Genomic DNA, 57,260 nt, shown 5'->3' with positions numbered 1-57,260 from the left:
TGCTGCTTTTCTAGTCGCGCCCGTGCTCCGCCCGAACCGATCAGGCATGATGCACGCATGTCGGAGAACCTCAGGATCCTCGGTGCGTACAGCGCGGCCATGGAGCGCGGCGATCGCGACGCCGTCTTCGAGTACTGGTCGCCGGACTTCGTGAGTCACGTGACCGAGCGGGTCGCCCCCGATGTGGTCGGGAACGACGTGCGCGGGCAGGAGCTCGAGTGGTGGACGCAGGCCCGCAACGCGTTCCCGGACATGAAGTTCACCGTCGACCTGCTCATCGAGTCCGACGACCTGATCGTGTCGAACTGGACCGTGCGCGGCACGCACACGGGCGCCGCGTTCTACGACGTCGAGCCGTCGGGCGATGCCGTCGTCATCAACGGCACCGCGATCCTGCGCATGCGCGACGGCAAGGTCGTCGAGCACTGGGGCGGTCCGCACTGCCAGGCCGGCCTCGGGCTCATTCGCTGATCCGCCTTTCGCGATGAGCGATCCGAACTGGGCCGAGATCGTTACCGCGGTCGCGACCGCGGTCGGTTCGGTCGGTCTCGTCTCGACGCTCGGACTCGTGCTCGTGAGCGGTCGGCAGTTGCGGGAGGCACAACACGCGCGTCATGCGCAGCTCGCAGCCGACTTCATCCGCCGTTGGGACGAGGACAGCCTCGTCGAGACGCGTCGCCTCGTCGCCCAGTTCGAGAGCCGCGACGCGCTCGCGGCCGCGTTCCGCGGCTACATCGAGACGAACTCCGTGTCGGCCTACGTGCTCTACCGCGAGCTCGACTTCTTCGAGCAGCTCGGCGCGCTCGAGAGCATCGGCGCGTTCGACTTCGACCTCATCAACGTGCTCGCGGGCCGGCTGATCGTCGACCGCTACGAGCTCTGGAAACCGTCGATCGCCGCGATGGGCGACGACGTGTACCCGATGTTCGGCGCGCTCGCGGCGAAGCTCCGCCGAACGCTCGCCGTGTGAGGTGACCACGAGCTCCGGCATCGACGCGGCGCTCGTCGCGCGCGTGATGGCCGGCGACGACCGTCGCGCCACGGTCGAGCTCCGCGTCGTCGGCACCGCGTCGTCGGCGCTCCGCGGTATCGCGACCGCCGCGAACGATGTCGATGTCGTCTTCCGCGAACGCGCGGGCGTGGACGAATGGTTCGGCGCGCTCGCTGCCGACGGCGAGGTACTGCACGAGCCGCGCTGGCTCGCGCCGTCGTGCCAGTACTTCGCACGGGTCCGGGTCGTCGGCGCGGTCGTCGAGCTCAGCACGGTCGAGATCGACGACGACGGCGACACGAACGAGTGCTTCGGCCGCGGCCCGTGGACGCACTTCGACGTGGTGGTGCACGGCACGACGGCGATTCCTGTCGTCGCCACCGAGCTCCGGCTGATCACGGAGATCGTCCGGGGTCGGCGCGATCGAATCGGACCGCTCGTCGAGCGGCTGCGACGCGGACCGTGTGATCGAGCGCTCGTGCGTCGGGGCCTCACGCGGGCCGCGATCGCGCCCGATGATGCCGCGCGACTGCTGACCGCACTCGGCGAAACGGAGCGTTGAACCGGCGTCGCGCTGGGTAGGCCGCAGCCGAGCACGGGCGGCGCATCCCCGACGATTGGCTGGCGCATGGCCCGAGAAGCGCGGCTGCTGCACGCATTCCTCGACTTCGCCGAGTCGCTGGCGGCCACCACCGCACCGTCGGACATCGCGATCGACCTGACGCAGCGGGTCGCCGGGCTCTTCGCGGTCGACACGGCCGTCGTGCTCGGCGAGGCCGGCGGATCGCTGCGCGCCGTGGCGTGGTCGAGCGAGCCCGGGCAGCGTCTCGCGGAGCTCGAGACCGAGCACGCCGAGGGACCGGGCCACGACGCGATCCGCGCCGTCGGCTGCATCATCGCCACCGACCGCGACGACGCCCTGCTCGCGCGCTGGCCCCGCTTCGCGCCCGAAGCCGCGCGCATCGGTCTGCGATCGTTCGCCGCGGTTCCGCTGCGCCGGAGCGGCGCCGCGCTCGGCGCGCTCGCGCTCGGCGCCACGAGTCCCGAGGCGCTCGCTCCCGACGACGTCGCCGTGGTGCAGGGGCTCGCCGACGTCACCGCGCTCGCGATCGACGAGGCGCGTGCGGCGCGCCACGCGCGTGTGGTCGCGGAGCAGTTGCGGACCGCGCTCGACGCGCGGGTGGTGATCGAACAGGCGAAGGGCGTCGTCGCCCATCGCGCGCGGGTGAGCGTCGACGAAGCCTTCGTGGGTCTCCGGCGCTACGCGCGCGGGCGCCATCAGCTCCTCACCGATGTTGCGCGCCGCGTCGTCGAGGGCGAGCTCGATCCCGAAGCCGTCGCGCACGCGCGGGCGCGCTGAGGCTCCGGACGGTGGTATCCGGCGATCAGGGATCGAAGCGGTAGCCGGCGCGGTGCACGGTGATGATGCGACGCGGCGCGTTCGGATCCGGCTCGATCTTGCGACGGAGCCGGCGCACGTGCTCGGTCACGGTCGCCTCGGTCTGCCAGTCGGCGCGCGATCCCCAGACGTGGCGCAGCAGGTCGGCGCGCGAGAACACGTGGCGCGGTGTGCGCGCGAGAAAGACGAGCAGGTCGAACTCGATCGGACTGAGCTGCACGTCGCGGTCGGCGACGGACGCGCGGCGCGCGTCGAGCTCGATCTCCAGGTCACCGAACGTCAGTATCTCCACCCGTGTGCGCGCCGCCGACCGGCGGGCCACCACGCGCACGCGCTCGGCGAGCTCGGCGGTGGAGAACGGCTGGATCACGTAGTCGTCGGCACCCAGTTGCAGCGCGCCGACGCGATCGTCTTCCTCCGCGTGCGGGCTCACGACGATGATCGGTGCGCCGGTCGCGGCGCGCAGGACGCGCAGCTCGGCGAACAGCTCGACGGAGCTCAGGTCGTCGTCGAGCACCACGACGTCGGGACGCTCCGACTCGAGCAGCACCAGCGCGCCGCGCGCGTTCTCCGCGGTCAGCGTCTCCGCGCCCACCGCATCGAGCGTCCCGACCACCGAGTCGGCGCGCACGTCGAGCGGACCGACGACGAGCACCCGACCGATCGGCTCCGGCGGCGGTACCGGAACCTCCGTGTCTGCGGAGTCGATGATCGTCAGGACGTGGAACCGGCCCCGACGCGTGGTCACCGGCTTGGCGCCGAGCCGCACCCGCCGCACGGTGGCGTCGGCGCGACGGGCGTCGACGCGACGGTTGCCGCCGGCATCCGCGGTCACCGTCAACGGATCGGCCGCCGGATTCGCAGGATCCGACAGCAGATCGCCGACGCGCATGCCCTCGAGTCGCGCGGCCGGATAGCCGAACCACGCTTCGGCGCGATCGTCGGCAAGCACGACGAAGCCTTCGTCGTCGGCGACCATCACGCCTTCACCACCGAGCTCGGCCACCAACCACGTGAGCACGTCGGCGAGCGCGACGTCGTCGACGTCCTCGGGATGATCGACGCGAGTCGAGCCCCCGCTCGGCGGGCGCTCGAGCGGTTCGTCGGCTTCGGAACCGTCCCCCAAGGTGCGGCCTGCCCGAGTCGGGCGTGCCGCCGGGGTCCGGGGCGGCGACGCGCGTACGAAGTACGACACGATGCTAACTCGCGCAACTGCGGGTGCGCGGCGATCACGAATCCCAACGTTGCGACAACCTCACACTTGTGGCGAGCGCTCGGGCTTATGGTTGCCAACGTGCCGCAATCGGAGGTGGGAACGATCGAGCGTGCGCTCGCAGTCGGAGACGCGATCGTCTTCGTCTACGACCCGGACGCCCGCACGTTCGAGCTCCGCGGCAGCGACATCGAGATCCTTGCGCTCGGCGTCGATGTCGGTGCCGACGTCGCGACCAAGCGGGTCACGCTGGACGCGTTGCTCCGGCGCGCGCGCCGCGACGATGCGAGCGCGCTCGTGCAGGGCATCGACGCGGCGCTCGACCGCGGCGATCCCTTCGAGACGGTCGTCGCGTTCGGCGAGCACGCGGCAACAACGTGGCTCGCGGTACGCGGGCGCCGCGACGACGGCGGGCGCGAGCGCGCCGCGATCGTCGGCACGATGCGCGACGTCAGCAGGTTCAAGCGCCTGGAGGTCGAGCATCTCGAGCTCGTCCGCACGACGGAGGCGATCCTGCAGACGAGCTCCGACGTGATCTCCATCGTCGACCGGGACGGCGTGATCCGCGAGATCGGCAGCGCCGCGGGTCGCGTCCTGGGCGCGGAGCCCGACACGCTCGTCGGCGGCACGGTGTTCGACTCCCCCGTCGTGCATCCCGACGACCGCGAGCGGATCCGCGAGGTCTACCGGCAGCTGCTCTCGGGCGAGATGGAGCACGAGGAGTCGCGCTACCGGGTGCGGACACCGGACGACGACCTGCGCGTCGTCGAAGGTCATCGCCGCGTGCTGCACGGGCCCAACGGCGACATCGACGGCGTCGTCGTCGTCGTGACCGACGTCACCGATCACGTCCACCTCGAGAACGAGCTGCGCGAAGCGCGCGCGGCCGCCGAAGCCGTCGGAAAGACGAAGGCCGAGCTCCTCTCCCGTATCGGCCACGACATGCGCACGCCGCTCAACGCCGTCATCGGCTTCGGCAAGCTCCTTGCCGGCGACGAGCTCGGCCCCGAGCAGCGCGACAACGCCGCGCAGATCGTGCAGGCCGGCGAGACCCTGCTCGAGCTCGTGAACGAGATGCTCGGCGCGCCCCGCGCGTCGACCAACGGCGCGTCCGGCAACGGTGCGTCCGGCAACGGTGCGTCGACCAACGGCGCGTCGACCAACGGCGACAGCGGCGAATCCGCGAGCGTGCGAGCGGAGAGACCCGCCGCGCCACCGAGCGAGCCCGACCAGACGGAGACGGCGACCGACACCTGCACCGTTCTCTATGTCGAGGACAACGCGTCGAACCTGCGGCTCGTCGAGCGGATCCTCGCCGGGCACGCGGAGTACTCGCTCGTCTCGGCGACGACCGGTCGCGCGGGGCTGCGGCTGGCGCGCGAGCGCCGTCCCGACCTCGTGCTGCTCGACCTCCACCTGCCCGACATCAACGGCGATGTCGTGCTCGAGCGGCTCCGGTCCTCACCCGAGGCGCGCGAGACGCCCGTGCTCATGCTCTCGGCCGACGCGACGCCGGCGCAGGTCGACCGGCTGCGCGAGCTCGGCGCGACCGACTACATGACGAAGCCGCTCGACATCGAGCAGTTCCTCGAGACGGTCGCGCGTCTCTGCGGGCGCCTCGACGGGTGACGTCGGTGATGTTCGGGGCGACGCGCTTCAGACGCGCTCGTTGACGATCGCGCGCAGCGCGCCGACGTCGAACGGCTTCTCGAGCAGCGGCCGGTCCAGCTGCTCGACGAACTCGAGCGCGGCCGCGGTGAACGCGCCGCCCGTGATGAACACGACGGCTTCCCGCTGCTCCGGCACCGACTGCCGCAAGCGCTCGTAGAACTCCATCCCCGTGACCTGCGGCATCATGAGATCGCACAGGATCACGTCGAAGCGCTGACCGGATTCGATCCAGCTCAGCGCCTCGTTCGCGTCGATCGTGCAGCGGACGTCGTGCTCACGCGTCAGCACTCGCTCGACGAGCACGCCGACCGACGGTTCGTCGTCGATGACGAGCACAGTCCCTCGCCGCGACGCGCCCGGTGTCTCGTCGACGCTCCCGATCACCGCCGCGGCGTCGACGTCGCTCGCGGCGACGAGGTGGACGCCGAACACGGTGCCCACGCCGAGCTCGCTCTCGACGCTGATCGTGCCGCCGAACGAGTGGATGATGCGATTGCAGATCGAGAGCCCGAGGCCCGTCCCGACTCCTGCGGGCTTGGTCGTGAAGAAGGGCGTGAAGAGCTTGTCGCGCACCTCGGGCGGAATGCCCGCGCCGGTGTCGGCGACCTCGACGAGCACCCGACCGCTGTCGTCGATGTTCGTCCGGACCGAGATCTCGTTGGCGTCGGCACGACCCTCGGGGATCGCCTGGGCCGCATTCACGATCAAGTTGAGGAACACCTGGCCGAGCCGGGACGCGTTCGCGCGCACGAGCGGCACGGGTTTGAACGACGTGCTCACGCGCGCGCGGTGTCGGATCTCGTTGCGGGCCATGCGGATCGAAGACTCCACGACCTGCTGCACGTCGATGGCAGCCTCTTCGTCGGTGTCGGATCGAGCGAACAGCTTCAGGTCGGCAGCGACGTCGCGGATGCGCTGCGCAGCTTCGAGCGCGTCGCGCATCTCCTCGACGATCTCCTGCAGCCGCGCCGACGACGACGAGTCGACCTCGAGCCCGACGATCGCCTGCTGCGCGAGCACGAGGTTGCCGAGCACGGCGCCGAGCGGGTTGTTGATCTCGTGCGCGACACCGGCCGCGAGCACACCCACGGACGCCATGCGGTCGGAGATCATCAGCTGTTCCTGCATGCGCGCGTGCTCTCGACCGGCCTCGGCCTCGTCGAGCTCGCGCGCGAGGAGCTGCTCGCGGATGTGGCGGTGCTCGTCCTCGAACTGCTTGCGGCGCAGCTGGGCCCGCACGCGCGCGGTGAGGACCTCGAACTCGGTCGACTTCTGGATGTAGTCGTCGGCGCCGGCGGCGAGCGCGTCGACCAACGACTCCGGGTCCTCCATCGCGGTGAGCATGATGAGCGGCACGTCGCGCAGCGTCGGGACCGCCTTGACGCGGCGACACGTCTCGCTGCCGCCGATGCCCGGCATCATGAGATCGAGCAGGATGCAGTCGACGGGTTGTGCACCGAGCAGCTCGAGCGCCTCCTCACCCGAGCGTGCGACCACGACGTCGTAGCCGTCGCCGCGCAGCTGACGGGCGAGCTCGTGCAGGTACGTGGCGCTGTCGTCGACCGCGAGGAGGCGTTGCGGCGCGAACGTGCTGCGCTCGCGGGCGCCGGGCACGGGCGGGAGCGCGTGGCGCAGCAGCGCGCCCAGCCGCGCGAGGACGACGGAGACGTCGTCCTCCTTGCGCATGAACGTGTCGGCGCCGGCGTCGAGCGCGCGCAGCTCGGCGCTGCCGTCCTCGGAGCCGGTCAACAGCACGCAGGGCACGCTGCGGAGCGCGCCGTCGAGGCGGATGCGCCGGATGACCGTGGCGCCGTCGGTGTCGGGCAGTTGTCCGTCGACGACGATCGCGGCCGGGCGGTGCACGGCCGCGATGCGCAGTCCGTCCTCGCCGGTGCCGGCGGTGAGCACGCGGTACCCGCCCTCTTCGCACGCGCGCCGGAGCTCTTCGCGGAACGTGATGCTGTCGTCGATGATCAGGATCGTCGTCGCGTCCGCGGGCGCTTCGACGCGCGCGCGGTGGAGCTCGTGCGCCTTGGCGACGACGTAGCGACTGTCGTACGGCTTGCCGACGTACTCGTCGGCGCCCGTGCGCAAGGCGCGCAGGCGGTCGCCGACCTCGGCTTCGGTCGACAGCATCAGGACGACCGCGTCGCGACCCGCGGGCGTGCGCCGCAGCTCGGCGAGCAGCTCGACGCCGTCGCCGTCGGGCAGCAGCACGTCGAGCACGATGACATCGACGCTCCGCTCGGCGAGGAGCGCGCGCGCCTCGCCCGCGGTCGCGCAGATCGAGGTCGTGCAGCCGGCCGCTTCGAACGCGGCCGCGAGGTCCATGCGCACCGTGAGGCTGTCGTCGAGGATCAACACACGGGGTGTCATCGGGCGTGCTCCCGGTTGCGCGCGTCGACGAGCGACGCGAGCGCGGGGCCGATCGCGCCGAGCGGCAGCACGTGCTCGACCGCGTCGAGCCGCACCGCCTCGCGCGGCATGCCGTAGACGACCGACGTCGCCTCGTCCTGCGCGATCGTGATGCCGCCGGAGTCGCGCATGAGCCGGAGGCCCGCGGCACCGTCGCGGCCCATGCCGGTGAGCAGGCAGCCCACCGCGCGCGGCCCGTACTCCTGCGCGACCGTCTCGAACAACACGTCGATCGAGGGCCGGCACGAGTGTCGCTCCGGCGCGTCGGACAGGTAGAGGCACCCGTCGCGAACACCGAGATGCCGCTCCGGCCGCGCCATGGCGACCGAACCCGCGAGGGCGCTCACCTCCATCCCGGCGCGCGCTTCGACGACCGGGCGGTCGAGCTGACCGTCCAACCACTCGACGAAGGCGGTGCCGAACGGCGCGCCAATGTGCAGCACGAACAGCGTTGGCAGGTCGAACGACGCGGGCAGGCCGCGCAGGACCTCGACGATCGCGCCCGGTCCGCCGGTCGACGCGCCGATCGTGACCACGGCCGGGCGCGTCGATCGCGCGATGCCCGGCGGTGGCGGCGCGACCGGCATGGAGTGACCGAGGAGCCGCGCGCGCGGATGCGTGATCACGCGAATGCGCGCCACACGCTTCACCGAGGACACGAGTCGGCGCGACCACTCGACCGGATCGGTATCGCGGTCGGGCTTCTCGAGCACGTCGACCGCGCCCGCCGCCAACGCGTCGTAGGTGTGGAACAGCTCACCGCGGTCGATCGACGACGACACGATCAGGATCGGGGTCGGACGGTGGGCCATCAGGTACTCGGTCGCCGCGAGCCCACTCACCTCGGGCATCATCATGTCCATCGTGATGACGTCGGGTCGCAGCTCGAGGCAGCGCGCGATCGCGCCCTGACCGTCGGCGGCCTCGCCGACGACCGTCAATCCGGGGTCGGCGTCGAGCACCGACCGGACGTGGGCCCGCACCGTCGCCGAGTCCTCGGCGACGAGCACGCGCAGGATCTTCTCGTTCTCGTGGATCATCTGCTTACCGGCTTGCATCTAGCGGACTGTCAGCTCTCGGACGCGCTCGAGCAGCACTCCCTGGTCGAACTCGCCCTTCGTGATGTATGCGCTCGCGCCCGCACCGAACCCGCGCTCGAGGTCTTCGGGCGCGTTGCGCGAGCTGACGAGGATCGCGGGCGTGGCGCGCAGCGCGGCGTCGGCGCGCGTCTGCGCGACGAACGTGAAGCCGTCCATGCCCGGCATCTCGACGTCGACGAGGAACAACGAGTGCGGGACCCGGCGGGCGACGTCGAGGCCCTCCTCGGCCGACGTTGCGACCTCGACGAGATAGCCGGCCGACTCGAGGATGCTCTGTTCCAACATCCGTGTCGTCAGCGAATCGTCGACGACGAGGATCGGATCGATGGCGCGCGGCTCGGCCGCACGCGCCCGGCGCGTGCCGCTGACCGCCTCGGCGACCAATGCGTCCGGCGCGAGCACGAGGCGCGGGTTGCCCTCGGCGTCGAACGCGGTACCCGACACCAGCGGCGTGTTGCGTACGAGCTCGGGCAGCGGTCGGGCGACGACGCCGGACGTGCCGAGCAGACGGTCGACACCGACCGCGACGACGCGTTCCCCCGCCGCGACCATCACGAGCGTGCACGGCACTCCCGCGGTGAGGTCGATCGTCGATCCGTCGAGCACCGCGGCGAGCGGGACGAACGGCACGACCGCGCCGTCGATCGTCACGACGTCGCCGTCGGCACCGACGTGGATCTCGCGCGGGTCGACCCGGCGGGTGCTCGCGACCGCGTCGAGGGGCAGCAGCATGCGCCGCTGACCGGCGTCGACCTCCAGGGCCTCGAACGCCGCGACGGCATGGGGAACGTCGAGCTCGATGGTCGTGCCCCGGCCCGCTTCCGTATCGACGCGGACATCGCCGCCGAGCCGCGTCGCGGCCTCGCTCACGACGTCGAGCCCGATGCCGCGGCCGGAGACCTCCGTCACCGCTGCCGACGTGCTGATCCCACCGGCGAGCAGCAGGCGTACGAGGTCGTCGCGTCCGAGCCGGTCGGCTTCGGCCTCCGAGAGCCCCTTCGCTCGCGCCTTCGCGCGCACGGCTTCGAGATCCACGCCGCGCCCGTCGTCGCGACACGCGAACACGATCCGCGCGTCACGCAGCTCGATCGAGACCGTGACGGTTCCTGCAGCCGGCTTGCCGGCGCGCGTCCGATCGGACTCGGTCTCGATGCCGTGCGCGACCGCGTTGCGGACCGACTGGTGGAGGGCACGCTGCGCGGTCTCGAGGATGTGGGCGTCGAGCCGGACGTCGCCGCCCTCCCCGACGAACTCGACCCGCTTGCCGAGCGCGCGCGCGACGTCGCGCGCGGCGCGCTCGAGATCGGTGAACAGCACGCGCGCGGGAACGAGCCGGATGCGCTCGACCGCGTCGCGCATCTCGCGCAGCTCACGGTCGACGCGCGCGACGCCGCTGTCGGCGTTGCGCGCGAGGTCTCCGATCAGGCGTCTCAGGTCAACCGCGGTCCGGCGTGCGCGTTCCGCGGTCCGCGCCGACAGGCCCTCGACCGCGTCGGGTCCGAGCACCGTCGCGAGCTGCGCCACGATGTCGTCGGCCAGGTCGCTCACCCGTCCGACCGCGCCGAGGTCACGCTCGAGCGCGCCGAGTCGCGAGTGCGTCTCGCCGAGCCCCTCGATCACGACGTCGAGCTCGGAGATGTCGGTGCGAACGCTGCGGGGCGCGGCCCCGGCCGCGGCGGCCGGCGGCGCCTCCGTGTCGTTCTCTGCGGCCGGCGGAGCGGCGCCGTCGGGGCCGGGCAGCACGTCGAGCGCGGCTCGGATCGCGTCGACGTACCCGAGCACGGATTCGACCGCGCGCACCGGAACCGCGTCCGTGCCCTCCCGGAACGGCTGCAACACCTCTTCCACCGCGTGCGCGGCGTCGGCGATCGCGGTCTGCTTCACCACCCGCGCCGCGCCCTTCAGCGTGTGCGCGTGCCGAAGCAGCATCGCGAGCGCGGCGCGATCGCCCTTCTCGAGGTCGAGCGCGCACTGCACGAGTTGCTCGACGAGCTCGCGCGCCTCGACGCGGAAGAACTGGTACGGATCGTTGGGCATGGTTGTCAGGCCGCCGACTGCGTTTCGACGAGGCGGGCGAGGTCCTTCGACAACACGTTGAGCTGCGACGCGGTCTGGAGGGTCTGCGTCGAGCTCGCCTCCGATTCCTTCGTACTCTGCGCGACGTTCGAGATCGCGAGGTTCACCTGCTCGACCGCGGTCGCCTGCTGCTTCGTCGACAGCTCGATCTCGCGCGCGGCCTCGGTCGTCGTCGTGACGAGATCGGCGATCTCGGCGAACGCTTCGGACACGTCGGCGAACTGCTCGTTGCCCGAGTCGACGGCCTTCGACCCGATCTCGATCGCCATGACGGTCGTGTTCACCGCGCCGCGCACGACCTCGATGAGCGAGCGGATCTCCTTCGTCGAGTCGGCGACCCGGTCCGCGAGCTTGCGGATCTCGTCGGCAACCACGGAGAACCGCTTGCCCGCTTCACCCGCGCCCGCGGCTTCGATCGTCGAGTTGATGGCGAGGATGTTCGTCTGCTCCGCGAGCTCGGTCACGATGTCGAGCACCGCGCCGATCTGTTGCGACTTCTCGCCGAGGGCGAGCATGTGGTCGACGATCACGTCGACCTGCTTGCGGATGTCGACGATCGACACCTGCGCCTTCCCGATCGTGTCGACACCGGAGCGCCCCGCGTCGGCCGTCTGGTCGGCGATCTGCGAGACGCGCTGCGCGCTCTCGGCGATCTGACGCGACGTCGCGAGCAGCTCACTGATCGTCGTGCTGATCTCGTTCATCGCGGTCGCCTGCTCACGGGCGCCCGAGGCCTGCTGGTTCGCGGTGGCCTGGAGCTCGCTCGACGAGCTGTTGACCTCGGAGACCGCGGTGCCGATCTGGCGGCGCAGGCTGCGCGTGAGCAGGAAGGCACACGCGGCCGCGAGCAGCGCGCCGATCAACGCGAGCAGTTCGACGAGGGTCGACGCGTGCGACGCGGTGTTGCTCGAGGCCTGCCGCGCCGCGACCAGGGAGGACTGCTCGTTCGACGCGAACGTGTCGATGTCGTTGTGCAGCTTCGTTCGCACCGGGTCGACGTCCCTCGACCACTGTTGCACGACCTGCGTCAGCGGCGTGCCGGACTTGCGCGCCGAGACGATTCGATCGATCGCGGCGTCGTGTGCCTGCTCGTCCGACACGATCGTCGCGAGGAGGGTGGCTTCGGTCCTCGTCGCCGACTGGCGCAGCGATGCCAGCGTCGAGTCGATGGCTTTGCGGTCCTGCGCGAGGCTGTCGAGGTACGTCGAGTCGGCCGTGAGCAGGTAGCCGCGCGTATCCGCGGCCTTGTTCGCGAGCGCGGTCTGCACCGTGTCGGCTGCATCGACCCGCTTCGCGTTCACGTTGATGACGCGGTCCTTGCTCGACACCACGTGCTTCAGCGTCACGACCGCGACGACGTCGACCACGAGCGTGATCACCACCACGGCGGCGAACCCCGCCGCGATCTTGCGCCCGAAGGTCAGGTTGCGGGTCATCGTCGACTTCCTTCTCTTGACGGCCACGCGGGCCGTTCGATTCGATCGAGCACGGTTGAGATCGAGACGATCGGACGGATCGTCTCGCCGGCGTCCAACACCTCGCGCCACGGCGTGTCGGCACCCGCGTCGCGGGCGACCGCGATCTGATCCGGGCGCGCCTGCACGTGGCCGTCGAAGCGGCCGAACGCGAGGGCCACGGCCGGGTTTGCCGCGGTCGCGACGATCCAGCGGCACGCGACCGCCATCGGCGCGCCGAGCAGTGCGGCGACGTCGTAGACCACGACGACCGCGCCGCGGAAGCCGGCGAGCCCGCGCACCCCCGCGGGTGCGGCGGGCAACGGCGTGACCGGCTTGTCGACGTATAGGCCTGCGAGCTCGGAGAGCCGCAGCGCGTACGGGTCGTCGCCGACCGCGATCGCGAGCAGATCGACCCCCTGCTCGAGCTCGACGAGCGGCGGGAGCGCGAACACCGAGTCGAACTCGGTGCGCAACGCATCGACGTGTGTCCCTGTCGGTACGACGGCGGTCACGACGTCACACCCGCAGCCAGATCGTTGCGGCACAGCGCGATCAGCGCACCGCGACCGAAGCCACCACCGAACAGGAGCAGTCGCGACGCGTCCTCGCGCTCGAGCAATACCGCGGCGGCGTCGAGCTCGTGGCGCGCCGCGCCGTCGTCGCCCGTGCGCCGGGCGAGGAGCCCGAGGTGCAGGCGCGCCATCGCGAAACCCGGATCGAGGTGGACCGCCATGCGATCGTGCTCGACCGCGCCCGCGAGGTCGCCCGCGCTTTCGCGGCACAGCGCGAGCACGTAGTGCGCGCCCGCACTGAGGTCGTCGACACCGAGGAGGGTCCGGCACGTCGCTTCCGCGCCTTCGACCATTCCCGCGTGCACGAGCAGGACCGAGCGCAGCAAGAGCACGTCGGCATCGTGGCCGGCCTCCGTCGGCAGACCGTCGACGACGCGCAACGCGTCGACGAACCGCTCCTCGCGCAGCAGCGCATGCGCGTCAGCGAGATCCCAGGAAGCGGGCCGGTCGAGCGCGCGTTCGCGCGCGGGAAGCGCCGCGGCCAGACGCGCGACGCGCTCGGACGCGCGTTGGATCGCGTCGGCCCATTCTCCGGTGGCGACCGGCGCGCCGGTCACGGGACGGGTCACGAACTTCGGTGGGGCGACCTCGCGTCCACGCACCGGCTCGGCCCGCCGCCGGTAGTAGAAGGTGCCGTGGGTGTGACACAGGTCGAAGTCCTGCGACAGCCCGCGCAGCGTCTCCGCGTGGCCGAGGAAGCAGTAGCCACCGGGAGCGAGCGCACGGGCGATGCGCGCGACGACCGCTCGCGCCCGCTCGGGCGTGAAGTACATGAGCACGTTGCGACAGAACACGACGTCGTAGACGGCGTCGCCCCAGAGTGGCGCGTCGGTCGCGGCGAGGTTGTGGCGTTCGAACGAGACCGCGCCGCGGATCGCGTCGTCGAGCGCGACGCCGCGCGACGTCGAGGTGAACCAGCGCGCCTGCATCTCGACCGGCGTCTCGCGCAGCGACCAGCGCGAGTAACGCCCGCGGCGCGCGCGTTCGAGGACGGCCGGGTTCAGGTCGGCGGCGCGGATCCCGACGTCCCAACCGGGCTCGATCAGGTCGCGCAGCACCATTGCGATCGTGTACGGCTCCTCCCCCGTCGCGCATCCGGCTGAGAGCACGCGCAGCGTGCGGGTCGCCGCGCGCTCCTTGACGCGTTCGGGCACGACGGTCTCGGCGAGCGCGTGGAACTGCTCGATGTTGCGGAAGAAGTAGGTCTCGGCAACGGTCAGCGCGGCGGCGAGCACACCGAGCTCGTCGTCGCCCACTTCGCTCGCGGCGACGGCGTAAACGTACGACAGGGGCGTGCAACCGGTCGCGGCCGCGCGCCGACGCAAGAGGTCGGCGAGCAGCTCGTCCTTGGTGTCGTCGAAGCAGAGTCCGAAGCGGCTCGCGACCGCATCCCTGAATGCTTCGACCTCGGTTGTTCCGATCATGCAGGCCCCCGCCCGTCCCCTTTTGGTCGCACTCGCTTCGCTCGCCGCTCCTGACGCCTCAGTCCCCGGGTCGACCTTTCAATCCGAGCCGGTTGCGTGCACGAGGCTCCACACCGATTCGGGCACGAGTCGCGACTCGCGCAGCACCACGAGCAGCTCGGAGTCGAGGACGCCGAGCGACTCGATCACGGCGCCCGTCGCGACCTCGAGCAACGGCGGCAGCTCGTGCACCGACCCGTCGTCCATCGGCGCGACGCCGGTCACCTCGTCGACCGCGAGCGCGACGACCCGGTTCTCGATCATCAGTGTGACGAGCCGCCCCGCACTCGACGCCGTCGAGCCGAGCAGCCGCGCGACATCGACGACCGGAACCGCGCGACCGCGGATGATCGACACGCCCACCACGAAATCGGGCGCGGTCGCGAGCGGCTCGTACGGCAGTACGCGCATCGTCTCGACGACGTGCTCGATCGGCAGCGCGCACCGCCGGTTCCCGACCCGGCACACGAGGTAGCGACCGACGGACTCGTCGAGCTCCCGTGTGGCCTCCAGCACGGTGGTCATCGCGCCGCGCCTCCGGCACCCGCGGCGACGAGCGCCGCCGCGTTGCCCGCGACGTCGGCCTCGTCGTAGCCGGAGCGAGGCATGTCCTCCCACTCCTTGCTCGTGCTCGTGATCGCGTTGAACAGGCCGCGTACGCGCCACCATGCGTGCAGCTGCCGGAAGCCGACGTTCTCGAGCAACGCCGCGCCGAGGCCCGCACCGAGGTCCTTCCACGCCGCGTAGCGGTGGAAGGAGAACTCCTCGACCGTGAGCGCCGAGAACGACAACAGGATCCCGTAGCCGATCGCGGTGACGGCGAAGATCGCCGCGAACTGCACGTCGACGACCCCGACGATCAAGCCGAGGATCACGGCGAAGACGCCCGTGAGCTCCACGACCGCGCCGAGCAGCTCGAACACGAGGTAGTACGGCAGCACGACCATGCCGATGAACCCGTACTTCGGGTTGCCCATCATCGAGCGGTGCTTCCACAGCACTTCGGCGAGACCGCGCGACCAGCGTCGGCGCTGCCGGCCGAGCACCTTGAGCGTGTCCGGCACCTCGGTCCAGCAGACCGGCTCGGACACGAACACGAAGCGGTAACCGCGCTTCGCCTTGCGCATCGAGTGGTGCAGCCGCGCGACGAGCTCCGCGTCCTCACCGAGGCAGTGCAGGTCGAGCCCGCCGACCTCGACGAGCGCGTCGCGACGGAACATCGCGAACGCACCCGAGAGAATGAGGAGACCCGACATGCGGCCCCACGCGGTGCGGCCGAGCAGGAACGAGCGCAGGTACTCGACCACCTGGATGCGCGCGACCCAACCCTTCGGCATGCGGGGGTCGAGGATGCGACCGCTCGCGACCTCGGAGCCGTTCGCGGCACGGATGACGCCGCCGGAACCGACCGTGTTCACCGGGTCGTCGACGAACGGCTTCACGACGCGCAGCAGCGCGCTCTCGTCGAGCAGCGAATCGGCGTCGATCATGCAGACGAGCGGGAACGACGCCGCGTTGATGCCGACGTTCATCGGGTCGGAGCGCCGGCCCACGTTGTCCTTGCGGATCACGAGCAGCTGCTGACCGTCACGCGGCGCGTACACCGCGTTCACCGGCGCGATCGTCGGCACGTCCTCGGGGATGACTCGCTCGATCTGTACGAGGTCGAACTCCTCCTGCATGCGCCCGAAGGTGTTGTCGGTGGAGCCGTCGTCGATGACGATGACCTCGAACTCCGGGAACCGCAGCCCGAGCAGCCCGCGGACGGTCTCGACGATCGTCGGTTCCTCGTTGAACGCGGGCACGAGGACCGTCACACCCGGTGTGAGCGGGTTGCCGAAGATCGAGTCGTACCCGGCGAAGTCGACGCGGCGCACGGTCTTGCCGACATCGAAGCCGGCGAGCGCGATCAGGAACAGGTAACCCGAGTTCAGCGCGACGAAGTAGAAGATCACGAACACGTCGAACCAGTGCAGGACGTTCTTCAGAACATTCATGCGGCCCTCCCAGATCGCACGGCGCGAGCGTCGGCGGCGCTGAGCGCGCCGCGCGCGTACTGCGACGCGGTGTCGCCTTGACGCGCAATGTCGTAGAGCGCGGCGCGACCCGGACCGCCGAGACGCGTGAGCGCGTCCGCCGCGTTGCGGGCCACGATGTGTTCCTCGTGGCCGACCGCGGCGACGAGCGCCTCGAGTGCCTTCGGGCTGCCGACCTGTCCGAGCGAGCGTGCCGCGGCCGCGCGCAGCGGCGCCGGCGTCTCGCCCGAGAAGCAGCCGATGAGCGTGTCGATGCCGCCCGGATGTCCGATGCGACCGAGCGCCGCGACGGCCGCGGTGCGGACGTCGGGATTCTCGTCTTCGCGCGCCATCTCGGTCAGCGCACCGACCGCGGCGAACGCGCCCTGTACGCCGAGCAGCTCGGCGGCGATGCGCCGCGCCTGCGGCGACTCGTGCGTGAGCCCGAGCTCGCGCAGCGGTTCCTCGGCCGGGGGCCCGATGTGCAGCAGCGACATCGTCACCACACCGGCCGGAATCGGGTGCTCGGCATCGAGTGAGTCGAGCAGCGGTGCGACCGCCTCCGCGAGACCCATGCGGCCCAGCGCACGCGCCGCGACGCTGCGCAGCTCTTCGTTCCGGTCGCGCAGCGCGGTGGTCAGGTCGTCGTACGCCGCGGGGACTGCGGTGGCGCCGAGCAGCTCCGCGGCCCGGGCCCGCTTGACGACGCCCCGCCCGCGCAGATCGCGTTGCGCAGCCTGCACGAGACCACGGGCCTCGAGCATCTGCACGACGGCGGCACGGTCCTCGCCCCGCAGCTTCGTGAGCAGCGACGCGGTGACCGAGTCGAGCACGCGACCCTCACGACCGCCAACGGTCGCGAGCTCGCCTTCCTGCTCGCCTTCGCTCGCGAGCAGCTTCAGCAACCGGGGACGGACCTCGGCCTCGATGCGCTCACGCCGACGGTCGGCGGCGTCGCGCATGCTCTTACGGATCGCGGTGCCGATTGCGAGGACCGCGAGCACGGCCGACACGGCGAAGAGCGCGTCGACAACGGCTTGATGGATCGTCACGGCACGTCACCCCACCCGCGACAAGACCGCTTCGACGCGACTCGCGAGCTCGCGAGGGCTGAAGGGCTTGACGATGTAGTCATCGGCGCCGGCCGCGAAGCCACGCTCGATGTCGGCTTCCTGCGCGCGAGCGGTGAGCAGGATCACGGGCACGCCCGAGTGGTCTCCGCCCTCGCGCAGCATCTTGCAGACCTCGACGCCCGTGAGCTTCGGCATCATCCAGTCGAGCAGCACGAGGTCGGGCTGCAACTGCATCACCGCGGCGAGACCCGTCTCGCCGTCGGCCTCTGCGTGCACCTCGAAACCCAACTGCTCGAGCTTGAACGCGACGAGCTCGCGGATGTCCTGGTCGTCGTCAACGACGAGAATCGACGTCATGGCGCTGTCCTTCCTGGTGTGAAACGTCGTCGCTCGCGTGAACGACGGGATGTTGCGGCTCGGCCGGGATGGTCATGGTCACCGTCGTGCCGATGTCGGGCGTCGAGTCGAGACGGATCGAACCCCCGTGCCCCTCGACGATGTTCTTCACGATCACGAGCCCGAGGCCCGTGCCCTGCGTCTCCGACTTCACCGACGTCGACGAGCGGAAGAACGGCGTGAAGAGCCGCTCCTGCTCGTCGAGGGGGATGCCCACGCCGGTATCGGCGATGCTGACCATCACCTCGTCGTCGACGCGATCGGTCGTCACGGTGACGCGCCCGCCCGCCGGCGTGAACTTCACGGCATTCGACAGCACGTTCAGCAGCGCGCGGTCGAACTGCGCGGCGTCGGCGAGCACGATGCCCGGGTTGTGCAGGAAGTCGACCTGGAGCGTGATGTCGCGCTCCTGCGCGGTCGGCAACATGGCCCTGATCGCGCCGCGAATGAGCGGCACCGCCTCGACGGGACCGGGCTCGATGTCGAACGCTCCGGCCTCGATGCGCCCGATCGTGAGCAGGTTGTCGATCATCAACAGGAGCCGGCGCGTGTTGCGCTCGACCACGTCGAGCATCGACTGCTGCCTCGGCGTGAGCTCGCCTCCGCCCTGGTCGACGAGCATCTCGACGTAGCCGCTGATGCTCGTGAGCGGCGTGCGCAGCTCGTGCGAGACGGTCGCGACGAACTCGGTCTTGAGGCGGTCGAGCTTCTGCAGGTCCTCGACCATGCGCTGCTCGCGTGAGATCGCGTCGCGCAGGTTCGTGTTGGCGCGCGCGAGGTCGGCCATGACCTGCTCGCGCTCCTCCTCTGCGATCTTGCGGTTCGTGATGTCGCGCGCGACGAGCTCGAGCCCCGTGATCTTGCCCGTCACACGGTGGCGCGTGGCCGCGGAGCTCGCCTCCACCCACACCTGCCCGCCTTCCGCGGTGACGAAGCGGTGGGTCGTCGCGATGTCCGCGCCCGAAGCCAGCGAGCGGCTCCGGGCGCGAATGAACTCCACGCGGTCGTCCGCGTAGACGAGATCGTCGCAGCACCGGCCGTACAGGTCGTCGGGTTCGAACCCGAGGATGTCGCGCGCCGAGGGCGACGTGTAGAGGATGACGCCGTCGGTATCGGTGAGCAGGATGATGTCGGGCGACGACTCGACGAGCGCCTGGAGCTGCGCGCTCTCGCGCAGTGCGTTCTGGATGTCGCGCTTCGCACGGAGGTCCCGCATGAAGGCGCTGAAGATCCGGCGGCCGTGGTCGTCGACGATCCAGATCGTCATCTCGACCGGGATGTCGCGCCCGTCGCGGTGCCGACCGGTGAGCTCGATCCACTCGCCGAGCAGCGGCGCCTCACCCGCGCTCGCGAACCGGCGCATGCGATCCTCGTGCGCCTCACGGTGGCGCGGCGCGAGCACCGTCGAGGTGAACGGCTTGCCGATGATCTCGTCCCGCCGCCAGCCGAACAGGACCTCGGCGTGCGTGGTCCACTCGGTGACGAGCCCTTCGGCGTCCCACGCGACGAACGCGTCGTTCGCAGATTCGACGAAGGTGCGCAACGGGTCGGCCGAGAAGCTCCGGCGCAGCTGCGCGCGCACGCGCACGACGAGCTCGTCGGGTTCCACCGGCTTGGTGAGGTAGTCGTCGGCGCCGAGCTCGAGCCCGCGTACGCGGTCCGAGAGGTCGGCCTCGCCGGTGACGAGGATCACGGGAATGTTCACCGTCTCCGGATTGGCGCGCAGCTTCCGCACGACCTCGAGTCCGGTGATGCCGGGCATGTGGTTGTCGAGGATCACGACGTACGTCGGGTCCTGCTGCAGGATCTCGAGCGCGGCCGCACCGTCTTCCGCGACCGTCGTCTCGATACCGGCACCGTTCAGCACACGCGAGAACAGCGTCCGCAACATCGAATCGTCATCGACGATCAGCGCGCGCGGCGCGCTCGCGCCGAAGGGCACCATGCGACGCGCGTCGCCGCCCGTCGCGTTTCCCTCCCCGCCGATGTCGTCGTGCATGTTCCCGCCTCGTTCGCCTCTCCGAGCAATGGAGAGCGCTGGCGTCTTGTCGGCGACACAACGCGGCAGTTCAACCACGGAATTCACAACGATTCGTCACACGGGCGCGCGGTGCCTCGCCGCGCGTCGACGACGCCCCGAGCACGCTCCGTAGCCGCAATTCGACGGCTACGATCCGACTGCATTCGGGGGAGAGGCAAGCGGGCCAACATGTCGATTCGCGCGACGGACTCGAGATCTCGGCGCTTCGGCCGCCTTCACGAGTAGCAATCGATGCGCGACCCAGCTTCACGGGCGGACACGATCGACCTCACCACACAAGAACGGGCGGCGCTGGTCGACGACCTCGCGCTCAATCTGCCGATCGGCGTGATCCTGGCGACGCGCGAGCCGTACCGCGTCGTGTGGGCGACCCACGCGAGCGCCGAGGTGATGGGCCTCCCCTACGACGAGATCCTCAAGGGACCGGAGGCGTGGATCGATCGCCTCGATCCCGATGGCGCGCAACGCGTGCAGCGCCACCTCGAACGGGTCGCCGACGAGCCGCGGAAGGTCGACCTCGACTACGTGATCCACCCCGTGCACGGCGGGCCCCGCCGCGTCCACGTCACGAGCACGCCGCTCTTCGACGCGAGCGGCACCTACTCGAGCCGGCTGGCGATCATCGACGCCGTCGAGGTGCCCGAGGTGCGAACGCGCGAGCACGCGGCCAAGGTCGCGTTCCTCGCCGAGCTGAGCCACGAGATGCGCACACCGTTGAGCTCGATGCTCGGCTTCGCGGAGCTGCTCACCAGCTCGACGCTCAACGAGAAGCAGCACCGCTGGGCGACGCTCATGCAGGAGAGCGGCGCGCAGCTCGTGAGCCTGCTCGACACCGCGCTGTATCTCGCGCGCCTCGAGGATCCGTCCGGCTCGCTGATGCGCGAGCACGTCGACGTCGACACGGCGGTCGGCAAGGCCCTCGACGTGCTCGAGCCCCTGGCCGGTGAGCGCACCATCACGTTGCACACCGACGCGCGCGCCGGCGGCCCGGTCACCGCGACGGGGAACGCGCAACGCCTGCACCAGGTGCTGCTGAACGTGCTCACCAACGCGTTGAAGTTCGGCCCCGAGGGGAGCACCGTCACCGTCACCACGTCGCTCGACGGTCGCGTCGCCGCGGTCGACGTGCACGACAGCGGGCCCGGCATCGACCGCGCGCAGCGCGAGCGCATCTTCGAGCCGTTCGAACGGCTCGACGCGAGTCGACGCGGTGTCGCCGGCACGGGGCTCGGGCTGTGCGTGAGCCGCGCCTTGATGGAGGCGATGGGCGGATCGCTCGACGTGATCGAGACCGACGAGCCCGGCGCGACCTTCCGGATCGCGCTGCCGCTCACGCCGGACCGGCTACGGCTCGAACCGGTACCCGGCGCCGCGCACGGTCACGATCCAGCACTTCCCTCCGCTTGACGGCTCGAGCTTGCGCCGCAGCCGGCGCACGTGCTCGGTCACGGTCGCGGGCGTCTGCCACCCGGCATCGGAGCCCCACACCGCACGCAACAGGTCCGCGCGCGAGAACACGCGGCGCGGCGAGCTCGCGAGGAACACGAGGAGCGTGAACTCGAGCGGTGTCAGCGCGACGACCTCACCGTCGACGCGCACTTCGCGCGCGCTGAGGTTGATCTCGATGCCGTCGAACACGAGTGATTCCGTGCGGGACGAGGGATTCGACCGCCGCAGCACCGCGCGCACGCGCTCACCGAGCTCGCGTGGCGAGAACGGCTTGACGAGGTAGTCGTCGGCACCGAGCCGCAGTCCCTGCAGGCGGTCGCCCTCTTCGGCGCGGCCGCTCACGATCACGACCGGGATGTCGCTCGCGCGCCGGAGCTCCTGGAGCAGATCGAAGCCGCTCATCGACGGCAGCCCGAGATCGAGCACCACCGCGTTCAGCGGCTCGCCCCGGATCGCCTGCAACGCCGCCGCGCCGTCGGCGCACGTCGTTGTCGAAAAACCGTGCGCCTCGAGAGCTTCGACCGCCAGCTCACGCGCCGACTCGAGGTCTTCCACCACGAGGACGCGAGCCTGGGCACCCACCATGACGTTCACCCCCACTCCTTCGGTCAACCTGCACCGGTTATACGCCCTATGAGCAGAAGCCACTCGTCGTTGAGCCAACGTTGATGTAACGAGCGCGCGCCGCGCGCCGCGCGTCGCGGTTCGGGAGGCCCGTCGCGCTCCCGGTAGCGTTCGCGCCGTGAGCGACTACGTCATCCCCGAGCCGGAACCCAAGGAGATCGACGAGAAGCTCTCCTTGGAGCTCCGCCATCTCGCCGCGAACGCCGTGCTCATCGGGAAGCCGTCGGGTGCCGAGCAGTGCGAGAACTGCTTGTACTACCTCGAGCCGACCGCCGATCTGTCGTACTGCTGGCACCCGAAGCTGCGCATCCTCGTGGGCGCACAGTGGTGGTGCCAGTGGTGGGAGAAGATCCCCGAAGCGGGCTAGACCGAGCCGCCTTCGGGGCGCTCGTCCTGCAGTTCGAGGAGGAGCTGCGACTCCTCGAGCGACGCGTCAGGTCCGTAGCCGATCACGAGCGACCCCAGCGCGCCGCACTCCGGGCACCGGAGCGCGATCACCGCGAGCATGTCGTCGGGATCGGATGCGCCCTCGAGCCGGCGCAGTGACTCGATCGCCGCGCGCGTCCCCGCGAACTCCCGCCGGCACGTGAGGCACTGCAGGCGGGCGAGCTCGAGCACTCGGAACTGGCCGGTGTAGCCGGCGGCCTCCAGGGCCGCGACCGCCTCGGTCAGCGTTTGCGCGTCCTGCGCGACGGGCGTGGGGGTCGGCTCTTGGTCGGGAGTCACGGGTCCTCCAGTACCGCGGCGTGGGTCGTGGTGAAACCGTCACGGCCTGAGGCGCAGGTCAGCATCTGGCCACTACGCTCTGCGGCCATGTCCCGCGGTGCGCCGGTCACGGACGAAGCACCGCACGGCGGTGCGCCGAGCGCGCCATCACACGCCCTCGGCGCGCCCGACCGGCTCGAACGCCCCACTCCGGCTGCGAAGCGGCGCCGGACTTCGATGGTGCACGCGGGATCGGTCGCCGTGCTCGTCGTCGGCCTGCTCATCACGAGCACGCTGTCGCTCGGATCACAACATCTCCACGAGAGCAACGAGCGCCGGCTGCTGCATCAACGGGCGCTCGAGGCGGCCGCGGTCGTCGGCGCCGCGATCCCCGACATCCAGACGCCGCTCGCGACGGCGGCAGTCCTCGCCGCCGCGACCGCAGGATCACCCGGACCGTTCCGTCAGGTCCTCGCGCCGATGGTCGGCTCGGGCCGGTTCACGAGCGCCACGCTCTGGTCGGTGTCGCCCACGTCGTTGCGGCGGGTCGTCACGGTCGGGACCGCGCCCGAGCTCGCGAGCGAGTCGTCCGCCGCGATCGCGCGGGTGCTGCGCCCGCCCAAGAGCCAGGGAACGATCGTCATCAACGACCTGCTGAAGGCGCGCGATCGGCGGCTCGGCTACGGCTACGCCGCGCCCGGCGCGGGCACGCACTACGTCGTCTACGTCGAGGCGTCGCTGCCTGCGGGTCGGCGCGCGCGCGTCGACACGAACTCCGCGTTCTCCGATCTCGACTACGCGCTGTTCCTCGGTCGTCGTGCCGATCCCGACGAGCTGATCGCGACGAGCACGGGCGGCGCGCTGCTCGGCGGCCGGCGCTCGTCGCAGCTCGTGACGTTCGGTTCCGCGCAGATCCTCCTCGTCGTCCAGGCGCGCGGCGAGCTCGGTGGCGAGCTGCTCGCGCGGCTGCCGTGGGCGCTGGCGCTCGCCGGCCTCGTGCTCACCCTCGCGGGTGCGTTCCTCGTCGAGCGGCTCTCGCGCCGCCGCGACCACGCCGAATCTCTCGCGCGCGAGAACGACGAGCTCTATCGCGAGCAACGCAACGTGACGGTCGCACTTCAGCACGGGCTGTTACCCGATGTGCTTCCCGACGTTTCCGGCGTCGAGCTCGCGGCGCGCTACGTCGCGGGCGCGGAGGGCTTCGATGTCGGTGGCGACTGGTACGACGTCGTCGAGCTCGACGACGGTCGCGTCGTGTTCGTCGTCGGCGACGTATCCGGACACGGGCTGCGCGCCGCGACGACGATGGCCGAGCTCCGCTACGCGTTCCGCGCGTACGCGATGCAGGGCGACGCTCCGGAGACGATGCTCGCCAAGGTCGCACGGCTCATCAGCGTGGCGCGCGACGGGCACTTCGCGACGGCCGTCTGCGGCGTCGTCGACGTGGCCGGCCACCGCATGACGTTCGCGAACGCCGGCCATCCCGAGCCGTTGCTCGTCGCCGGCGGCGACGCCCGGTTCCTCCCCTCGCCGATCGGCGCGCCCCTCGGGGTCGAGACCGGAGCGCCCTATAGTGCCGTCTCCGTTGAGATCCCGATGGGTGCGACCGTGCTTGCGTACACCGATGGCCTCGTCGAGCGGCGAGGAGAACACCTCGACATCGGCCGCGAGCGGCTCCGCCAGGGATCGCTCGGCCTCGACGGTTCGCTGTCCGATCGGCTCTCGAGCATCCTCGCCACGTCGATCCCGACCGGATCAGCCGACGACACCGCGCTGCTGGGACTCCGATGGCTGAGCTAGAGGAGAGCGGATCGACGGCGAGCATCGAGTGCACGCAGAACAACTCGGACCCGCGGCTCATCAGCATCCGCGGCGAGGTCGACATGTCGAACGTCGTGACGGTCGAGACCGACCTCAGCGGCGCGCTCGCCGGTCACCCTGCACAGGTGGTGTTCGACCTGTCGGGGCTGAGCTTCATCGACAGCTCCGGCATCGCGGTGCTGCTGCGCGCCGCGGAGAAGACCGATTCGATCCGGCTTCGCAACCCGTCGAGCGTCGTGCAACGCATCCTCGAGGCGACCGGGCTCACCGACGTCCTGCCGATCGAGCCATGAGTGCCGAGCGCACGTTCCCGCACGCCGTCGAGTCGATCGGACGCGCGCGCCGCTACGCGCTGGAGGCGCTCGGCGAGGCGCCAACCGACATCCTCGACTCGATCGCGGTCATGGTCTCGGAGCTCGCGACGAATTCCGTGCGCCACGCGGCGAGCCCGTTCACCGTCGCCGTCGATCGCGATCATCAACGCGTTCGCGTCGCCGTGAGCGACGACGGCTCCCGTCTGCCGAGCCTGCGCACGCCCGAGCCGCGCGAGTACTCGGGTCGTGGTCTGCAGATCGTGCGCGCGCTCGCCGACGAGTGGGGCGTCACCGAGAACGTGGGTCGCCCGGGGAAGACCGTGTGGTTCGTCGTGACGATCGCACCGCGCGTGACGCGCGGCGGCGACGCGACGGCGACAACACGTCCTGCGAGCGCGTCGACGGGCCCCGGGCACGCGTCGAGTGGTGCCGCGCGGCCGCGATCGAACCCGCCACCGCGCGATGCGCCGCGCCGCGGTCCGGCCTGTCGCGCCGCTCGGCTGTTGAACGCACGCCGTTCCGGGTAAGGCGGGTGGCGTGACGCACACACCCGGTCCCGATCGGCGCGCCGCCGAAGGCGAAGAACCGGTCGAGGAGCTCGCCGACGAGGCGAAGACCGAGAATCCCGATCCGACGACGGCGCGCGAGACCTTCGAGCTCGAGCTCATGGAAGAGGGACGATCGGAGGAGGGTGAATCCGTCGAGTTGACGGACGAGCCCGACGATCCGTCGTCGTGATGGACGTCGACGTCGCCTGGATCGAGGTCACAGGCCCGCCCGAAACGCGGCTCGTCCGCATCGGCGGTGATCTCACCGTGCGCAGCCTTCCCGACATCCAGCCGACGCTGATGACATCGATCGAGAGCGCCGACACGGTGACGATCGACCTCACCGAGCTCGAGTTCTGCGATTCCGGCGGAATCGGGATGTTCATCGCAGCTCAGGGCAAGGCGGACGCGTACGAGACCGTGCTCGCGCTCACGAACCTGCAGCCGCCGGTTCGCCGCCTCTTCCGCGTCACCGACCTCGAAGCTCGCTTCGGCCTGTTCGATTAGTTCTGGTCGGGCGCGCACGCTTCGCCCTCCTCGACGCCTCAGCCACCGGTTCGGGCGGGCCGCAACGCGACCCGCCCGTTCGTGCGCGCACCACCTGATGCTCGTCAGGCTCACGCCCCTCGCGCGACGTTGGCGCGACGATCGGTGTCCTCGGAGCGGCCGGTAAAGTTCGCGGGTCGGACGTTGAGCGACCAGCGCAACCGGCAGCAATCGGACGAGGACGCGATGCCGATGCGCGAGCACTGGGCCGGTTCGAGGTCGTCACGATGACCGGCGTGGAGTCGGTGAACGAGTCGTTGCTCGCGGCGACTCCGATCTCCGATCGATCGGTCCTCGACGCGCTGCGGCGCGCCGTCGTCGTGACCCGCACCGATGGAGAGATCGTCACGTGGAACCGCGCGGCCGAGGATCTCTACGGTTGGACCGAAGCCGAGGTGGTCGGGCGTGACGTCTTCGAGCTGATGATCCCGGTGAGCGAGCTCGATCGAGCCGAGGACGTCCGGGCGCGCGCCGTTGCCGGCATGGATTTCGCCGGCGACTTCACGGTGACGCGGCGCGACGGCAACTCGCGTTTCGTGCACACGTTCGTTCGCGGGGTCGTCGCGCCTGACGGAACGGTCGAAGGCATCGTGGCCGTGTCGGAGGACGTCACCGAGCAGCGGCTGCTCGACCGACGGGCGCAGGATCTCACCGAGCGGCTCGCGCTCGCGCTCGACGCCGGCGGCTTCGGCACCTGGCGGTGGGACCTCGAGCGGGAGGTCGTCGAGTGGGACGCCCCCCTCGAACGGCTCTTCGGTCTGCTGCCGGGCACGTTCGACGGTACGTACGACTCGTACCTCGCGCTGCTGCATCCCGACGACCGCGCCGCGACCGCCACGACGGTCGAGGAGGCCGTGCGAACGCGACAGCCCTACGTCGTCGATCACCGCGTGGTGTGGCCCGACGGCAGCGTGCACTGGTTACAGGGGAAGGGCCGCGTCACGGTCGACGCCGCGGGCAACGTCACCGGCACGATCGGATGCACCGCCGACGTGACCGAGCCGATGCGGCGCGCGCTCGCGCACGAGCGCGATCACGACCTCGCGCTCGCGGCGGCGGAGATCGAACGTCTCGGCCGGGAACGGCTGCAGTTCCTCGCCGACATCAACGACGCGTTGAACCGCGCCGACACCGAGCTCGAGGTGCTGACGAACGTCACCCGCGCCGCGGTGCCGTGGCTGGGTGAGTGGTGCGCGATCGTCGTGCTGCCCGACGACGGCGAGGGCCGGCCGATGATCGAGGTCGCGCACGCCGATCCCGCGATGGAACCGTTTGCGCGCGAGATGCAAACAACGTTCCCCTTCGACATCGACGCGTCCACCGGTGTCGGCGCGGTGGTGCGGACCGGACGGACGGAGTTCCTGCCCGAGGTCGACGAGTCGACGCTGCACCACGCGCCGATCACGAACGAACAACGCGAGATCGCACGCCGCCTCGCGTTGCGGAGCGCGATCACCGTGCCGCTGATCAAGCGGGGACGCGTGCTCGGCGCGTTGCAGTTCGTGAACTCGACGTGGGGACGCGTGTACACCGAGGCCGACCGCGCGCTCGCGGAGGTTGCGGCCGGGCGCATCGCGTCGACGCTGATGAACCGACGGCTCGCCGAGCACCAGCGCCTCATCGCGACGACCCTGCAGCAGAGCCTGCTCCCCGAGTCCCTGCCTGAGATCGAAGGGCTCGAGCTCGCAGTCGGCTACTGGGCCGCGGGCACGGGCACCCAGGTCGGCGGCGACTTCTACGACGTCTTCGAGATCGACGACGGCTGGGCCGTCGTCATCGGCGACGTCTGCGGCACCGGGCCGCACGCAGCCTCGCTCACCGGGCTCGTCCGCCACACGATCCGCACGCTCGCGTGGCACGGGCTCGCGCACGAGGAAGTGCTGCAGTACGTCAACCGCGCGATCTTGCGCTCGGGCCGGTCGACCTTCTGCACCGCGCTCTACGCCACGCTGCGCCACGGCACCAAGGGCTTCACGTTCGAGATGGCCGCCGGCGGGCACCCGCTGCCGATCCGCTGCCGTGCCGACGGCCGCACTTCGACGATCGGGATGCCAGGCACGCTGCTCGGCGCCTACGCCGATCCGAAGGCGACCACGGTCACGAGCACGCTCGAGGCCGGCGACACGCTCGTGCTCTACACCGACGGCATCACCGACGTGCGACCGCCGCACGATCTGTCGACCGAGGCGTTGCGCACGATCGTCGCCCGCGTCGCGCGCGACGGCGCGTCGGCGGCGAACGTGGTCACGCGTCTGGGCGAGGCGGTCTCCGACATCCTCCCGATCGGCGAGCGCAACGACGACATCGCGATGCTCGTGCTTCGCGTTCCGTAACGCGCAACGGGACGGCGACCGCACCGCGGCCGCCGTCCCGCACACGTTGTTCTCGCGGTCAGGATTCCTTGCGGTCCTGCGCGACTTCCTGCTCGACCTCGTGGGCCTTGGCCTTGGCCTCGTGGCCCTTGGCCTCGGCACGCGCCTTGGTGGCCTCGGTCTCGGCACGACCCTTGTCGCGCTGGGCTGCACCCTCGCGCTGCAGGTCCGGGTCGTTCATGATGTCGCCGGCCTTCTCCTTGACCGCGCCCTTGGCCTGCTCGATCGGTCCGCTCATCTCGGTGTCCTTTCGTCGGTGCTCACGCGCGCTGCTTGGCGCGCTCCGCGGCCTTCTGCTTCTGCTCCAGCGCGTCGGCTTTGATCTCCTCGCGCTGTGCCTCGACTTCCTTGCGCATCGCGCGCAGCTCCTCGGCCGCACGCGACTGCTGCGCGTCGCCCTCTTCGACGAGGCGGTCGTTGTTCGTGATCGTGCCGACCGTCTCCTTCGCGAGGCCGAACGCCTTGTCGCCCAAGCCGCGGAGCTTGTTGACATCGACCTTTCCGAGTTGCATGCACATCCTTCCGTCGGGGGGATTTGGTTTCCTACCCACGTCGTCTACGCGATAACGGCATGCACAGACGCGTCACGGGAACGAGCGGGTGTCGGCGCCGAAGCGCGTGGGTAGGTCTCCGCGCGCTCTGCTCCAGCCCTGCGGACGAGAGGCAGCCCGCGTGAGCGATCCCGGCGATCACCGCGCCACCGTGCTCACCCAACCCGTGTGCCTGTCCGTCCCGGGGTCGCGCAGTCATGTGCGCGTCGCGCGACTGACGGCGGCGGTCGTGGCCGAGCGACTCGACTTCGACGTCGACGCGATCGACGACGTGCTCGTCGCGGTCGACGAGTTGACGACCGCGGTCATTCAAGCGCAGCCGACCTCGGAGATCCTGTTCCGGTTCTCGCCGCACGACGGTCAGTTCGTCGTCGATGCCGACGCGACCGTCGCCCGGCATCCGGTGCTGACGAGGCTCGCGTCACAGGTGCTCGCCGCGGTCGTCGACGACTACGAGCTCTGCGAGAACGCCGGGCACGCGCACTTCCGAGCGACCAAGCGAGCGCAGCCCGCGCTCTGATCGGCCGACCGGACTGATCGCCCGATCGAGCCTGCCGCCCGATCGGGCTCCTAGGCTCCGGCGCGATGCCGCTCGACGCGTCGCACACTCGCGAGAAGCTGGTCGACGAGGCCGCGCGCGCGTTCGCGAAGCACGGCGTCTACGGCGCGTCGCTCATCGACATCACGCGACGCGCGGGCCAGCGCAACCGAGGCGCGCTGCACTACCACTTCGGGTCGCGCGCGGGCGTGCTCGCAGCGGTGCTCGAACGCCACGCCGGGTTCCTCGCGCAACGCGAGGGCGAGCTGCTGAAGATCGCGCTGACCCGGCCCAAGCGCGACGTGAAGTCGGTCGTCGAGGCGATCGTCCGCCCGGCGGCGGAGCTGGCCGAGAGCGGCTGGCGCGGGCGCTGCTACCTCGTGATCCTCGCCGAGCTGATCGAGGAAGACCCCGAGAACCTCGATCCCGAGGTCTCGGCCGCGCTCGCGCGCACCGGCGGGTACGAGGTCTACGCGCTCCTCGCGTCGCGCATGGCCGACGTGTCACCGGCCGTGCAGGCCGAGCGGTTCGCGGTCGCGACCGCCTTCATCCTGCGCGCCGCGGCCGACCGCGCCCGCGCGCTCGGTCGACGAGGTCGGCGCGGGCGCCCGCAGCTCGACCAGGCGGAGTTCGTCGACAACCTCGTGGCGATGGTCGCAGCGGGCATGTCGGCGCGCATCGATTGACGTAAACAACCCTCCTTAGTACGTTGCTGGGCGCGTGAACGCCTTCGTCGCGAGCGAGTTGATCGACGAAGCGCGCGCGGCAGCCGGTCTCGACGACTTCGGCTCGAACCACTTCCGCGAGGGCCTCGACGTCTACTGCGACTCGGTGGGCCGCGAAGCCGACCTCAACGAGATCGGTATCGCCGCGGTACACGGCAACGTCGCCGGCAACCTCGCAAACCGCCTGCGAGTCGTCGACTACGCGAAGCGTCACCCCGACATCGTGCAGGAGCGCGTGGATGCGCCGCTCGTGGTGATCGGCATGTTCCGCGCCGGCACGACCTTCCTCAGCTACCTCCTCGAACAAGATCCGCAGAACCGCGCGCTGCTGCGCTGGGAGGCCGGCGACAGCGTGCCGCCGCCCACCCCCGCCGACTTCCGCGCCGGTCCGCGCGTCGAGGCGGCGCGCGCGGGCAACGACATGCTCGAGCAGATCAACCCCGCGCTGCGCGCCATCCATCACGAGGAGCCCGACGGCCCGACCGAGTGCATCACGCTCATGAGCCAGGACTTCAAGAGTCTCTCGTGGGAGGCCATCTCGAACGTCCCCACCTACGGTCGTTGGCTGCTCGGAGCCGACCACACGTCGGCCTACGAGTACCACCGGCTCGCGCTCCAGGTGCTCCAGCACGGCGGCGTGCGCGGCCGCTGGACGCTCAAGAGCCCGCACCACGCGATCGCGCTCGACGCGCTCACGGCGGTGTACCCGGACGCGCGCCTCGTGCTCGTCCATCGCGATCCGGTCGTGCTCTGCGCGTCGGTGTGCAGCCTGATCGCCACGCTCTCGGGCACGTTCAGCGACGCGGATCACCGCACCTACATCGCCGACCACTGGGTCGCGATGCTCGACGAGTCGATCGTGCGGATCGATCGCTTTCGCGCCGCGCACCCGGACCACCCGATCGTCGACGTGCAGTACGACGACCTCGTGCGCGCGCCGGTCGAGACGGTCGCGTCGATCTACGCAGCGTTCGACGGGCCCGTGCTCGACGACGCGGCACGTCGCGCGATGGAGGCGTACGTCGCCGCGCATCCGAAGGACGCACTCGGTGTCCATCGCTACGACCTCGCGGCCTACGGCCTCGACGCCGGCGCGATCTCGGAGCGGTTCGCGGGGTACGTCGCGCGCTACGGCGTACCGACCGCCTCGACGCGCTGAGCTACAACCGGGTCCGGCCCGCGGCCTCGTCGAGCGCGGCCTGCTGCTCGTACGACTGCCGCAACAGCCAGAACCGCAGGAAGCGCGCCAGCGAGTAGCGCAGGAACACGAAACCACCGCTGAGGCTGATCGCGAGGCCCGCGATCGCGAGCGGGATGTACGCGTTCGAGTTCAGGACGTCGACGTTCGTGCCCGGCGTCGCGGTGACGTTCGTCGCGGCGCGGTAGGCGCCGAACGCGACCGCGACACCGACGATCATCAGCACGACCCCGAGGATCTGGAGCCGCAGCTCCGCGTCGGATCGTCCCGTCTTCAGTCGCATCGCGGCGACGTCGGCACGGAAGCGGTCGGCCCGGTCGGGCGCGTCGTTCACGGTCTCGGTCATGGTGACTCCCCCAGATACGCGCTCGACAACTCGGCCGCGACGTCGGCGGGTGCGCCGAACGTCGTGATCCGGCCCCGCACCACGACGCCGGCGGCATCGGCGATGCCCAGGATGGCACGGGCGAACTGCTCGACGACGACGATCGCGACACCCTCGCGCGCGACCCCGGCGACGATCTCGTAGAGCTGCTCGACGACGAGCGGCGCGAGGCCCATCGACAGCTCGTCGAGTAGGAGCAACGCGGGATCGACCGCCAACGCGCGCGCCATCGCGAGCATCTGCTGCTCGCCACCCGAGAGCGTCCCCGCGAGCTGCTTGCGACGGGCGCCGAGCGGCGCGAAACGCGAGTACGCGATCTCCTCGATGTGCCGCAGCGTGACCCCCGTGTGCGTCGCCATCCAGAGGTTCTCGCGCACCGAGAGGTTCGGGAAGATGCCGCGCCCCTCGGGCACGAGGCACACACCGCGGCGCGCGAGCTCGTCGGGGTCGGCACCGTTCACGCGACGGCCGGCGACGAACACGTCGCCCTGGGTCGCGGCGAGCTGTCCCGCGATCACGCGCAACGCGGTCGTCTTGCCGCCGCCGTTGGGTCCGAGCAGCGCGACCACCGCGCCGAACGGCACCGCGAGGTCGAAGCCGCGCAGGACGGTGATGCCGCCGTAACCGGCGCGCACCGCGCGCAGTTCCAGCGCGAGGTTCGGATCCCCGACGTCGGCAACGGCAACGGCGGGATCGAGGTGGGCGCGCCTCACGTCATCGTCCCGAGGTACGCGTCGCGGACACGGCCGTCGGCGCGGATCTCCGCGGGGGTACCGACCGCGAGCAGCTCACCGAAGTCGAGGACGTGGATGCGGTCGCACACGTGCATCACGAGCTCCATGTCGTGCTCGACGAGGAGCACCGCGAGGCCGTCGTCGTGCGCGAGCCGGCGCACGAGCCGCTCGAACCGCTTCGTCTCCTCGTCGGTCTGACCCGACGCCGGCTCGTCGAGCAGGAGCAGGCGGGGCCGGATCATCAGCGCGCGACCGAGCTCGACGACGCGCGCGGTACCTGTCGGCAGGGTCGCGACCTCGTCGTCGGCGCGGTCCGCGAGGCCGATGAGGTCGAGCACGCGCTCGGCCTCGCGCCCGGCGTCGATCCGGCGCGTGCGCCATCCGATGCCGGTCCACGTATTGCAAATCTCCCCCGCGACCCGCAGGTTGTCGCGCACACTGAGATCGGTGAAGAGCTCGAGCCGCTGAAACGTGCGCGCGATCCCGAGCCGGGCGCGGTGGTGTGGATCGAGCCGGCTCACGTCGCGTCCGTCGAAGCGGATGCAACCCGCACTCGGGCGCAGCAGGCCGGTGATGACGTTGAAGAGCGTCGTCTTGCCCGCGCCGTTCGGCCCGATGAGGCCGGTGACCTCGCCCGCGCGCGCGTCGAGCTCCACGTCGGAGAGCGCACGGTTGCCGCCGAAGGTCACCGTCACGTGCTCGACCGCGAGGAGTGATGCGCTCACGACTGCACCGTGAGGCCGAGCGCGGTGTCGAGCGCGCGAACGTCGGCGACCGTGAACGGGCGCTCGATGCCGACGAGCTCCAGCGGCACGTCGGCGCCGGCAGCACCGTCGCCGGCCGCGACCCGCAAGGTCGGATCGATCCACGGCGCGACGCGCGGCAGCAGCATGGCGAGCGCGATCGTCGCGAGCGCGAACGGCCAGTTGCCGATCACGTGCCGCCACGCGAGAAGCCACAACCCGATCTCGGCGACGACGCCGGCGAAGAACACCGGCCGCCGGCCGTGGATCAACGGCCGCCACGGACGGAACGCCTCGCCGAGGAAACCGCTCGGATCGCGACCGAGGGCGATGCCGATGAGCGCAGGCAGGAGCGCGGTGAGCTGCACGAGCCACGCGGTCCAGCCCTGGAACGCGGTGAAGTCCTGCCCGAGCTTCGTGAGGATGTTGCCGAGCGCGACGAACGCGGCCGCGTACAGGAGCCCCGCCGTCAACCCACCCGCGACGTAGCCGGTGCCCGCGACGACGAGCAGCATGAGGATCGTCATCGACTCGAAGAGGCTGAACCGGTCGCTCGTGACCGCGCCGACCTCCTGCGCGAAGAGGCAACCGCCGAGGCCCGCGATCGCCGCCGAGATCATGAACACCGACAGCTTGAGACGGAAGACGCTCATGCCGAGCGTCGCGCACGCGGCCGGGCTGTTCTTCATCGCGGTGAGCCGCCGCCCGTACGCGCTGCGCCGCAGCAGGATGAGCCCGACGCCGAGCACTGCGAACACGACCGCGAGCAGCAGCGCGAAGTTGCGCTGCGGCGCGAAGTCGATCCCGAACAGTCGGGGGCGTGGCACCTGGAGGTCGCCGTTCGGGAAGATCGGGCTCCAGCGCTCGTGCGCGAGCCAGTGGTTCGTCGCCGCGAACGCGAGCACCGCACCCGACGCGATCGCGGCGATCACCGCACCGCGTGCCCGGCGCGCGCGGAAGCCCCGGTACACCGCCGCAAGACCGATGCCGACGAGCAGCACGAGCGCCGCGGGATAGATGCGGCGCGACGCGGTGTACTCCTTGAACAGCATCTGCTCGACCGCGAGCGAGAACGCGGCGGTCGCGAGCGCGAGGTAGAGACCGCGTAGCCGCAGCGCGGGCATCGCGATCACCGCGCCGACGAGCGCGCACACCACCATCGCGATCACAAAGGCCATCGGCCCCGCGCGGCTCGTCGGGTCGTGACCGACGTGGTGGAAGAGCACGGTGCCGCCGATGCCCGCGAGCGCCATCGTCGCCAGGCTCACCTCGCCCGCGTAGCCGACCAACAACACGAGCGAGAGGATGACGATCGACGCGGCGAGCGCGTCGCTCAGCGTCAGCAACGCCGAGGGCGCCATGATCCGCGTCAGCAGGAAGACGCCGACGACGAACGCGACCGCGCTCACGAGCGCGTCGTTCGTCGACGGCATCGCGAAGCGCTCGCGTGTGCGGGTGACGACCGCGCCGCGCAGTCGGTCCTGCGGCAGCGCGAGGAGCACGACGAAGAGGATCAGCATCGGGACCGCGAGCCGGAGGTTGCTCCCCCAGTCGAACGACTTCGGGACGAGGCCCGTCGGCTTCTGGAACGCCATGCGGGTCGCGAACCCGAGCACCAGCGCGCCGACGAACGTGAGCGGCAGACTGCGCAAGCGGCCGAACATCGCGGCCGCGAACGCGTTGATCACGAGCAGCGTGAGCAGGGTGGAGCTCAGCGAACCGCCTTCGAACGGCGTGATGAGGATGCCCGCGAGGGCGGAGAGCGATACGCCGACCATCCAGCTGACGAGCGACACGCGGTCGGGTCGTGCACCGTTGAGCTCCACGAGCGACCGGTCGTCGACGACCGCGCGCATCGACACGCCGACGCGCGAACGCGAGAGCAGGATCCGCAGCGCGACCGCGAGCGCGATCGCGACGAACAGGATCGTGAGGTCGTGCCAGAGCAGCGTGACACCGAACACCGTCACCTGGTGATCGGGACCGAAGAACGGCTGGATCGAGTGCGGCTCGTCGGGCTTCCACACCCAGTTCGCGAGACCGATGAGTGCGAGCAGCACCGAGATCGGCACGACGAGCTTCACGATCTCCGACGTGTCCTGGAGCCCGCGGATCACGACCCGGTAGAGCAACGCGCCGACCAGCGGCGCGAACACGAGCAGCACGAACCCGAGCGCGAGTGGCGCGGGCCAGTGCCCTTTCGGGAAAAGCGGCCACTGGTGGTTGTCGTTGACCCGCAGGTCCCAGTAGACGTACGCGCAGAGCATGCCGAGCGCGCCGTGCGCGAAGTTGAAGACGCCCGACGTCGAGTACGTGACCACGAGGCCGCTCGCCGCGATCGCGAATACCGCCCCGGTGATGAGCCCGTTGATCAGCAGGTTCATGACGTCCTCGGCGTCGGCGCGTGCGTCGCGCGTCAGCTGGGCGTGAAGGTACCGAACTCGGTCGCGATGCGATCGGAGTTGAGCTTCGCCGCCTGCAGCGCCGCGGTCGTGATGCCCTTGATCACGTACTTCGGGTTGCAGTCGAAGAGCTCGCCGCTCGTCGGCGCGACCTTCTCCCACGTCGAGCCCTGGAGCTTCAGCAACATGCCGCAGTCGGGCGCGGTGTTCTTTCCGGGGTCGGTCGGGATGTGCAGCCCCCCGCCGGTCCACTGCTTCTGCTGCGCGGCCGAGTCGAGCACGCACTTCGCGGTGACGTTGGACCCGCACGACTTCACGCCGGTCGCCCAGAGCAGGAACGACGACGCCGACTGCTCACCGAGGAGACCGATCGTGCCGTGCGAGGCCGAGAGCAGGCTCATGTACTGCTGCACCGCGGGTGCCTGACTCGCGAGCGAGAACGGCACCCCGGTCATCCGCACGTACACGTTGTTCGCGGCACCGTCGTTCTGCCCGTTCCAGGTCGCGAAGCTCGCAACGTACTGGTTCGGGTCGGTGACCCACGCCTTGGGCTCGAAGCCGACCTGGCGCGCCGCGTTGAGGAAGTTCTCGAGGTTCGGGTCGGGCGAGCCCACCCAGTCGACCACCTCCGCGCCGCACGACTTGAGGTTGCTCGCGAGCGGCTTCCAGTCCGACTCCCCCGTCACCGCGTAGACCTGGTCGCAGTTCAGGAACTTCCATCCCGCGGCGGGGTAGCCCGCGACCTCGCGGTCGCGTGTCTCCTGGGTCGCGGGGAACTTCGCGTACACGACCGCGGCCTTCTTCACCGCGTCGGGAAAGAGCTTCGCGATCTGGAAGGCCGCGGAGTCGGGAACCTCGTCACCGGGGCCGGGAATCGGTTGCTGCATGCCCGAGCCGTGCGCGAACGCGGTGCCGACCGCGAAGCCCGGGATCGTCGACAGCTTGCAGCCGATGCGGATCTGTTCCTGCCCCGCGTCGAGCACGTAACCCTGGCCGACGAGCATGAACACCTTGTCGTTGCACGCCTGCGTCATCGCCTGCGTGACCTGGAGCGTCTTCGCGTCGTAGTACTTGCCGACGACCGTGCGGCCGTTGATGCCGCCCTGTTGGTTGCACCAGCCGATCATCGCCTTGACCGCGTCCGACATCTCCTTGTCGAGACCGGGCGCCGACGCGTAGCCCGCGTCGTCGCCGTAGCCGATCGTGATCGACGAGTCGGTCACTCCTTTCGCGGTCGCGCCCTTCGCGTCACCGTGCCCGCAGGGCGACGGCAACGTGCCGAACTTCGCGGCCGCCGGTGCAGTCGTGCCGCTCGGCGCGGTCGTGCTCCCGCTCGGTGCCGCGGTGCCGTGGCTCCCGCCACACGCGGCGGCGATCACCGCACCCACGATGAGCACCACGACGGTTCCCCACGCGCGCGGCGTGCGCTTCTGCGGCAACATGCAACCCCCCGGTCCACGGCGCTGCGCTTAATCTAAGCACATCTCTCTACATCAACTCCGGCAGGTGAGCCATGGCGAACGAGCCTCGCACGATGCGCGCCTGGCGCACCCACGAGTACGGCCGGCCCATCGACGTGCTGCGGCTCGACACCGTGCCCGTGCCCGAGCCCGATGCCGGCGAAGTGCTCGTGCGGGTGCAGGCGATCCCGTTCAACCTCAACGACCTCGAGCGCATCAACGGCGGCAACATGATGGTGCGCCCGGAGCTGCCGTACGCACCGGGCATGGAGGTGATGGGCATCGTCGACGCGTGCGGCGCCGGAACCGAGGCGTGGCAGGGGCAGCGCGTCGTCGCGATGCCGAAGGGCGCGCACGGCGGGTTCGCGGAGTACGCGGTGTGTCCGGCCGTGTCGACCTTCGAGATGCCCGACGCGATCCCGCTCCCCGAGGCGGCCGCGCTCTACTTCCCGTACCACCTTGCCTGGCTCGGCCTCTACGACCGCGCCGACCTGCAAGCGGGCGAGCGGGTGTTGATCCACGCGGCCGCCGGCGGCTCGGGGTCCGCGGCGATCCAGCTCGCGAAGCACCGGGGCGCATTCGTGTTCGCGACCGCGGGTACCGACGAGAAGGTCGAGTGGTGCCGCGAGCTCGGTGCCGACGTCGCGATCAACTACCGCGACACCGATTTCGGGGCCGTCGTGCTCGAGGCCACACGCAACCGCGGGGTCGACGTCGTGTTCGACAACGTCGGCGAAGCGGTGATGGAGCGCTCGCTCGCGTGCACCGCGTACAACGGCCGCTATCTCATGATGGGGTTCGCGTCCAACAAGGTGGTCGCCGACGAGCCGTTCGTCGTTCCCCGGCGGATCGCGCTCGCAAACGTCAAATTGTGTGGCGTGCTCCTCGCCTACGCGGAACCGGCAATGGCGGACATGGTCAAGACCGCGATGGGCTGGAACTTCGTCTCCGCCGACCTGGGCCGCGAGATCATGGGAAGTGTTGTGCAACTCGTGATGAAGGGGACGGTGCGCTCGATCGTCGGGCGGGTGATCGACTTCGAGGCGATTCCCGAAGCGATCGAGGCGATGGCCGACCGGCGCACGATGGGCCGCACCGTCGTCGTCCTCGACGGCTGAGTCGCTTCCATCTCAGGTTCGGGGCGTTGCCGCCCGATAAGGCGACGTGGGCAACGCACAGCCCGAAGGGGGCACGCAGGGGGGCGACAGCGTGCCGCGCTGGGCCACGGCCGCGATGCAGAACGCGCGCGTGCTCATCGTCGACGACCGTGAGGCGAACGTCCGGCTGCTGCAGGCGATGCTCTCGGCCGCCGGTGTGTCCGAGATCGAGGGCCTGACCGACGCGCGACTCACCGTCGAACGCGTGCTCGAGTTCCGGCCCGACATCCTCCTGCTCGACCTGCACATGCCCAGCATGGACGGCGTGTCGGTACTCGCCGCGCTGCGTGACGCGTTGCCGGCCGACACGTTCCTTCCCGTCGTCGTCCTCACCGCCGACGTCTCGCCCGGCGCGCGCGAACGCGCGCTCGCGGCCGGCGCGAAGGATTTCTTGACGAAGCCGATCGACCGTCTCGAAGTGCTGTTGCGCGTCAGCAACCTGCTCGAGACGCGCGCGCTGTATCTGCGCGTGCACAGCGACCGCGCGCAGTTGCAACACGAGCTCGAGCAGCAGCGTCTGCGCGAACGGCTGCTCGACGAGAAGCGGCGCGGGCGCATGGAGCGCATCGACCGCGCGTTGCTCGACGGCGGCATGCACATCGAGTTCCAGCCCATCGTCGACCTCGAGTCGAGTCACGTCGTCGGTGTCGAGGCGCTCGCGCGCTTCGCGGGTCCGCCGCACCGTCCGCCGGATCAGTGGTTCGCGGAGGCCGCGACCATCGGCCGCGGCGTCGAGCTCGAGCTGCTCGCGATCGAGCGTGCGCTCGTTCATCTCGGTTCGTTGCGCGACACGCTCTTCGTGTCGCTCAACGTGTCGCCCATGACGGCGCGGAGCGTGGCGCTCGACGACTGCCTCGCGCGCGTTCCGCTCGACCGTGTGGTCCTCGAGCTCACCGAGCACACCAAGATCCGCGATTACCACGTCTTGCGCGTCTCGCTCGATCGGTTCCGCGAGCGCGGCTGCCGCATCGCGGTCGACGACGCCGGCGCCGGGTACGCGGGACTCCAGCACATCCTCAGCCTCCAACCCGACGTGATCAAACTCGATCACGGGCTCACGCGCAACGTCGACAGCGATCCCGCTCGCCGCGCGCTCAGCGCGTGCCTCGTCCGGTTCGCGGAGGAGATCGGCGCGTACGTCGTCGCGGAAGGCATCGAGACCGAGGCCGAGCTCGACACCCTGCACAGGCTCGGAATCCGGTGGGGACAGGGCTTCTATCTGGCACGACCGGCGCCGGTTCCGGCGACCGAGCTTCCCCACAAGGCGGCGGTAACCCGATGACGCGCACCCACATTCACTCGCGGACCTCGCGGTTCACCCCGCCCGCGCTGTTCGTCGTGCTCGCGGTGCTGACGATCATCGCATCGCTCGTGCTGCACGATTCGGTGCAGGAACAGGAGCACCGGTTGCTGCACGAGCGCGCGGGCGAGGTCGGCGCGTTCCTCACGAGCTCGATCGGCACGCTCGGATCGCAGCTCGGGCTCGTCGGCACGGTGTACGAAGCCGACGGCGCGCAGGGTCGCGCGTTCCAGACGATCGCCGCGGAGTTCACGGCGAACGGTCGTGGCAACCTCGCGATCGTCGCGACCGGCGGCGGCAACGACGTCGTGCGCGCCGCGGCCGGCAAGGGCCTGACAACCGGCGGAACGGTGACGGGGACGCGTGCCGCGCTCGTCGAGCGCGCCACGAAGGCGAAGGGCTTCGTCAGTGTCATCATCCCCGGCGCGACCGGCAACGATCGCGGGCTCGCGTTCGCGCAGGCGATCCCCGGCGGTCTCGTCGTGTACAGCGAGTCGACCATCGGGCCCGTGAAGGTGACCGAGTCGTCACCGAGCTCGCCGTTCAACGAGCTCGAAGGCGCCATCTACACGGGTACGAAGCCGGTGGCGAGCCAGATCCTGTCGACGACGACCACGCATCTCCCGATGAAGGGCGCGGTCGACAGCCGCACCGTCACCGTCGGCGCCGACAAGTGGCTCGTCGTGCTGACGAGCCGGGAACCGCTGGTCGGATCGCTCGCGCTCGCGGTGCCGTGGATCGTCCTCACGCTCGGGCTGTTCGGCTCGGTGATCGTCGCGCTCGTCATCGCGCTGATGATGCGGCGCCGCGCGTACGCGCTGCACCTCGTCGCCGAGCGCACCGCGGTGCTCGAGCAGACGATGGCGGAGCTCGAGATCGCGCGCACGTCGGCCGAGGCCGCGAACGATTCGAAGAGCGAGTTCCTCTCCCGCATGAGTCACGAGCTGCGCACGCCGCTGAACGCGGTACTCGGCTTCGCGCAGCTGCTCGAGATCGAGCCGCTCAGCGAGGAGCAGCGGGAGTCGGTGACGCAGATCGTGAAGGGCGGCCGGCACCTTCTCCAACTCATCAACGAGGTCCTCGACATCTCGCGCATCGAGACCGGGAACCTCGCGCTCTCGGCCGAGCCGGTGCTCCCGACCGACGTCGTGAGCGACGTGCTCGACCTCATCCGCCCGCTCGCCGTCGAGCGCTCGGTGACGATCACGGCGAACCTCGGCGCGGCCGACGCGTACGTCCTCGCCGACCGGCAACGGCTGCGGCAGGTGCTGCTGAACCTGCTGTCGAACGCGGTGAAGTACAACCGCGTCGGCGGCACGATCGCGATCGGCTGCGACCGCCGCGATCCCGGCCAGATCCGGATCAGCGTCACCGACACCGGTGCCGGCATCCCGCTCGAGTCGCAGTCGAAGCTGTTCCAGCCGTTCGAGCGGCTCGGCGCCGAGCAGACGAACGTCGAGGGCACCGGCGTCGGGCTCGCGCTGTCGCGCAAGCTCACCGACGCGATGGGCGGGCGCCTCGACTTCGAGTCGACCGTCGGCCGCGGCAGCACCTTCTACGTGGAGCTGCCGCTGACCGAAGGACCGGTCGAGCGCTTCGAGCGGATGAACCCCGAGCCCGTCGAGGCCGCGGCGCGCGACGCGGCGCGCCACACCGTCCTCTACATCGAGGACAACCTCGCGAACGTGAAGCTCATCGAGCACGTGTTCGCGTCGCGCGGCGACATCGACCTCGTGCCCGCGATGCAAGGGCGCATGGGTCTCGATCTCGCGCGCCGCGAGCCGCCCGCGCTGGTGCTGCTCGACCTGCACCTCACCGACATGGACGGGCGCGACGTGCTGCAGCAGCTGCGCGCCGAGCCCGCGACCGCCGACCTGCCGGTGATCGTGCTGAGCGCCGACGCGACCGAGCGCCAGATCGAGCGTCTGCTCGCCGAGGGTGCGACCGCGTACGTGACGAAGCCCATCGACCTCGCCGAGTTCCTCGCCCGCGTCGACGAGCTCCTGCCGAAGACTCCCACCATCCCGCTCATCGCCGGCTGAGCTCGCGAGGCGGCTGTCAGTTGCGGTGGCGCAGCACCTCGACGCGCTCGTTCAGGGCTTCGATGCCCCAGCCCGCTTCCGGATCCGAGATGCAGCGCACCGGAACGCGCGTGCCGTCGACGAGGAGCAGCGTCGCGGTCGCGGGGCGCAGCGACGAGAAGTTGCCCGAGCGCTCGGTCGGCACGAAGCGATCGACCTGCTCGAGCGCAACGACGCGCGGCGCCTGCGGGTAATTGCGGATCTCGACCCCCGCGCCCGTGATCCGCAGCGTGCTACGCCGCACGAACACGGTCGACGCGACGAACGCGCCCGCGATCAACCCGAGGGGCAGGATCACGAGAAAGGCCGTCACCCGCCGTCTCCTCCGTGATGCCGCGACCGGCGCGCGACATCACGGAGAAGCTAGCGGTGCGCCGCCGCAAGGACGTCAGCCGAGGTACGTGTCGACCGACGGCACTCGGGTGAATCCGGTGGGGGCGTCGACCGTCAGGAGCGCGCCGTTCGCGCCGCTGGCCGGCAGCCAGGCGACATCGCTCCGGATCGCGGTCCGGCCCTGGGCATCCTGGCCGACCGCGACCCGCACCGGCAGATTCGTCGTGGCGTCGATCCACAGCGATGATCCCTCGGCCGCCGTGAGCTCGTAGGCCTGTACACCGTCGATCACCTGGGTGCCGGGCTGCCGGGTGAAGTCGCCCGACTCGAGGAGCGTGCGCACACCGTCGGCCGACAGTGTCGCGCCCTGGACGAGGTTCTTCGCGACTCCGACGCCCTGCACGCCGGGACAGGTGCCGTCGCTGCAGTCGATCGGGCGGTGACTCCACGGGATCGTCGCCTCCGACCACACGTGATCGGCGTAGCCGACCTCGGTCGTCGTGAGCTGCCCGTCGGCATACGAGTAGAGGATGTCGAGCGCCTTGGCGCCGCTCGCGTCGTAGGTCGTGATGTGCAGCACGGAGCCGTCGGCCGAGACCCAGCGGTCCGCCGACCGCCCGTCGTCGAACGTCGAGTGCACGTGGAACCCGTCGTCCGCGACACCGTCGACCGCGGCGCGCACCGCGGCCGCGAGGTCGACGTCGGCCCGACGATGCGTCACCGCGCTCGGCGCGGCGCCACCACCGGCGTGCGCGTCGGATACCGCGATCGCGGTCGCGGGCACGAGCAGCGCGACGCTCGCGGCGACGGCGATGGCGCGCCCGCGATGCACGCGCCGCGGGTGGTATTCGTGGCGCACGAGACGCTGCGCGACATCGTCGGACACGTCGTCGGCGCTGCGAGCGAACGCGGCGCGGACGTCGGCTTCGAGGGTGGTCGTCACGGGGCACTTCCTTCGTCGTCGGGAACGGTCACGAGGTCGGCGGCGCGGACGGGGGGATCCGCGTCGCCCGCTTGGCTGAGATCGACGCGCAGGCTCCGGCGGAGCCGCAGCATCGCTCGCCACGCGGTCTTCTTCACGGTGCCGGTCGAGCAGCCGAGCAGCCGCGCGATCTCGCGCTCGGGCAGGTCGTCCCAGTAGCGCAGCACCATCAGCGCGCGCTCCTTGCGCGGGAGCTCGCCGAGCGCGCGCCGCAGGCCGTCGTGCTCGTCGACGGAGTGCAGCGCCTGCGTCGCGCGGTGATCGGCGATCACCCGCAACGCGTCGTCGGGCACCGCGAGCTCGTCACGGCGACGCCGGCGATGGGCCGAGCCGTCGAGCACGAGGTTCACGAGCACCCGGCGGGCATACGCGATCGGCTGGTCCATCGTGCGGACGCGGTCCCACCGGCGCGCGACGCGCAGGAACGTCTCCTGCACGAGGTCCTCGCTCTCGGCGAGATCCCACGTCATGAGGTACGCCGTGCGCGCGAGCCCGGCCGCGGCGTCGGCGACGAACTCCTCGAACTGTCGCCGTGCGCCTCGCCGATGCAGCCACTCCATTGCGCCTCCCGCGTTTCGACGCCGTCACTCCCTTCAACCCCCGGAGCCGGTCGCGAGGTTGGCCGGAAATCGGCGAGACTGCGATTCCCCCTCGAGCAGGACGGTTCCGATGCAGGAGCTCGACATCCTCACCGACTCGGTCGCGGCCTTCCGTGCCGACGTCGAGACGCTCTCCCCCGCCGACTTGCGGACCCCCGCCTACCCGTCGGAGTGGACGGTCGCGCAGGTGCTCTCGCACCTCGGGTCGGGCGCCGAGATCTTCATCGCGTCGGTCGACACCGGGCTCGGTGGTCCTGCGTCGTCACCCGAGCCGGTCTGGGACCGCTGGAACGCGAAGGATCCCGACGCGCAAGCGGCCGACTTCGTGCGTGTCGACCGCGCGCTCGTCGACCGGCTCGACGCGCTGACTCCCGACGAGCGGGCGCGGTTCGCGTTCTCGATGGGCCCCCTCGATCTCGACCTGCCCGGGTTCATCCGGATGCGGATCAACGAGCACACGCTGCACTGGTGGGATGTGGCGGTCGTGCGCGATCCGAGCGCCGCGCTGTCGAGCGCCGCGGTCCCGCTCATCCTCGAGTCGGTGCCGATGATCGCGGGCTGGGCCGGGCACGCGCCCGAGGGCGGCGCGACCCTCGACGTCGTCGTGGCGACGACGGATCCCGCGCACCGGTTCGCGCTCACCGTCGACGTCAACGGGGTGCGCCTCGCACCGGCCGGCGCCGATCACGATGCGCCCGCGCTCGAGCTCCCGGCCGAGGCGCTCATCCGACTCGTGTACGGACGCCTCGACGCCGCGCACACACCACCCGTCGACGGCGACCCCGCCGTCCTCGACGCGATCCGCCCGCTGTTTCCCGGTCTGTAGCTTCTGGTCGGGCTCGCAGGCATCGCCCTCCTCGACGCGTCAGCCTCCGAGTCGGGCGGGCCGCAAAGCGATCCGCCCCTCGTCGCGGGAAACAAAGAGTCAATCGGGGAGCATCGGCATCGACAGGCCGGTGTCGCGGCCGAGCAGCACCGCGCGCGTCACCGCCGTCGTACCGAATTTCTCGCGGACGTCGTCGAGCGCGCGGTCGAGCTGGACCCCGAGCTCGGGTTCGAGGGGTAGCTCGAGCTGCAGCGAGTCGACGTCGTCGAGATTCCCGACCGAGATCCCGACGAGCGTGAGCCCGTCGCGTTCGATCGTTCGGGTGACGGTCGCGAGCAGCCCGCGCGCCGCCGTGAGGATCGTGTCCGTGTGCGCGGTCGGCCGGCGCATCGTGTGCGAGCGGGTCGCGCGCGAGAAGTCGTCGAAGCGCAGCCGGAGCATCACGGTGCGGCCGACGCGATTCGCGGCGCGCATCCGGCGCGTGACCCGATCGACGAGACCGACGAGCACCGCGTCGATGTCGGCGAGCGATCGGCGCCGACGGCCGAGCGCGTGCTGCGACCCGATCGACCGGCGCCGGCGACGCGCGTGCACCGGCCGCGGGTCGCGGTTGTGCGCGAGCGCGTGGAGGTGCCGGCCCGACGCCGGCCCGAGCAACGCGACGAGCGTCGCCTCTCCGAGCCGCGCGACCTCCCCGACCGACGTGATCCCCTTCTCCTCGAGCTTCGCCGAGGTGATGGGTCCGACGCCCCACAGCCGCCGAACCGGGAGGGGGTGCAGGAACGCGATCTCCTCCGCGGGCGGCACGGCGAGCAGGCCGTCGGGCTTGGCGATCCCGCTCGCAACCTTGGCGAGGAACTTCGTGCGCGCGACCCCGACCGTGATCGGCAGTCCGACCCGTTCCAGCACCTCGCGGCGCAGTCGCGCCCCGATCTCGGTCGGGGTGCCGGCGACCCGCCGCAGCCCGCCGACCTCGAGGAAGGCCTCGTCGATCGAGACCCCCTCGACCCACGGGGTCGTGTCGTCGAACACCGCGAACACGGCCCGGCTCGCCTCGGTGTAGGCCGAGAAGCGTGGGCCGACGACGACGGCGTGGGGGCACAGTTGCCGCGCCGCGCGGCCGCCCATTGCGGTGCGCACACCGCACGCGCGGGCCTCGTAGCTCGACGACAGGACGACGCCGCCGCCCACGATCACGGGCCTTCCGCGCAGTCGGGGATCGTCGCGCTGCTCGACCGACGCGTAGAAGGCGTCGAGGTCGGCGTGCAGGATCGTCGCCTCGTCGAACACGAACACATGTTCGTATAACCGGAGCCGCCGAGCAAGGCCCGTTCACGCGGCCGACGGCGTGAGCGGAGCGAGCGTCGAGGCTCGCCGGCGAGCGTACGAGTCGGCGAGTGAGGCGTTGCCGCCGAAGGCGCGAGCGAAAAGGCGCCGCATTCGGCCAGTGTGAGGAGAAGGTGAGGCTCTCGCTCAAGAAATGCCCAACGGAATGCCGATGAAGTCGCATGACCGTCGCGATCGCACCTCTCGCCACCGACCGTCGCCAGAGCATCCGGGTGCTGTGGGCCGACGACGATCCGATGATCCGCACGGTCATGGCGACCAACCTCGAGGCCGAGGGCTTCGACGTGCAGACCGTCGCCGACGGCGACGAGGCGTACGAGGCGGCGGTGCTCATCGGCCCCGACGTGCTCGTGCTCGACGTGATGATGCCGGGCCGCGACGGCTACGAGGTGCTGCGCGCGCTGCGGGCGAACCCGACGACCGCGTCGATGCCGGTCGTCCTGCTCAGCGCCAAGGCCACCGACGCCGAGGTGTGGGAAGGCTGGAAGGCCGGCGCCGACTACTACATCACCAAGCCGTTCAACCCGACCGAGCTCACCGACTTCATCGAGCACCTGCTCCTCTCCGTCCCCGACGACGGCGACGACTTCCCGATGGTGGCCGACGCGTGAAGCCGTCGTCGCGCGGCCTGCGCCGCGCTGCCTGGCTCGTCGTGCCCGCGGTGGCGGCGCTCGCATTCGCGGGCGCCGGTGTCGCGCCCACGGTCGCGAGCGCGTCGACCACGCGCAGCCACGCGGTCGTGGTCGAAGGCGCGAGCATCGGCGCGGCCAGTGCGGCCGTGCGTCGCGCCCACGGTCACGTCGACAGCGCGATCGAGGTCGTGAACGCGGTCAGCGCGCACGTCGACGACGCGGGCTACCGCGCGCTGACGAACGACTCCGACGTCCGGGTGACGCCCGACGTCGACCTGCACGCGACCGGAAAGACGTTCCCGATCGCGGCGAACACGTTCACCACCGTCGACTCGCAGCTCACCTCGCTCGCGCTCGGACCGAAGTGGTCGCTCGACGCAGGCGACGGCGTCGGCGTCGCGTTGATCGACACCGGCGTGAACGCGACGCCCGACCTGCGCGGCAGCCGCCTCGTCAAAGGCCCCGACTTCTCGGGCGAGGGCGACGGCGTCGACCGCTACGGGCACGGCACGTTCATGGCCGGACTCATCGCCGGCGACGGCACCGCGAGCAGCTCCGGCGGCACCCGCCACACGGGCGTCGCCCCGGGCGCCACGGTTGTGTCGGTGAAGGTCGCGGGCGCCAACGGCTCGACGTCGCTGTCGAAGCTCCTCATGGGCATCGGCTGGGTCATCGCGCACGAGGACGACTACGACATCGGCGTCGTCAACCTGTCGTTCGGTGCCGACGTGAACCTTCCGTATCTCTTCAACCCGCTGTCGGCCGCGGTCGAGGCCGCGTGGGCGTCGGGGATCACCGTCGTCACTTCGTCCGGCAACGAGGGCGCGGGCACGGTGACGTCGCCCGGTGACGACCCGTGGGTCGTGACCGTCGGCGCGACCGACTCGACCGGCACGACCTCGACGGCGAACGACAAGCTCGCGTCCTTCTCGGGTCGTGATCGCTTCTTCGGCTACTCGAAGCCCGACGTGGTCGCGCCGGGCGTCTCGGACGTGTCGTTGCGCGCGGTGAACTCGGCGGTCGACGTCGCGAATCCGAGCGCGCGGGTCGGCGACAGCTACTTCCGCGGGACCGGCACGTCGATGTCGACGGCACTGGTGTCGGGCGCGGCGGCCGTCGTGCTCGCCGACCACCCGCAGGCCACCCCCGATGATGTGAAGGGCGCGCTCATCGACGGTGGGATCGACATCAAGGGCAGCACCGCACCGGCGGTGAGCGTGAGTGGCGCCGACTCGGCGACGCCGCGCTCCGACTGGTGGCAGCGCTTCCCGATCGCATTCGGAGGGCTGGGTCGAGGCTTCATGGGCATGCCGTGGACGGCATCGCGCTGGACCGCCAGCCGATGGACGGCGAGCCGGTGGACGGCTTCGCGCTGGACCGCATCGCGTTGGACGGCTTCACGCTGGACCGACGCGCAGTGGGCCAACGCGGACTGGTCGGCCAGCCGCTGGACCGCGAGCCGTTGGACGGATGCCTCGTGGAACTCGATGGCCTGGGGCTGACGCCGAGCCCGACGCCCGCCCCACCAACCCGAGCCACTGACCGGATCGGGTTCCGCATCGCGCCCCTGATCGGGCTGCAATTGCTGCTCGCGGCGGTCGTGATCGCGATCAACGCGCACGCGCACGCGCACGTCGGGTCACCCGCGCTCGTCGTCGCGTACACGGTCGCGTTCGCGGCTGCGGGCGCGTTCAACATGCGGCTCGAGTTCCGCCGCCACCAGTTCACGTTCACGCTCGCGGAGGCGGTGCTCTCGGCGTCGTTCTTCGCGCTCGGTCCGATCGGCGTCGGTATCGCCGCCGCGGTCGGCGAAGGCGTCTCGCTCGGCGCGCAGCGCGTCGCGCCGTTGAAGACCGCGTACAACGTCGGCAACCGGCTCGCGTCGGCACTCGTCGCAGCATCGGTGTTCCAGGCGATCGGGCACACGCACGCCGGCGACGCGGTGGCCTGGGCGATCGCGATCGGCGCCGCGCTCGTGTTCGCGTCGTTCGACACGATCTTCACCGCCGCGGTGCTCGCGACCGTCGAGCACGAGCGATTCGAGACCGTGCTCACGCAGTCGGTGCCGACGGCCGCGCTCACGACGCTCGGGGGCGCGCCGCTCGGCGTCATCGCCGTCGGTCTCGCGCGCCACAGCCCGTTCGCGCCGCTGCTGCTCGTGCCGCTGATCGCGACGGTCATGTTCAACTCCCGCCACGCCGCCGCGCAGCGCGACGAGCATCTGCGCTTCGAGCGCTTGCACGAAGCGTCGACCCGGACCGCGCACGTCGTCGACCTGCACGACGCGCTCCGCCTCCTCGCGACCGAGGCGGTCGGCCTCGCGACCGGCATCGGCGCGTTGTGCTGCACGACCGACGCCGCCGGCGAGTGGGTCGGCGTCACCGTCGACGACGAGGGTCGCTGGCGGCACTCCGCGGCACCGGTCGTGCGCGAGGTGCGGCGACTCACGGCGCGTGGACTCGGCCGCGAGATCGAGCTCGATCGCGCGATGCCGGCGTTGTCGACCGCGTTCCCCGACGCCGCGAGCGTCGTCATCACGCGCGGCGGTGCCGACGGCGCGGCCCCGATCGTGATGGCGGTGCTGCGCGAGGGTCATCCCGACATCAGCGCGCCCGCGCGCGTGCAGACCCTCAACGCGTTCGCGAACCACGCGTCGCTCACCGCCGCGAACGCGCGGCTCTACGCCGAGCTCGAAGACGCGCTGAACCGGCAGGTCGACCTCAACCGCCAGAAGGGCGACTTCGTCGCGACCGTCTCGCACGAGCTGCGCACGCCGCTCGCGGTCATGCTTGCCGCGAACCACACGCTGCGGAAGCTCGCCGACCGCATCGCCGAGCCGAAGCGACTCGAGCTGCTCGACGCGTCGATCGAGAACGGCAATCGACTCCAGCGCCTCATCGAGGAGCTGCTGCTCGTCGCCGCGGCCGAGCACCAGCAGGCCGAGACGGTGCGCGGCGCGACCGACCTCGAGCCCCTCGTCGCGGAGCTCGAGCGCGAGCTCACGACGCACACGGGCGGGCGTTTGTGTGTGCGCACACCGCGCCCGCTGCCGACCGTCATGGCCGAGCCCGAACGGCTACGGCAGATCATGCTCAACCTCGTCGACAACGCCAACAAGTACGCGCCCGACGGGCCGATCGACCTGTACGTGACGACCGTCGCCGAAGCCGTTCGCATCGCGGTCGTCGACCACGGTCCCGGTATCCCCGAGGCCGACCGCGTCCGCGTCTTCGAGCAGTTCGTGCAGCTCGACCAGTCGTCGACGCGACGGCAGGGTGGAACCGGTCTCGGCCTCTACCTCTGCCGGCAGCTCGCGGCGCTCATCGGCGGCGCGCTCACGCTCGAACCCGAGGCCGACGGCGGCTGCCGCTTCACGCTCACGGTCGCCGCGGCACCGGCCGACGGCGGTGACGCGTCACCGACGGACGACGCACGGCCGAGCGTCCCGCCCCGCTTCGCGAGCGTGCGGGCACGACCGGCGAACCTGGAACGCGAGGCCGCGCCGCCGGCGCAGCTGCTCACCACGGACTGAACCGAGCGCGGCCCGTTCCCGACCCGGACGAGCCCGCCCGCTCGCCTCGGCCGGCCGGAACCGTGCGGGTCACTGGGAGTCCCGCAACGATTCCGGGCGCGAAGACCGACGGAAGATCGCCCCGCCTTCCTGCCAGCTACGGGCCCCACAGACCCCCAGGTCGGCAGCGGGCGATCACCCGTCGGCCCCCCACGGCCTCCCGTTGTACGACTCCTGGGCAAAGCGCCTGCAAAACCTGTGAAAGCCCTGGTCGCAGGGCCGCAAACGAGGCCACGCCGACGGGCGGACCGGCGCCTCCGGGCGCGAGAATCGCACGATGCCGACCACGACGTGCCCCTGCGGGACCACCGTCGAGGGCGCCGACCGCGAGGCGCTGGCCGCGGCGATGGTCGAGCACTGCGGGATCGCGCACCCCGAGTGGGGCCTGTCGACGCAAGCCGCCCTCAACTTCCTGGACGCGTTCGACCGGCTGACCGGGCCGACCGCGCGGCTCGACACGGTCGGTCCGATCGAGGTGCGCCCGGCCGCTTCGTGCGTCGCCGACGTCGTGTCGTTCTTCGACCACGACGCGTTCGCCGACAACCCGGGCTGGGCGTCGTGCTACTGCCGTTGCCACCACGTGGCCGCCGAAGGGTGGGGCGATCGTCCGGCGGCCCGGAACCGCGACGAGTTGGAATCCGGATTGCGCGACGGCGCGATGACCGGATTCGTCGCGACGGTCGGCGGTCGCGTCGCGGGATGGTGCAATGCGTCGCGGCGCGCCACGATGCCGAGGCATCGCGACGACACATCAGCCGACGATCAGACCGCGTCGGTCGTCTGCTTCGTCGTCGCGCCTCCCTACCGCGGCCACGGGGTCGCGCGCGAGCTGCTCGCGACCACGATCGAAGCGCTGCGCGCGTCGGGCGCGACGGCGGTCGAGGCCTATCCATTGCGCAATCCCGCCGACGGCGCGGCCGCGTATCACGGCACCGTCGGCATGTTCGAGGCCGCGGGCTTCGACGTCACGCGCGACGACGACCACGGCATCGTGATGCGGAGGACCCTGTGACCGCGGTGAGCACCCTCACGCCCGTCGCCATCCCCGCGGCGCGCTACACCGATCCCGAATTCGCGCGACGCGAGGAAGACCGGCTCTGGCCGCGCGTGTGGCAGCTCGCGTGCTCGCTCGATCACGTCGCGCGCGCGGGCGACTGGTACGAGTACCGCATCGGTCACTTCTCGGTACTGATCGTGCGGGGCGACGACGGCGAGCTGCGCGCGTTCCAGAACGCGTGCCGTCACCGCGGCAGCGAGCTGTGCTCCGGTTCCGGCGAGGGGCGCACCGAGATCCGCTGCCCGTTCCACCGCTGGACGTGGGATCTCCAGGGCCGTCTGCGCGAGATCCCGTCGCGGCGCGAGTTCGGCGTGCTGAACGACGACCTACCGCTCGTGCCGGTGCAGGTCGACACGTGGGGTCCGCTCGTGTTCGTGAACCTCGATCCCGGCGCGGGACCGCTCGCGGAGTTCCTCGAGCCCGTGCCCGCCGACAGCGCGTGGGCCGACCTCGACACGTTCCACTGCGCGGCCGCGGTCTCGGTACCCGCGCGGTGCAACTGGAAGACGCTCATCGACGGGTTCAGCGAGACGTACCACGTGCAGGGAATCCATCGCGAGATGCTGCCGATGTGCGACGACGTGAACGGCCCGCAGATCGCGTGGCAACGCCACGGCAAGCTCGAACAGCCGTACGGGCTCGCGTCGCCACGGTTGCGCGACCGGCCCGACGACCAGCGCGTGTGGGAGGCGTTCGTCGAGATCATGGGGAACCGCGTCGGGCTCGAGCTCGTCGGCGATCCGGGACCCGCGCCGGTCGTCGGCGAGGGTCGCACGTTGCGCGACGAGATCGCCGCGATCATTCACGAGCGGGCGCGCGAGCGCGGTCTCGACTACTCGCACCTCACGCTCGATCAGACGCTGAACATGTCGCAGTACAACCTGTTCCCGAACATCACGGTGCTCGTGTTCTCCGACATGCTCAACGTCGTGCGCGCGCGTCCGGGCGCGACGCACCTCGACTCGTTCATGGACGCATGGACGTTCGACCGCCGGCCCACGGGTTCGGAGCGCACGCGACCGTTCGAGCTCGACCTCGACCCCGACGGTGAGCTGCCGCTCGGCATCGTGCTGAACCAGGACCTCGCGAACTTCGCGCGCAGCCAGCGCGGGCTGCACCAGCCGGGGATCACGCATCTCCACGTGTCGCCCACCGAGGAACGGCGCATCGTGAACCTGCACCGCAATCTCGAGGACTACCTCGGCATCGTCCCCTCCGAGCTCGCCCGTCTGTAGTGGTACTGCGTTATCGGCATATCGCCGATTAACGCAGTACCACTACGACCACCGCGACCACCGCGACCACCGCGTAGGCGGGTCGCCGTCAACCGATCAGGTCGTGTGCGAACTGGTCGAGCTGCGTCCGCCATTCGGCGCGGGTGTCGGCGGGGAATCCGATCGTGACCCAGCCGACGCCGAGCTCCGCGAGCTCCGCGAGCTCGTCGCGCTGCGCGCCGAGCTCGACGCTGCGACCGAGCGAGCGCGAGAACAGCGCGCAGCACACGTCGAGCGGCTCGGTCCGGCCCACGGTCTGCGCGTGCTCGTGTGCGTAGTCGAGCCGTTCCTTGAGGTCTGCGACCGATTCGAGCTTCGGCGTCTTCAGCGCGCGGCTCGCGGCCTGCGGATTCGGGAACGGCAGCCAGCCCTGCCCGCGCTCGACCGCGCGCCGGATCGCGAGCTTGCTGTTGCCACCGATCCAGATCGGCGGGTGCGGCTGCGCGACCGGATGCGGGGCCATCGTCGCGCCGCGCGCACGGAAGTGCCGGCCCTCGATCGCGACGCCGTCGGTCGTCCAGATCGCGACCATCGTGTCGATGGCCTCGTCGGTGAGCTCGTTGCGCTCGTCGAACTCGACACCGAGCGCGCCGAACTCCGGCCGCAGGTATCCCGACGCGACACCGAGGATCACGCGCCCGTTCGACATGCGGTCGAGGCTGAGCACCGACTTCGCGGAGAGGAACGGGTTGCGGTACGCAAGGATGAAAACGTGCGTCTGGAGTCGCAGCGTCGTCGTCGCGGCGCCCGCCGTCGCGAGCACGACCATCGGATCGAGCGCGTGGTGGCCCCCGGTCGCGAGCCACCGATCGTCGGGACAGGGATGATCGGTGACGTAACAGGCCGAGAAACCGGCGGCCTCCGCGGCGCGGGCCATCTCCGCGACCGCGCCGCCCGTGACGAACTCCGACGCCGCGTCGACGCGATCCGTCGGCAGACCAACCGAGAACTGCATCGTCGTCGGTTCCGAACTACGCCGTGCGCGCGCCGCGCACGAGCTGTCCCGGACGCGCACCCTGATCGGCACCCTCGCGCAGTGTGACCGCGCCGCGCTTGACGGTCGCGACGTAGCCGTCGGCACCCTGCACGAACCTGCGGCCGTCGCCGGGGAGGTCGTGCACCATGCGCGGCGCGTGCAGCGTGAGCGCGTCGAGGTCGATGAGATTGCAGTCGCCGAGCTTGCCGGGCACGAGCGCGCCACGATCGCCGAGCCCGTAGAGCGACGCGGTCTCGCTCGTCATCTTGCGCACGACCCACTCCAGCGGCAGCTTGCCCTCGGCCCGGTCGCGCACCCAGTGCGTGAGCATGAATGTCGGCGTGCTCGCGTCGCACGTCGTGCCGCAGTGCGCGCCGCCGTCGCCGAGCCCCCACGCGCTCGTCGGGTGCTGCAGCATCTCGCGCACCGGATCGAGATTGAAGTCGGAGTAGTTGAGCAGCGGCCGCAGCACGAGCGCGTCGCCGTCGTCGTCCATGAGCGCGTCGTAGAAGACCTCGAACGGATCGCAGCCGCGTGCACGCGCCTGCGCGGCGAGGCTCGTCGCGCGTGCGGGCTCGTAGTCGGGCGGCGCGCCGAGCGGGAAGATGCGCTCGGGGTCGAGAAACTGCATGAAACCGGGGTCGATGTGGTGCGCCTCGTCGAGCAGCTTCTGCCGCAGCTCGGCATCGCGCATGCGCTGCACGCGCTCGGCGACCGAGAGGAACCCGAGCGGGCCCCACGACGGGCAGTACGAGAACGGGTGGAACGTCTGCAGCCCGAGCAGCAGGCTCACCGGCCGCCCCGCGACCTGCGGCCGCACGCGCGCACCCTCCGCCGTCGCCTGCGAACAGAGCTCGAGCATGTGCCGCCACGCGTCGGGATCGTGATCGTTCTGCGTGAGCGCGAACGTCACCGGACGGCCGATCGCCGCCGACAACCGTCGCATCCAGTGCATCTCGCGGTCGGGTGCGTCGAGGTCCTCGCCGAGCGCGCCCGCCGGCGCGAGCTCGAATACGCCGGTGCCGAGGTCGCCCAGCGCCGCGCCGATGCCGAACAATTCGTCTTCCGCGGCGAACGTTCCCGGCACGGGCTCGCCGTCGATCGCCATGTGCACGATCGTGCGACTCGTGGAGAAGCCGAGCGCGCCGGCGGCGATGCCTTCGCGCACGATCGCGGCCATCTGCTCGATGTCGTCTTCGGTCGCGGGCTCGTTGCGCGCACCGCGCTCGCCCATCACGTAGCCGCGCACTGCGCCGTGCGGCACCTGCGTGCCGATGTCGAGCACCTTCGGCACGCCGTCGATCGCGTCGAGGTACTCGGGGAACGACTCCCACGACCACTGGATGCCCTCGGAGAGCGCGGCGCCGGGGATGTCCTCGACACCCTCCATCAACCCGATGAGCCAGTCGTGCTTGTCGGGCTTGGCCGGCGCGAAGCCGACGCCACAGTTGCCCATCACGATCGTGGTCACTCCGTGCCAACACGTCGGGGTGAGCAGCGGATCCCACGTGATCTGGCCGTCGAAGTGCGTGTGCACGTCGACGAAGCCGGGCGTGACGACGAGCCCGTCGGCATCGAGCGTCTCGCGCGCGGCACCGTCGACCCTGCCGACCTCGGTGACGACGCCGTCGGTGATCGCGACGTCGGCCGTGCGCGGTGCGGCGCCGGTGCCGTCGACGATCGTGCCGCCCTTCACCACGAGGTCGTGCATCGCGTTTCCCCCTTCGCCGACTCCGGCCGCGGTCAGCCTACCGGCGACCTCTGCGCCCGTTACTCCCAGTGCAGGACGGCGGGATCCGACCAGCCGCTCGACGGGCCACTGCCGGAGAGCACCTCGTACCATCGACCAGCACGCCGACAGCAGTAGACCCAATCGCCATGGTTGTGGTCGTCATCGGTCGCGAGCACGACTTCCGCGCGATCGCCCACGACCTCGACGGCGACGACTCGGGCGCGCGCGGACGGCGTCGAAGCCCATCCCGCGAGCGCCGCGTCCTCAGGTGAGTCGAAGCCGTCCCGTTTCGAGGTCAAGCAGTCAGCGCACGGTCTCGAAGAAGGCGCGGACGTCGTCGATCAGCAGGTCGGGCTCCTCGAGCGCTGCGAAGTGGCCGCCGCGGTCGAACCGGGTCCAGCGGGTCACGTTGTACATGTTGTCCGCCCAGCTGCGCGGCATCTTCAGGATCTCCTTCGGGAACAGCGCGCAGCCGACGGGGACCTCGACGCGATCGAAGGGTGGGAACCGACCGCTGCGCTGCGACTCGCAATAGAGCCGCACCGACGAGTTGATCGTGCCTGTCACCCAGTAGACGGTGAGGTTCGTGAGGATCTGGTCGCGCGTGACCGCGGTCTCGAGGTCGCCGTCGTGATCGGTCCACGCGTAGAACTTCTCCGCGATCCAACCCGCGAGCCCCGCGGGCGAGTCGTTCAATCCGTAGCCGAGCGTCTGCGGGTTCTTGCCCTGGATCTGCTGGTACGCGGTGCCGTTGTTCATGAACTCGCCCATGCGCGCGAGATCCGCTTGCTCTTCGGCGCTGAGCTCCGGCCCGGCTTCGGGCGGCGCGCCGAGCACCATGTTGATGTGCACACCCGCGCAGTGCTCCGCGTCGAGCGTGCCGATCTGACTCGACACCATCGAGCCCCAGTCGCCACCCTGCGCGCCGTAACGGTCGTATCCGAGGCGCGCCATCAGCACCTTCCACGCTTCCGCGATGCGGCGTACGTCCCACCCGCTGTCGCGCGTCGGTCCCGACCATCCGTATCCGGGCATCGACGGACAGACCACGTGGAACGCGTCCTTCGGATCGCCGCCGTGCGCGCGCGGGTTGCAGAGCGGGTCGATGATGTCGAGGAACTCCGACACCGAGCCCGGCCACCCGTGCGTGATCACGAGCGGCAGCGCGTCCGGTTCCGGCGAACGCGCGTGGATGAAGTGCACGGTCTGGCCGTCGATCTCGGTGAGGCCGTGCGGCCAGCGGTTGAAGCGCGCTTCCTGCGCCGACCAGTCGAACGTCGTGCGCCACGTCTCGCAGAGCTCGCGCAGGTACTCGCCGTCGGTGCCGTAGCCCCAGCCCGATCCGGGAATCTGGTCGGTCCAGCGCGTGCGCGCGAGCCGGTCGCGCAAGTCGTCGAGGACGGCCGGAGCCACCTCGACGCGGAAGTCTCGGATCTCGTCGTTCGCCATGGGCGCGCAGTCTGGTCGACACGCGGCGGGTTCGTACACTGCGGCCGATGCTGCCCGATCCGCTCCAGATCTTTCGGCTCGACGACCGGGTCGCGATCGTCACCGGCGCGAGCAGCGGGCTCGGTTCGCGATTCGCGCGCGTGCTCGCGGCGGCCGGCGCGCGCGTCGTCCTCACCGCGCGGCGCGCCGACCGGCTCGACGCGCTGGCGAGCGAGTTGCCCGACGCGCTCGTCATGCCCGGCGACATCACTGCGGCGGACATGCCGGCCCGGCTCGTCGACGCCGCGCTCGATCGCTACGGACGGCTCGACGTCGTCGTGAACAACGCGGGCGCGAGCGATCCCGTGCCCGCCCTCGACGAGCCGTCGGACCACTTCCGCGCGACGGTCGACCTCGATCTCATCGCGCCCTTCGAGGTCGCGCGTGCCGCCGCGCGCGCGATCGTCGAGCGCGGCGCACGCGGGAGCATCGTCAACGTCGCGTCGATCTGGGGTGTCGTCGGCGTCGGGCAGATCCCTGAAGCGGGCTACGCGGCGTCGAAGGGCGGCATGATCAATCTCACGCGCGAGCTCGCCGCGCAATGGGCGCGCCAGGGCGTGCGCGTGAACGCGCTCGCGCCGGGGTGGTTCCACACCGAGATGACCGACGGCGTGATGTTCGGTTCGGAAGCCGCAGAGAAGTGGATGCGCGCGCGAACGCCGATGGGTCGAGGCGGCGACGCGCACGAGCTCGACGGCGCAATGCTCTTCCTCGCGAGCGACGCGAGCTCGTTCGTCACCGGCACGGTCGTCACCGTCGACGGCGGTTGGACCTGCGTCTGACGTCGGCGACCGGCACCGCTTGACAGGTGACTAAATAGTCACCTATGTTGCTCGGCGTGGACGAGGTGTTCCGCGCGCTGGCCGACCCCAGCCGCCGGCTGCTGCTCGATCAGCTCTTCGACGACG

General features: G+C 70.7%; 56 protein-coding genes (1 of these 56 running past the window's edge). 26 read left to right on the top strand and 30 right to left on the bottom strand.

The genetic code is table 11. From position 1 onward, the window contains the following. Position 1, bottom strand: a 1-nt sliver of a protein-coding gene (locus VH914_14600) for a zinc-binding alcohol dehydrogenase (protein ID HEX4492437.1). The gene continues 983 nt to the left of window position 1, outside the view; just 1 of its 984 coding nucleotides falls inside the window; the start codon is cut by the window's left edge — 1 of its three bases falls inside, at position 1; its stop codon lies beyond the left edge, outside the window. A gap of 56 nt (positions 2-57) precedes the next feature. On the opposite strand from VH914_14600, the gene VH914_14595 reads away from it, so the two are divergent. From VH914_14595 to VH914_14580, 4 genes are all read left to right on the top strand, one after another. Further along, positions 58-471: an ester cyclase gene (locus VH914_14595; protein ID HEX4492436.1), complete on the top strand. Its 414-nt coding sequence runs from the start codon at positions 58-60 to the stop codon at positions 469-471. Positions 472-484: 13 nt separating this feature from the next. Beyond that, positions 485-970 carry a hypothetical protein gene (locus tag VH914_14590; protein ID HEX4492435.1) on the top strand — a complete coding sequence of 162 codons (486 nt, stop codon included), beginning with the start codon at positions 485-487 and terminating at the stop codon, positions 968-970. Position 971: 1 nt separating this feature from the next. Next, positions 972-1,553, top strand: a complete 582-nt coding sequence (locus VH914_14585; protein HEX4492434.1) for a hypothetical protein — start codon at positions 972-974, stop codon at positions 1,551-1,553. 66 nt (positions 1,554-1,619) lie between these two features. Further along, complete coding sequence (locus VH914_14580; protein HEX4492433.1) at positions 1,620-2,351, top strand: GAF and ANTAR domain-containing protein; 732 nt, start codon at positions 1,620-1,622, stop codon at positions 2,349-2,351. Between the two features lie 25 nt (positions 2,352-2,376). Here the strand turns inward: VH914_14580 and VH914_14575 are convergent, their stop codons facing one another. Next, entirely contained in the window at positions 2,377-3,516 is a 1,140-nt protein-coding gene (locus VH914_14575; GenBank protein HEX4492432.1) for a winged helix-turn-helix domain-containing protein, read from the bottom strand. Positions 3,517-3,684: 168 nt separating this feature from the next. On the opposite strand from VH914_14575, the gene VH914_14570 reads away from it, so the two are divergent. Beyond that, positions 3,685-5,232: a response regulator gene (locus VH914_14570; protein HEX4492431.1), complete on the top strand. Its 1,548-nt coding sequence runs from the start codon at positions 3,685-3,687 to the stop codon at positions 5,230-5,232. Positions 5,233-5,259: 27 nt separating this feature from the next. Here the strand turns inward: VH914_14570 and VH914_14565 are convergent, their stop codons facing one another. From VH914_14565 to VH914_14515, 11 genes are all read right to left on the bottom strand, one after another. Further along, entirely contained in the window at positions 5,260-7,650 is a 2,391-nt protein-coding gene (locus VH914_14565) for a response regulator (protein ID HEX4492430.1), read from the bottom strand. Continuing rightward, on the bottom strand, positions 7,647-8,747 hold the full coding sequence (gene cheB, locus VH914_14560) for a chemotaxis-specific protein-glutamate methyltransferase CheB (protein ID HEX4492429.1): 1,101 nt from the start codon (positions 8,745-8,747) through the stop codon (positions 7,647-7,649). The genes VH914_14565 and cheB overlap by 4 nt, the downstream gene beginning before the upstream one ends. Beyond that, positions 8,748-10,826 carry a response regulator gene (locus VH914_14555; GenBank protein ID HEX4492428.1) on the bottom strand — a complete coding sequence of 693 codons (2,079 nt, stop codon included), beginning with the start codon at positions 10,824-10,826 and terminating at the stop codon, positions 8,748-8,750. Between the two features lie 5 nt (positions 10,827-10,831). Continuing rightward, a complete protein-coding gene (locus VH914_14550) occupies positions 10,832-12,301 on the bottom strand; it encodes a methyl-accepting chemotaxis protein (GenBank protein ID HEX4492427.1) in 1,470 nt (489 codons plus the stop codon). Next, entirely contained in the window at positions 12,298-12,834 is a 537-nt protein-coding gene (locus VH914_14545; GenBank protein ID HEX4492426.1) for a chemotaxis protein CheW, read from the bottom strand. Before VH914_14545 ends, VH914_14550 begins: the two co-directional genes overlap by 4 nt. Further along, positions 12,831-14,318, bottom strand: a complete 1,488-nt coding sequence (locus VH914_14540) for a protein-glutamate O-methyltransferase CheR (protein HEX4492425.1) — start codon at positions 14,316-14,318, stop codon at positions 12,831-12,833. Before VH914_14540 ends, VH914_14545 begins: the two co-directional genes overlap by 4 nt. A 78-nt stretch (positions 14,319-14,396) precedes the next feature. Further along, positions 14,397-14,882: a chemotaxis protein CheW gene (locus VH914_14535; GenBank protein ID HEX4492424.1), complete on the bottom strand. Its 486-nt coding sequence runs from the start codon at positions 14,880-14,882 to the stop codon at positions 14,397-14,399. After that, positions 14,879-16,354 (bottom strand): glycosyltransferase family 2 protein, encoded by a 1,476-nt coding sequence (locus tag VH914_14530; protein HEX4492423.1) that lies wholly within the window; start codon positions 16,352-16,354, stop codon positions 14,879-14,881. Before VH914_14530 ends, VH914_14535 begins: the two co-directional genes overlap by 4 nt. Further along, positions 16,351-17,424 carry a HEAT repeat domain-containing protein gene (locus VH914_14525; protein HEX4492422.1) on the bottom strand — a complete coding sequence of 358 codons (1,074 nt, stop codon included), beginning with the start codon at positions 17,422-17,424 and terminating at the stop codon, positions 16,351-16,353. Before VH914_14525 ends, VH914_14530 begins: the two co-directional genes overlap by 4 nt. A 6-nt stretch (positions 17,425-17,430) precedes the next feature. Further along, positions 17,431-17,802 (bottom strand): response regulator, encoded by a 372-nt coding sequence (locus VH914_14520; protein ID HEX4492421.1) that lies wholly within the window; start codon positions 17,800-17,802, stop codon positions 17,431-17,433. After that, positions 17,780-19,840 (bottom strand): PAS domain S-box protein, encoded by a 2,061-nt coding sequence (locus VH914_14515; protein HEX4492420.1) that lies wholly within the window; start codon positions 19,838-19,840, stop codon positions 17,780-17,782. The genes VH914_14520 and VH914_14515 overlap by 23 nt, the downstream gene beginning before the upstream one ends. Positions 19,841-20,113: 273 nt before the next feature. Between VH914_14515 and VH914_14510 the strand changes: the two genes are divergently transcribed. Continuing rightward, positions 20,114-21,289 (top strand): PAS domain-containing sensor histidine kinase, encoded by a 1,176-nt coding sequence (locus VH914_14510; GenBank protein HEX4492419.1) that lies wholly within the window; start codon positions 20,114-20,116, stop codon positions 21,287-21,289. Here VH914_14510 and VH914_14505 read toward each other — a convergent pair. Next, a complete protein-coding gene (locus VH914_14505) occupies positions 21,227-21,916 on the bottom strand; it encodes a response regulator transcription factor (protein ID HEX4492418.1) in 690 nt (229 codons plus the stop codon). The two genes, VH914_14510 and VH914_14505, sit on opposite strands and share 63 nt — an antisense overlap. 157 nt (positions 21,917-22,073) lie before the next feature. Here VH914_14505 and VH914_14500 point away from each other — a divergent pair, with 157 nt between their 5' ends. Continuing rightward, entirely contained in the window at positions 22,074-22,322 is a 249-nt protein-coding gene (locus tag VH914_14500) for a hypothetical protein (protein ID HEX4492417.1), read from the top strand. On the opposite strand, the gene VH914_14495 is transcribed toward VH914_14500, so the two are convergent. Continuing rightward, positions 22,319-22,681, bottom strand: coding sequence for a hypothetical protein (locus tag VH914_14495; GenBank protein ID HEX4492416.1), 363 nt, complete (start codon positions 22,679-22,681; stop codon positions 22,319-22,321). The genes VH914_14500 and VH914_14495 overlap by 4 nt on opposite strands. Positions 22,682-22,768: 87 nt before the next feature. Here VH914_14495 and VH914_14490 point away from each other — a divergent pair, with 87 nt between their 5' ends. The 6 genes from VH914_14490 to VH914_14465 all read left to right on the top strand — a co-directional run bounded on the left by VH914_14490 (position 22,769) and on the right by VH914_14465 (position 28,222). Then, positions 22,769-24,460: a PP2C family protein-serine/threonine phosphatase gene (locus tag VH914_14490; GenBank protein HEX4492415.1), complete on the top strand. Its 1,692-nt coding sequence runs from the start codon at positions 22,769-22,771 to the stop codon at positions 24,458-24,460. Beyond that, on the top strand, positions 24,448-24,774 hold the full coding sequence (locus VH914_14485; GenBank protein HEX4492414.1) for an STAS domain-containing protein: 327 nt from the start codon (positions 24,448-24,450) through the stop codon (positions 24,772-24,774). Before VH914_14490 ends, VH914_14485 begins: the two co-directional genes overlap by 13 nt. Further along, a complete protein-coding gene (locus tag VH914_14480; protein HEX4492413.1) occupies positions 24,771-25,322 on the top strand; it encodes an ATP-binding protein in 552 nt (183 codons plus the stop codon). Before VH914_14485 ends, VH914_14480 begins: the two co-directional genes overlap by 4 nt. Before the next feature lie 10 nt (positions 25,323-25,332). After that, complete coding sequence (locus VH914_14475; protein ID HEX4492412.1) at positions 25,333-25,533, top strand: hypothetical protein; 201 nt, start codon at positions 25,333-25,335, stop codon at positions 25,531-25,533. Continuing rightward, positions 25,533-25,850, top strand: a complete 318-nt coding sequence (locus tag VH914_14470) for an STAS domain-containing protein (GenBank protein HEX4492411.1) — start codon at positions 25,533-25,535, stop codon at positions 25,848-25,850. Before VH914_14475 ends, VH914_14470 begins: the two co-directional genes overlap by 1 nt. Before the next feature lie 266 nt (positions 25,851-26,116). Next, a complete protein-coding gene (locus VH914_14465; protein HEX4492410.1) occupies positions 26,117-28,222 on the top strand; it encodes a SpoIIE family protein phosphatase in 2,106 nt (701 codons plus the stop codon). Between the two features lie 58 nt (positions 28,223-28,280). On the opposite strand, the gene VH914_14460 is transcribed toward VH914_14465, so the two are convergent. Together VH914_14460 and VH914_14455 are read right to left on the bottom strand one after the other, a co-directional pair. Next, complete coding sequence (locus tag VH914_14460; protein ID HEX4492409.1) at positions 28,281-28,499, bottom strand: CsbD family protein; 219 nt, start codon at positions 28,497-28,499, stop codon at positions 28,281-28,283. Between the two features lie 22 nt (positions 28,500-28,521). After that, positions 28,522-28,773: a CsbD family protein gene (locus VH914_14455; GenBank protein HEX4492408.1), complete on the bottom strand. Its 252-nt coding sequence runs from the start codon at positions 28,771-28,773 to the stop codon at positions 28,522-28,524. Positions 28,774-28,933: 160 nt separating this feature from the next. On the opposite strand from VH914_14455, the gene VH914_14450 reads away from it, so the two are divergent. From VH914_14450 to VH914_14440, 3 genes are all read left to right on the top strand, one after another. Continuing rightward, the gene (locus VH914_14450) at positions 28,934-29,332 is read left to right on the top strand and encodes a hypothetical protein (protein ID HEX4492407.1); all 399 of its coding nucleotides are present in this window, start codon (positions 28,934-28,936) and stop codon (positions 29,330-29,332) included. Between the two features lie 65 nt (positions 29,333-29,397). Then, positions 29,398-30,036 carry a TetR family transcriptional regulator gene (locus tag VH914_14445; protein ID HEX4492406.1) on the top strand — a complete coding sequence of 213 codons (639 nt, stop codon included), beginning with the start codon at positions 29,398-29,400 and terminating at the stop codon, positions 30,034-30,036. Between the two features lie 34 nt (positions 30,037-30,070). Continuing rightward, a complete protein-coding gene (locus VH914_14440) occupies positions 30,071-31,234 on the top strand; it encodes a sulfotransferase (GenBank protein HEX4492405.1) in 1,164 nt (387 codons plus the stop codon). Between the two features lies 1 nt (position 31,235). On the opposite strand, the gene VH914_14435 is transcribed toward VH914_14440, so the two are convergent. The 5 genes from VH914_14435 to VH914_14415 are packed head-to-tail and all read right to left on the bottom strand — an operon-like array spanning position 31,236 to position 36,979. Next, positions 31,236-31,619: a hypothetical protein gene (locus tag VH914_14435; GenBank protein ID HEX4492404.1), complete on the bottom strand. Its 384-nt coding sequence runs from the start codon at positions 31,617-31,619 to the stop codon at positions 31,236-31,238. Continuing rightward, positions 31,616-32,308: an ABC transporter ATP-binding protein gene (locus VH914_14430; protein HEX4492403.1), complete on the bottom strand. Its 693-nt coding sequence runs from the start codon at positions 32,306-32,308 to the stop codon at positions 31,616-31,618. The genes VH914_14435 and VH914_14430 overlap by 4 nt, the downstream gene beginning before the upstream one ends. A 59-nt stretch (positions 32,309-32,367) precedes the next feature. After that, positions 32,368-33,117 carry an ABC transporter ATP-binding protein gene (locus VH914_14425; protein HEX4492402.1) on the bottom strand — a complete coding sequence of 250 codons (750 nt, stop codon included), beginning with the start codon at positions 33,115-33,117 and terminating at the stop codon, positions 32,368-32,370. Then, entirely contained in the window at positions 33,114-35,519 is a 2,406-nt protein-coding gene (locus VH914_14420) for an ABC transporter permease (GenBank protein ID HEX4492401.1), read from the bottom strand. Before VH914_14420 ends, VH914_14425 begins: the two co-directional genes overlap by 4 nt. Positions 35,520-35,551: 32 nt before the next feature. Next, positions 35,552-36,979, bottom strand: coding sequence for an ABC transporter substrate-binding protein (locus VH914_14415; GenBank protein ID HEX4492400.1), 1,428 nt, complete (start codon positions 36,977-36,979; stop codon positions 35,552-35,554). A gap of 71 nt (positions 36,980-37,050) precedes the next feature. Between VH914_14415 and VH914_14410 the strand changes: the two genes are divergently transcribed. The 3 genes from VH914_14410 to VH914_14400 are packed head-to-tail and all read left to right on the top strand — an operon-like array spanning position 37,051 to position 41,496. Continuing rightward, entirely contained in the window at positions 37,051-38,115 is a 1,065-nt protein-coding gene (locus VH914_14410; GenBank protein HEX4492399.1) for a zinc-binding dehydrogenase, read from the top strand. A gap of 46 nt (positions 38,116-38,161) precedes the next feature. After that, entirely contained in the window at positions 38,162-39,436 is a 1,275-nt protein-coding gene (locus tag VH914_14405) for an EAL domain-containing response regulator (GenBank protein ID HEX4492398.1), read from the top strand. Then, positions 39,433-41,496, top strand: coding sequence for an ATP-binding protein (locus VH914_14400; GenBank protein ID HEX4492397.1), 2,064 nt, complete (start codon positions 39,433-39,435; stop codon positions 41,494-41,496). Before VH914_14405 ends, VH914_14400 begins: the two co-directional genes overlap by 4 nt. Before the next feature lie 16 nt (positions 41,497-41,512). Here the strand turns inward: VH914_14400 and VH914_14395 are convergent, their stop codons facing one another. The 3 genes from VH914_14395 to VH914_14385 form a co-directional block, all read right to left on the bottom strand. After that, positions 41,513-41,848 (bottom strand): hypothetical protein, encoded by a 336-nt coding sequence (locus VH914_14395; GenBank protein ID HEX4492396.1) that lies wholly within the window; start codon positions 41,846-41,848, stop codon positions 41,513-41,515. Between the two features lie 75 nt (positions 41,849-41,923). After that, positions 41,924-42,811, bottom strand: a complete 888-nt coding sequence (locus tag VH914_14390; GenBank protein ID HEX4492395.1) for a hypothetical protein — start codon at positions 42,809-42,811, stop codon at positions 41,924-41,926. Further along, on the bottom strand, positions 42,808-43,410 hold the full coding sequence (locus VH914_14385) for a SigE family RNA polymerase sigma factor (protein HEX4492394.1): 603 nt from the start codon (positions 43,408-43,410) through the stop codon (positions 42,808-42,810). Before VH914_14385 ends, VH914_14390 begins: the two co-directional genes overlap by 4 nt. Positions 43,411-43,519: 109 nt before the next feature. Between VH914_14385 and VH914_14380 the strand changes: the two genes are divergently transcribed. After that, positions 43,520-44,275: a maleylpyruvate isomerase family mycothiol-dependent enzyme gene (locus tag VH914_14380; GenBank protein ID HEX4492393.1), complete on the top strand. Its 756-nt coding sequence runs from the start codon at positions 43,520-43,522 to the stop codon at positions 44,273-44,275. 99 nt (positions 44,276-44,374) lie between these two features. Here the strand turns inward: VH914_14380 and dinB are convergent, their stop codons facing one another. Further along, on the bottom strand, positions 44,375-45,565 hold the full coding sequence (gene dinB / locus VH914_14375) for a DNA polymerase IV (protein HEX4492392.1): 1,191 nt from the start codon (positions 45,563-45,565) through the stop codon (positions 44,375-44,377). Between the two features lie 218 nt (positions 45,566-45,783). Between dinB and VH914_14370 the strand changes: the two genes are divergently transcribed. The 5 genes from VH914_14370 to VH914_14350 all read left to right on the top strand — a co-directional run bounded on the left by VH914_14370 (position 45,784) and on the right by VH914_14350 (position 52,117). Continuing rightward, a complete protein-coding gene (locus tag VH914_14370) occupies positions 45,784-46,233 on the top strand; it encodes a response regulator transcription factor (GenBank protein HEX4492391.1) in 450 nt (149 codons plus the stop codon). Then, positions 46,230-47,756, top strand: coding sequence for a S8 family serine peptidase (locus VH914_14365; GenBank protein HEX4492390.1), 1,527 nt, complete (start codon positions 46,230-46,232; stop codon positions 47,754-47,756). Before VH914_14370 ends, VH914_14365 begins: the two co-directional genes overlap by 4 nt. After that, positions 47,732-49,786 (top strand): ATP-binding protein, encoded by a 2,055-nt coding sequence (locus VH914_14360; protein HEX4492389.1) that lies wholly within the window; start codon positions 47,732-47,734, stop codon positions 49,784-49,786. The genes VH914_14365 and VH914_14360 overlap by 25 nt, the downstream gene beginning before the upstream one ends. 316 nt (positions 49,787-50,102) lie before the next feature. Next, complete coding sequence (locus VH914_14355) at positions 50,103-50,837, top strand: GNAT family N-acetyltransferase (GenBank protein HEX4492388.1); 735 nt, start codon at positions 50,103-50,105, stop codon at positions 50,835-50,837. 5 nt (positions 50,838-50,842) lie between these two features. After that, on the top strand, positions 50,843-52,117 hold the full coding sequence (locus VH914_14350; protein HEX4492387.1) for an aromatic ring-hydroxylating dioxygenase subunit alpha: 1,275 nt from the start codon (positions 50,843-50,845) through the stop codon (positions 52,115-52,117). Between the two features lie 88 nt (positions 52,118-52,205). Here the strand turns inward: VH914_14350 and VH914_14345 are convergent, their stop codons facing one another. The 4 genes from VH914_14345 to VH914_14330 are packed head-to-tail and all read right to left on the bottom strand — an operon-like array spanning position 52,206 to position 56,313. Then, complete coding sequence (locus tag VH914_14345; GenBank protein ID HEX4492386.1) at positions 52,206-53,111, bottom strand: TIGR03619 family F420-dependent LLM class oxidoreductase; 906 nt, start codon at positions 53,109-53,111, stop codon at positions 52,206-52,208. A 16-nt stretch (positions 53,112-53,127) separates the two neighbouring features. Further along, positions 53,128-54,843 (bottom strand): amidohydrolase family protein, encoded by a 1,716-nt coding sequence (locus VH914_14340; protein HEX4492385.1) that lies wholly within the window; start codon positions 54,841-54,843, stop codon positions 53,128-53,130. Positions 54,844-54,902: 59 nt separating this feature from the next. Then, positions 54,903-55,163, bottom strand: coding sequence for a hypothetical protein (locus VH914_14335; GenBank protein HEX4492384.1), 261 nt, complete (start codon positions 55,161-55,163; stop codon positions 54,903-54,905). A gap of 4 nt (positions 55,164-55,167) precedes the next feature. Beyond that, positions 55,168-56,313, bottom strand: a complete 1,146-nt coding sequence (locus tag VH914_14330) for an epoxide hydrolase (GenBank protein HEX4492383.1) — start codon at positions 56,311-56,313, stop codon at positions 55,168-55,170. Positions 56,314-56,360: 47 nt separating this feature from the next. Here VH914_14330 and VH914_14325 point away from each other — a divergent pair, with 47 nt between their 5' ends. Further along, the gene (locus VH914_14325; GenBank protein HEX4492382.1) at positions 56,361-57,134 is read left to right on the top strand and encodes an SDR family oxidoreductase; all 774 of its coding nucleotides are present in this window, start codon (positions 56,361-56,363) and stop codon (positions 57,132-57,134) included. The last annotated feature ends 126 nt before the right edge of the window (positions 57,135-57,260 follow it).

The sequence above is a fragment of the Acidimicrobiia bacterium genome (assembly GCA_036271555.1).
Taxonomy (GTDB): domain Bacteria; phylum Actinomycetota; class Acidimicrobiia; order IMCC26256; family PALSA-610; genus DATBAK01.
Note: the sequence above shows the minus strand (reverse complement) of the source record. Positions and strands in the feature narration are given on the sequence as shown.

Bases quoted from the DNA above. Each gene is read 5' to 3' on its own strand.
- VH914_14595 (HEX4492436.1), top strand. From the start codon at position 58: ATGTCGGAGAACCTCAGGATCCTCGGTGCGTACAGCGCGGCCATGGAG.
- VH914_14590 (HEX4492435.1), top strand. From the start codon at position 485: ATGAGCGATCCGAACTGGGCCGAGATCGTTACCGCGGTCGCGACCGCG.
- VH914_14580 (HEX4492433.1), top strand. From the start codon at position 1,620: ATGGCCCGAGAAGCGCGGCTGCTGCACGCATTCCTCGACTTCGCCGAG.
- VH914_14565 (HEX4492430.1), bottom strand. From the start codon at position 7,650: ATGACACCCCGTGTGTTGATCCTCGACGACAGCCTCACGGTGCGCATG.
- cheB (HEX4492429.1), bottom strand. From the start codon at position 8,747: ATGCAAGCCGGTAAGCAGATGATCCACGAGAACGAGAAGATCCTGCGC.
- VH914_14555 (HEX4492428.1), bottom strand. From the start codon at position 10,826: ATGCCCAACGATCCGTACCAGTTCTTCCGCGTCGAGGCGCGCGAGCTC.
- VH914_14550 (HEX4492427.1), bottom strand. From the start codon at position 12,301: ATGACCCGCAACCTGACCTTCGGGCGCAAGATCGCGGCGGGGTTCGCC.
- VH914_14540 (HEX4492425.1), bottom strand. From the start codon at position 14,318: ATGATCGGAACAACCGAGGTCGAAGCATTCAGGGATGCGGTCGCGAGC.
- VH914_14535 (HEX4492424.1), bottom strand. From the start codon at position 14,882: ATGACCACCGTGCTGGAGGCCACACGGGAGCTCGACGAGTCCGTCGGT.
- VH914_14530 (HEX4492423.1), bottom strand. From the start codon at position 16,354: ATGAATGTTCTGAAGAACGTCCTGCACTGGTTCGACGTGTTCGTGATC.
- VH914_14520 (HEX4492421.1), bottom strand. From the start codon at position 17,802: ATGACGTCGATTCTCGTCGTTGACGACGACCAGGACATCCGCGAGCTC.
- VH914_14515 (HEX4492420.1), bottom strand. From the start codon at position 19,840: ATGCACGACGACATCGGCGGGGAGGGAAACGCGACGGGCGGCGACGCG.
- VH914_14510 (HEX4492419.1), top strand. From the start codon at position 20,114: ATGCGCGACCCAGCTTCACGGGCGGACACGATCGACCTCACCACACAA.
- VH914_14505 (HEX4492418.1), bottom strand. From the start codon at position 21,916: ATGGTGGGTGCCCAGGCTCGCGTCCTCGTGGTGGAAGACCTCGAGTCG.
- VH914_14490 (HEX4492415.1), top strand. From the start codon at position 22,769: ATGTCCCGCGGTGCGCCGGTCACGGACGAAGCACCGCACGGCGGTGCG.
- VH914_14485 (HEX4492414.1), top strand. From the start codon at position 24,448: ATGGCTGAGCTAGAGGAGAGCGGATCGACGGCGAGCATCGAGTGCACG.
- VH914_14480 (HEX4492413.1), top strand. From the start codon at position 24,771: ATGAGTGCCGAGCGCACGTTCCCGCACGCCGTCGAGTCGATCGGACGC.
- VH914_14470 (HEX4492411.1), top strand. From the start codon at position 25,533: ATGGACGTCGACGTCGCCTGGATCGAGGTCACAGGCCCGCCCGAAACG.
- VH914_14465 (HEX4492410.1), top strand. From the start codon at position 26,117: ATGACCGGCGTGGAGTCGGTGAACGAGTCGTTGCTCGCGGCGACTCCG.
- VH914_14460 (HEX4492409.1), bottom strand. From the start codon at position 28,499: ATGAGCGGACCGATCGAGCAGGCCAAGGGCGCGGTCAAGGAGAAGGCC.
- VH914_14455 (HEX4492408.1), bottom strand. From the start codon at position 28,773: ATGCAACTCGGAAAGGTCGATGTCAACAAGCTCCGCGGCTTGGGCGAC.
- VH914_14445 (HEX4492406.1), top strand. From the start codon at position 29,398: ATGCCGCTCGACGCGTCGCACACTCGCGAGAAGCTGGTCGACGAGGCC.
- VH914_14435 (HEX4492404.1), bottom strand. From the start codon at position 31,619: ATGACCGAGACCGTGAACGACGCGCCCGACCGGGCCGACCGCTTCCGT.
- VH914_14420 (HEX4492401.1), bottom strand. From the start codon at position 35,519: ATGAACCTGCTGATCAACGGGCTCATCACCGGGGCGGTATTCGCGATC.
- VH914_14415 (HEX4492400.1), bottom strand. From the start codon at position 36,979: ATGTTGCCGCAGAAGCGCACGCCGCGCGCGTGGGGAACCGTCGTGGTG.
- VH914_14410 (HEX4492399.1), top strand. From the start codon at position 37,051: ATGGCGAACGAGCCTCGCACGATGCGCGCCTGGCGCACCCACGAGTAC.
- VH914_14400 (HEX4492397.1), top strand. From the start codon at position 39,433: ATGACGCGCACCCACATTCACTCGCGGACCTCGCGGTTCACCCCGCCC.
- VH914_14385 (HEX4492394.1), bottom strand. From the start codon at position 43,410: ATGGAGTGGCTGCATCGGCGAGGCGCACGGCGACAGTTCGAGGAGTTC.
- VH914_14380 (HEX4492393.1), top strand. From the start codon at position 43,520: ATGCAGGAGCTCGACATCCTCACCGACTCGGTCGCGGCCTTCCGTGCC.
- VH914_14370 (HEX4492391.1), top strand. From the start codon at position 45,784: ATGACCGTCGCGATCGCACCTCTCGCCACCGACCGTCGCCAGAGCATC.
- VH914_14355 (HEX4492388.1), top strand. From the start codon at position 50,103: ATGCCGACCACGACGTGCCCCTGCGGGACCACCGTCGAGGGCGCCGAC.
- VH914_14345 (HEX4492386.1), bottom strand. From the start codon at position 53,111: ATGCAGTTCTCGGTTGGTCTGCCGACGGATCGCGTCGACGCGGCGTCG.
- VH914_14340 (HEX4492385.1), bottom strand. From the start codon at position 54,843: ATGCACGACCTCGTGGTGAAGGGCGGCACGATCGTCGACGGCACCGGC.
- VH914_14330 (HEX4492383.1), bottom strand. From the start codon at position 56,313: ATGGCGAACGACGAGATCCGAGACTTCCGCGTCGAGGTGGCTCCGGCC.
- VH914_14325 (HEX4492382.1), top strand. From the start codon at position 56,361: ATGCTGCCCGATCCGCTCCAGATCTTTCGGCTCGACGACCGGGTCGCG.